This is a genomic window from Methylobacterium jeotgali (assembly GCF_022179345.1).
GTDB lineage: Bacteria > Pseudomonadota > Alphaproteobacteria > Rhizobiales > Beijerinckiaceae > Methylobacterium > Methylobacterium jeotgali.
Genome location: NZ_BPQR01000009.1, coordinates 1 through 42,976 on the forward strand (window position 1 = coordinate 1; position 42,976 = coordinate 42,976).

Annotated in this window: 38 protein-coding genes and 1 pseudogene; 23 read left to right on the forward strand and 16 right to left on the reverse strand. The window is 66.3% G+C overall.

Features of this window, described 5'->3' with window-relative positions:
• Positions 1-1,239: PQQ-dependent sugar dehydrogenase (locus MFF04_RS02570; RefSeq protein WP_238273931.1), on the forward strand; the 1,239-nt coding region annotated here is incomplete at its 5' end.
• Positions 1,240-1,305: 66 nt separating this feature from the next.
• Positions 1,306-1,914 carry a c-type cytochrome gene (locus MFF04_RS02575; protein ID WP_238247143.1) on the forward strand — a complete coding sequence of 203 codons (609 nt, stop codon included), beginning with the start codon at positions 1,306-1,308 and terminating at the stop codon, positions 1,912-1,914.
• Positions 1,915-2,498: 584 nt separating this feature from the next.
• Here MFF04_RS02575 and MFF04_RS02580 read toward each other — a convergent pair.
• From MFF04_RS02580 to MFF04_RS02590, 3 genes are all read right to left on the reverse strand, one after another.
• Complete coding sequence (locus MFF04_RS02580) at positions 2,499-4,352, reverse strand: potassium transporter Kup (RefSeq protein WP_053609008.1); 1,854 nt, start codon at positions 4,350-4,352, stop codon at positions 2,499-2,501.
• 473 nt (positions 4,353-4,825) lie between these two features.
• A complete protein-coding gene (locus MFF04_RS02585; protein WP_043388473.1) occupies positions 4,826-5,215 on the reverse strand; it encodes a PIN domain-containing protein in 390 nt (129 codons plus the stop codon).
• Positions 5,212-5,424 (reverse strand): AbrB/MazE/SpoVT family DNA-binding domain-containing protein, encoded by a 213-nt coding sequence (locus MFF04_RS02590; protein WP_238273932.1) that lies wholly within the window; start codon positions 5,422-5,424, stop codon positions 5,212-5,214. Before MFF04_RS02590 ends, MFF04_RS02585 begins: the two co-directional genes overlap by 4 nt.
• Positions 5,425-5,718: 294 nt before the next feature.
• Here MFF04_RS02590 and MFF04_RS02595 point away from each other — a divergent pair, with 294 nt between their 5' ends.
• From MFF04_RS02595 to MFF04_RS02610, 4 genes are all read left to right on the forward strand, one after another.
• The gene (locus MFF04_RS02595) at positions 5,719-6,315 is read left to right on the forward strand and encodes a recombinase family protein (protein ID WP_059409752.1); all 597 of its coding nucleotides are present in this window, start codon (positions 5,719-5,721) and stop codon (positions 6,313-6,315) included.
• 387 nt (positions 6,316-6,702) lie between these two features.
• Complete coding sequence (locus tag MFF04_RS02600; RefSeq protein ID WP_043388532.1) at positions 6,703-6,960, forward strand: hypothetical protein; 258 nt, start codon at positions 6,703-6,705, stop codon at positions 6,958-6,960.
• On the forward strand, positions 6,953-7,570 hold the full coding sequence (locus MFF04_RS02605; protein ID WP_133250946.1) for a hypothetical protein: 618 nt from the start codon (positions 6,953-6,955) through the stop codon (positions 7,568-7,570). Before MFF04_RS02600 ends, MFF04_RS02605 begins: the two co-directional genes overlap by 8 nt.
• Before the next feature lie 114 nt (positions 7,571-7,684).
• Complete coding sequence (locus MFF04_RS02610; RefSeq protein ID WP_059409751.1) at positions 7,685-9,367, forward strand: type IV secretory system conjugative DNA transfer family protein; 1,683 nt, start codon at positions 7,685-7,687, stop codon at positions 9,365-9,367.
• A gap of 164 nt (positions 9,368-9,531) precedes the next feature.
• On the opposite strand, the gene MFF04_RS02615 is transcribed toward MFF04_RS02610, so the two are convergent.
• Genes MFF04_RS02615 through MFF04_RS02625 form a run of 3 tightly spaced genes read right to left on the reverse strand, consistent with a single transcriptional unit; the run spans position 9,532 to position 11,438 of the window.
• Positions 9,532-10,131, reverse strand: a complete 600-nt coding sequence (locus MFF04_RS02615) for a hypothetical protein (RefSeq protein ID WP_043388345.1) — start codon at positions 10,129-10,131, stop codon at positions 9,532-9,534.
• The gene (locus MFF04_RS02620; protein ID WP_043388347.1) at positions 10,115-10,921 is read right to left on the reverse strand and encodes a P-loop NTPase family protein; all 807 of its coding nucleotides are present in this window, start codon (positions 10,919-10,921) and stop codon (positions 10,115-10,117) included. Before MFF04_RS02620 ends, MFF04_RS02615 begins: the two co-directional genes overlap by 17 nt.
• A 4-nt stretch (positions 10,922-10,925) precedes the next feature.
• Entirely contained in the window at positions 10,926-11,438 is a 513-nt protein-coding gene (locus MFF04_RS02625; protein ID WP_043388350.1) for a hypothetical protein, read from the reverse strand.
• 271 nt (positions 11,439-11,709) lie between these two features.
• Here MFF04_RS02625 and MFF04_RS02630 point away from each other — a divergent pair, with 271 nt between their 5' ends.
• Together MFF04_RS02630 and mobF are read left to right on the forward strand one after the other, a co-directional pair.
• On the forward strand, positions 11,710-12,003 hold the full coding sequence (locus MFF04_RS02630; RefSeq protein WP_043388352.1) for a hypothetical protein: 294 nt from the start codon (positions 11,710-11,712) through the stop codon (positions 12,001-12,003).
• Positions 12,003-14,948 (forward strand): MobF family relaxase, encoded by a 2,946-nt coding sequence (gene mobF, locus MFF04_RS02635; RefSeq protein WP_043388356.1) that lies wholly within the window; start codon positions 12,003-12,005, stop codon positions 14,946-14,948. The genes MFF04_RS02630 and mobF overlap by 1 nt, the downstream gene beginning before the upstream one ends.
• Positions 14,949-15,011: 63 nt before the next feature.
• Here the strand turns inward: mobF and MFF04_RS02640 are convergent, their stop codons facing one another.
• A complete protein-coding gene (locus MFF04_RS02640) occupies positions 15,012-15,440 on the reverse strand; it encodes a hypothetical protein (protein ID WP_053608552.1) in 429 nt (142 codons plus the stop codon).
• Positions 15,441-15,615: 175 nt separating this feature from the next.
• Entirely contained in the window at positions 15,616-16,434 is an 819-nt protein-coding gene (locus MFF04_RS02645) for a GntR family transcriptional regulator (protein ID WP_053622403.1), read from the reverse strand.
• Between the two features lie 851 nt (positions 16,435-17,285).
• On the opposite strand from MFF04_RS02645, the gene MFF04_RS02650 reads away from it, so the two are divergent.
• Together MFF04_RS02650 and MFF04_RS02655 are read left to right on the forward strand one after the other, a co-directional pair.
• Positions 17,286-17,975 carry an AAA family ATPase gene (locus MFF04_RS02650; protein ID WP_043388460.1) on the forward strand — a complete coding sequence of 230 codons (690 nt, stop codon included), beginning with the start codon at positions 17,286-17,288 and terminating at the stop codon, positions 17,973-17,975.
• Positions 17,975-18,343: a hypothetical protein gene (locus MFF04_RS02655; protein WP_051976340.1), complete on the forward strand. Its 369-nt coding sequence runs from the start codon at positions 17,975-17,977 to the stop codon at positions 18,341-18,343. Before MFF04_RS02650 ends, MFF04_RS02655 begins: the two co-directional genes overlap by 1 nt.
• Before the next feature lie 166 nt (positions 18,344-18,509).
• Here MFF04_RS02655 and MFF04_RS02660 read toward each other — a convergent pair whose 3' ends face one another.
• Both MFF04_RS02660 and MFF04_RS21980 read right to left on the reverse strand, forming a co-directional pair.
• Positions 18,510-18,920, reverse strand: a complete 411-nt coding sequence (locus tag MFF04_RS02660; protein ID WP_238247135.1) for a TetR family transcriptional regulator C-terminal domain-containing protein — start codon at positions 18,918-18,920, stop codon at positions 18,510-18,512.
• Entirely contained in the window at positions 18,921-19,139 is a 219-nt protein-coding gene (locus MFF04_RS21980; RefSeq protein WP_306423994.1) for a TetR/AcrR family transcriptional regulator, read from the reverse strand.
• A gap of 31 nt (positions 19,140-19,170) precedes the next feature.
• Here MFF04_RS21980 and MFF04_RS02670 point away from each other — a divergent pair.
• Positions 19,171-19,341 (forward strand): annotated as a pseudogene (locus MFF04_RS02670) (aldo/keto reductase); the annotation flags it as partial.
• A 411-nt stretch (positions 19,342-19,752) separates the two neighbouring features.
• On the opposite strand, the gene MFF04_RS02675 reads toward MFF04_RS02670, so the two are convergent.
• Positions 19,753-20,079, reverse strand: coding sequence for a metal/formaldehyde-sensitive transcriptional repressor (locus tag MFF04_RS02675; RefSeq protein WP_053622404.1), 327 nt, complete (start codon positions 20,077-20,079; stop codon positions 19,753-19,755).
• Between the two features lie 344 nt (positions 20,080-20,423).
• Here MFF04_RS02675 and MFF04_RS02680 point away from each other — a divergent pair, with 344 nt between their 5' ends.
• The 7 genes from MFF04_RS02680 (at position 20,424) to MFF04_RS02710 (ending at position 28,250) form a co-directional block, all read left to right on the forward strand.
• Positions 20,424-20,648 carry a hypothetical protein gene (locus MFF04_RS02680; protein WP_043388285.1) on the forward strand — a complete coding sequence of 75 codons (225 nt, stop codon included), beginning with the start codon at positions 20,424-20,426 and terminating at the stop codon, positions 20,646-20,648.
• A gap of 258 nt (positions 20,649-20,906) precedes the next feature.
• Positions 20,907-21,392: a phosphoribosyl-ATP diphosphatase gene (gene hisE, locus MFF04_RS02685; RefSeq protein ID WP_051976331.1), complete on the forward strand. Its 486-nt coding sequence runs from the start codon at positions 20,907-20,909 to the stop codon at positions 21,390-21,392.
• Positions 21,393-21,414: 22 nt separating this feature from the next.
• Positions 21,415-23,091, forward strand: coding sequence for an NRAMP family divalent metal transporter (locus tag MFF04_RS02690; RefSeq protein ID WP_043388287.1), 1,677 nt, complete (start codon positions 21,415-21,417; stop codon positions 23,089-23,091).
• A 258-nt stretch (positions 23,092-23,349) separates the two neighbouring features.
• Positions 23,350-25,122 carry a Na/Pi cotransporter family protein gene (locus MFF04_RS02695; protein WP_043388296.1) on the forward strand — a complete coding sequence of 591 codons (1,773 nt, stop codon included), beginning with the start codon at positions 23,350-23,352 and terminating at the stop codon, positions 25,120-25,122.
• Between the two features lie 13 nt (positions 25,123-25,135).
• Positions 25,136-25,585 carry an SLOG family protein gene (locus MFF04_RS02700; protein WP_081948878.1) on the forward strand — a complete coding sequence of 150 codons (450 nt, stop codon included), beginning with the start codon at positions 25,136-25,138 and terminating at the stop codon, positions 25,583-25,585.
• Between the two features lie 26 nt (positions 25,586-25,611).
• Positions 25,612-26,016: a hypothetical protein gene (locus MFF04_RS02705; RefSeq protein WP_091995204.1), complete on the forward strand. Its 405-nt coding sequence runs from the start codon at positions 25,612-25,614 to the stop codon at positions 26,014-26,016.
• 98 nt (positions 26,017-26,114) lie between these two features.
• A complete protein-coding gene (locus MFF04_RS02710) occupies positions 26,115-28,250 on the forward strand; it encodes a carbohydrate porin (RefSeq protein ID WP_051976342.1) in 2,136 nt (711 codons plus the stop codon).
• A 110-nt stretch (positions 28,251-28,360) separates the two neighbouring features.
• On the opposite strand, the gene MFF04_RS02715 is transcribed toward MFF04_RS02710, so the two are convergent.
• Both MFF04_RS02715 and MFF04_RS02720 read right to left on the reverse strand, forming a co-directional pair.
• Complete coding sequence (locus MFF04_RS02715; protein WP_053608462.1) at positions 28,361-28,945, reverse strand: response regulator transcription factor; 585 nt, start codon at positions 28,943-28,945, stop codon at positions 28,361-28,363.
• On the reverse strand, positions 28,942-30,141 hold the full coding sequence (locus MFF04_RS02720) for a sensor histidine kinase (protein ID WP_238273933.1): 1,200 nt from the start codon (positions 30,139-30,141) through the stop codon (positions 28,942-28,944). Before MFF04_RS02720 ends, MFF04_RS02715 begins: the two co-directional genes overlap by 4 nt.
• Before the next feature lie 435 nt (positions 30,142-30,576).
• Here MFF04_RS02720 and MFF04_RS02725 point away from each other — a divergent pair, with 435 nt between their 5' ends.
• From MFF04_RS02725 to MFF04_RS02740, 4 genes are all read left to right on the forward strand, one after another.
• On the forward strand, positions 30,577-31,917 hold the full coding sequence (locus MFF04_RS02725) for an efflux RND transporter periplasmic adaptor subunit (protein WP_053608461.1): 1,341 nt from the start codon (positions 30,577-30,579) through the stop codon (positions 31,915-31,917).
• Positions 31,918-31,969: 52 nt separating this feature from the next.
• Positions 31,970-35,143, forward strand: a complete 3,174-nt coding sequence (locus MFF04_RS02730) for an efflux RND transporter permease subunit (RefSeq protein ID WP_053608460.1) — start codon at positions 31,970-31,972, stop codon at positions 35,141-35,143.
• 174 nt (positions 35,144-35,317) lie between these two features.
• Positions 35,318-36,844 (forward strand): efflux transporter outer membrane subunit, encoded by a 1,527-nt coding sequence (locus tag MFF04_RS02735; RefSeq protein WP_053608464.1) that lies wholly within the window; start codon positions 35,318-35,320, stop codon positions 36,842-36,844.
• Complete coding sequence (locus MFF04_RS02740) at positions 36,841-37,833, forward strand: hypothetical protein (protein WP_210254069.1); 993 nt, start codon at positions 36,841-36,843, stop codon at positions 37,831-37,833. Before MFF04_RS02735 ends, MFF04_RS02740 begins: the two co-directional genes overlap by 4 nt.
• A 1,068-nt stretch (positions 37,834-38,901) precedes the next feature.
• Here the strand turns inward: MFF04_RS02740 and MFF04_RS02745 are convergent.
• Positions 38,902-39,570, reverse strand: coding sequence for a transglutaminase-like cysteine peptidase (locus MFF04_RS02745; protein ID WP_053608458.1), 669 nt, complete (start codon positions 39,568-39,570; stop codon positions 38,902-38,904).
• 594 nt (positions 39,571-40,164) lie between these two features.
• On the opposite strand from MFF04_RS02745, the gene MFF04_RS02750 reads away from it, so the two are divergent.
• Positions 40,165-41,006, forward strand: a protein-coding gene (locus MFF04_RS02750; RefSeq protein ID WP_283206341.1) for an IS5 family transposase whose coding sequence is annotated in 2 segments (ribosomal slippage) — positions 40,165-40,555 and positions 40,555-41,006 — 843 coding nt in all. Because the reading frame shifts where the segments join, the coding sequence is not laid out codon by codon here.
• A 451-nt stretch (positions 41,007-41,457) separates the two neighbouring features.
• On the opposite strand, the gene MFF04_RS21905 is transcribed toward MFF04_RS02750, so the two are convergent.
• Entirely contained in the window at positions 41,458-41,586 is a 129-nt protein-coding gene (locus MFF04_RS21905; protein WP_283206342.1) for a hypothetical protein, read from the reverse strand.
• Between the two features lie 172 nt (positions 41,587-41,758).
• The gene (locus MFF04_RS02755) at positions 41,759-42,241 is read right to left on the reverse strand and encodes a Ros/MucR family transcriptional regulator (protein WP_078947056.1); all 483 of its coding nucleotides are present in this window, start codon (positions 42,239-42,241) and stop codon (positions 41,759-41,761) included.
• Positions 42,242-42,976 lie beyond the last annotated feature (735 nt).

The window sequence follows — 42,976 nt, forward strand, 5'->3', positions numbered from 1 at the left end:
CCAGCTGCGATAGTAGCTGGGGCAATTTTGTGGGCTGGAACGGCGCTGGCGCAAACCACCCCACCGTCTCAGCCGTCGACTGTCACTCAGCGCGGCCAACAGCTGCCGCCGGGCGACCCTCTGATCGGGCAGCCGGATAATCCAGATGCGATGAAGCTGGCTCCGGTATCTGGCCCAGTTCTGCCCACCCGTGCCGACAAGCTGCCAACGGCGATGCTGCACGTACCCGAGGGATTCAAGGTCGAGGTGTTCGCCAGCGGGCTGCCGGACGCCCGATCCATGCGCCTGGGCGACAAGGGAACGCTGTTCGTCGGCTCGCGCGTGCGCGACAAGGTGTACGCCGTCGTGCCAGGCCCGAACGGCAACGTGGTCAAGGTGATCGCCAGCGGTCTGCATCGGCCGAACGGCCTCGCGTTCCACGACGGCGCGCTCTACGTCGCGGAGCTGTCCAAGATCTGGCGATATGACAACATCGAGGCGAACCTCGACAGCCCGCCCAAACCCGTGCTGGTCTACGAAGATCTGCCAACGGACGAGCCGCATGGCTGGAAGTTCATCGCCATCGGCCCCGACAACAAGCTCTACGTCCCGGTCGGCGCGCCCGGCAACATCGTCATGCCGTCATCGCGCCACGCGCAGATCCGGCGCATGGACCTGGACGGCAAGAACGTGGAACTGGTCGCGACCGGCGTGCGCAACTCAGTTGGATTTGATTGGAACCCTGTTACCAAAGACTTCTACTTCAGCAACAACGGCCGCGACTGGATGTCGGAGGATCTGCCGAACGACACGCTGCACGTGGTCAAGGCGGGAACGACGACGGCGCCCAACTTCGGCTATCCCTATTGCCATCAGGGCAACTTCACCGACCCTGAATTTGGATGGGGTCACTCGTGCGACGAGTTTGCCAAGCCAGCCGGCTTGATGGGCCCGCACGTGGCGACGCTGGGGATGCGGTTTTACACGGGCGATATGTTCCCGAGCAGCTACAAGAATGCGATCTTCCTGGCCCGTCATGGCTCGTGGGATCGTACGAAGAAGCTCGGCGGAGATGTCGTGGTCGTCAAGCTCAAGGACGACGGCACTATCGCATCGTACGAGCCGTTCCTGACAGGCTTTCTCCAGAACAATGCCTACGTGGGCCGGCCCGTCGATGTGCAGCCAATGCCGGACGGATCGCTACTGGTATCCGACGATTGGAACGGCGCTATCTGGCGCATCACCTACAAAGAGCCCTAAGTGACTTGGCCGAGGTGAGACCTCCTCGCCCCGGCTTAATCACCCTCGCCCGCCATCGGACCCGCCGTGCGCCTGCTTGTTGGTCTATCAGCCTTGATCTTGCTCGATAGCATCGGCGTGCCGGTGTGTGCGCAGCCGGCCACGGAGCAGTTGAGTATCTGCCTCAGCTGCCACGGCGAAAACGGCACGTCCCAAGCGGAGCACGTGCCGTCGCTCGGCGCCCAGAAGAGCGACTACGTAGTCGCGCAGCTGCTGATGTTCCGCGAGAAGCAGCGAATTGCTCCGCCGATGAACGATATGGCGGCAAACCTGTCGGATGATGATCTACAGTCGCTCGCCGAGGCAATCTCCAAATTGCCCGCGCCGGAAACTTCTGCTCCGATCGAAGCTAAAGCGGCCGAAGAGGCGCGCGCACTCATCGCGCGCTATCGCTGCGGCTCGTGCCACGGTGCCGACCTCGCGGGGCAGGGACAGATCCCAAGGGTCGCTGGGCAGCGCGAGGACTATCTGACGGCCGCGCTTGAGGGCTACAAGAGCAACGCACGCCCTGGCTACGAGCCGGCGATGAACGAGGTCTCACGAGACATCAAAGATGAGCACATTCCAGTGCTTGCACGCTACCTCGCCCAATACCGCTCGGAGCAGAGTACGGCGGGGCAGGTTCCAAAACCTTGAACGGGGTCGCGGGCGGTCAAGTTGAGCTCTGATAAGCCTCATGTCTAAGAGCATATCAACGAGTTAGAATGATAGGATTATCTATGGATTTATTTTGTCGATAAAACGATCAGTTTTGCGTTGCTACGGATCGTTTGCGTAGCTTGTGTGATCGCCTGATGTTCACAGTCTCGGGACCACGGCGTCGAAGTCGCAAAGATGGTCTTGCCCGCATCGCATGTCTTCAGGGTATACGCTTCAACGGCCCTCTCCTCATGAAGCCTGATCACCTCGAGGACGTCCGCGAATTCCTCGGCTGGCGCGGCCTCGTCGAGTAGTTCTGCAGCATCCCATCCTGAATAGAATCAAGCGGATACCTCCTCACTGACCTGCTCAGCGGCATCTTGCACAGCGCATGCCCAGTGCGGACAGGTGTGAGTCTTAAGATCAGCGCGGTGCCTGCGCTCCTGAACGTGCTGGCAGCGTCGCACGAACGCGTCTGTCCAGATTGCGGCCGCTGCAAGCCCACCGTCCGCCTGCGGCCCAACCTCGAAGTCCTTGAGCCCGCACACGGGGCATACGATCGATCCCATGAGAGCCTCCGTTCACACCTCCATCTCGGCGCCGACCTCCATCACCTGCTGGGCCGGCACGCACAGGTAGCTCGCCGTCTCCTCGGCGTTACGCTGCATCAGCGCGAAGATCTCCTCGCGCCAACCCGCCATGCCGGGACGTTTCTCCGAGGCCACCACCGTCTCGTGGCTGATGAAGTAGCTCAGGTGGTCGCAGTCGATGCCCTTGAGCCGGCCGTCCTCGACCGCCCGTCGCAGGGCGCGCGGGACATGAACCGTGTCCATGAAGCCGAACCGGAGCAGCACCCGTGTCACGTCCGGAGCGACCGGCACCACCTCGATCCGCTCGGCGTCTGCCGCGTGCGGCACGTCCAGGATCTGCAGCGTCACGAGGAGCACGCGCTCGTGCAGCACCTGCAGGTGGCGCACGAAGTTCATCAGCGGCAACGGCATGCCGTCCTCGGCCGAGGTCAGGAACGCGCCCGTGCCCGGGATGCGCGGCAGGTGCTTGGATTCGACGCGGGTCAGGAACTCCGCCTCGGGCATGCGGATATCGGCCCGGGCCGCCTCCAGGAGCTGTGTGCCGCGCCGCCAGGTCAGCATCAGGAAGGCGACGCCCGCCGCGAGCAGCAGCGGAAACCAGCCGCCCTCGAACAGCTTCAGCGTGTTGGCGCTGAAGAAGGTCAGATCGACGAGCAGGAACGCGCCGTTGACCGCGAGCACGAGGGCGAGGTTGAAGCCCCAGCGAAGCGCGATCAATGCCGCCAGCACGGTCGTGATCACCATCAGCAGTGACACCGCGATGCCGTAAGCGCCCGCCAGCGCGTCCGACGAGCCGAAGGCCAGCACCGCGCCGAGGGTGGCGAAGGCCAGGAGCCAGTTCACGATGGGCACGTAGATCTGCCCGGCCTCCTGCGAAGAGGTATGGACGATGCGCATGCGCGGGAAGAAGCCGAGCTTGATCGCCTGCTCGGTGAGCGAGAACGCACCGGAGATGATGGCCTGGGAGGCGATGACGGTGGCCAGCGTGGCGAACGCCACGAGCGGGTAGTGGATCCAGCTCGGCGCGAGCTGGAAGAACGGGTTGTCGACCGCGGCCGGGTTCGAGAGCAGCAGCGCGCCCTGGCCGAGGTAGTTCAGCACCAGGGCCGGGAGCACGATCGCGAACCACGCGAGCCGGATCGGTGCGCGCCCGAAATGGCCGAGGTCGGCGTACATCGCCTCGCCGCCGGTGACCGCCAGGAAGGCTGCGCCCAGCATGGCGAAGCTGACCGGCAGATGCGCGGTGAGAAGGTAATAGACGGCGCGGAACGGGTTCAGGGCCGCCAAGATCTCCGGCTTCTGCCGGATGCCGGCCGCGCCGACGGCCGCGATGGTGGCAAACCACAGCAGCATGACCGGTCCGAACAGGCGCCCGATGAAGCCGGTACCTTTGCGCTGGACCGAGAACAGACCGATCAGGATGACGACGGTAGCCGGCACCACAAAAGGCGTCACGCCGGGGGCATCGACCTTCAGGCCCTCGACAGCTGAGAGCACCGAGATGGCAGGGGTGATCGCGCCGTCGCCGTAGAGTAGCGCGGCTCCGATCAGCCCGACGACGAGCAGGATGGCGCGCCACGAGCGTGGCGGTGCATGCCGGGCCCCGAGCAGAGCAAGCATGGCCACGATGCCGCCCTCGCCGTGATTGTCCGCGCGCAGGATCAAGACGGCGTACTTGAGCGCGACGATGAGGAACAGCGACCAAAGGATGAGGGAGACGGATCCGACCACCGCGTCGTGCTGGAGGGTGCCACCTGCGGCTGCGACCTTGACGGTCTCCTTGAGCGCGTAGAGCGGACTGGTGCCGATATCGCCGTAGACGATGCCGAGCGCGCCGAGGGACAGGGCGACGGAGGCGGTTCGTGCCGGGAGCTGCGCTTCGCCTGCCTGGATCGCGACGGTCACCAGTTCATCTCCATCCACAGCCAGCCGAGCGCGACGGGCGCTATGCTCGGTAGCTCTCTTGGTCTCAGACGCTTGGCGAGCCGAAACAGATCCGCGTGATCGGTGGCAGATACGCCCCCGATGCCCCCGCAGCTCTCCGGCTGTCACAGAGGAAAGGAGAAGCGGTTTTAGAGGATCTTGGACCGATTATCTTAGAAAAGGACTTTGAGCCTATCGCCTAGTGTGTAGGCAAACCGACCGTTTCCCCGACGATCCGGCGGGGCGGATCGCTAGTCGCTCGAAACAACCCCGGTTGTGTCGGAAAAACGTGTCGGCTTTTCTATTGGCGGGCAAACGCCGGTTTGGCACGATCCCGACATGCGCGTCGGCTTCGCGCGCATCTCCGCCGTCGACCTGGTCCTTCCGCGCAGCCCTCAGCGGATCATCTCGACCACGACACCAGCTGCCTCGGCGATCGTCGACCAGCGCCGCTCCGCCGTAAGCGCTGGCCGACCTTCACGTTTGGCAAGGGCCAAGCAGTAGCGATCCCCGAGCGACAGACCACCCGCAACCGTGAGCGGACGCAGCATGCCGGCCTCGTACGACAGCGCGGCATCGACGGCGGCCCACCGGATCGGCAAGGGGCGCAACAGCGCTTCGATATCAGGGCGTGCAGCCCCGAGCTTGGCGTAGTGGCTGACTACTTCGGCCAGATTGACGATCGTCATGACAGACCCGTCGAGCCCGGCCTTCACCCGATCCGCTCCCGGCTCAGCCAGCAGCAGGGCAAGCAGCGCGGACGCGTCGAGGACGAAGCTCGTCATTCGGCCTCGGCCTCACGGGCCCGGTCGGCGAGGAAGTCCGCCACGGACGCGCCTGCCTTGTCGCCGATCAGCCTGCGGCTCAGAGCCTGTGCCCGGGCGACGACCTGATCGAGCGTCCGCAGCACGATGGCGTCGCCCAAATCCTCGACGATGACCTCGCCTCCGTGAATGAGGCCATGCCGCTTGCGGAGATCGGCCGGCAGGCTCACGCGCCCATCGGGCATCACCTTGGCTCTCATGGGACGCCTCTACTGTCTGCCATGCAAACCAATGTACGCCAAAAATACCAGTTCACGCCAGGGTAAGCGACTGACGTCATGGCGTCGCGATGCTGGATCACTCTGGACGTGTGGTGCCGCTTAGCTATGTCCGCAAGGGGATCGGTCAACGGACGCTCGGAAGATCCGCTCGCAAAGGATCAATCCGTCTGCGCGGACGCTGTCTCAATAGGTTGGTACGATAAAAATTGCGGTGAGGGGACCCTGTACGTTACAGTCCCGCTCATGACGCATGTGCTGATCGGCTATGCCCGCTGCTCGACCGACAAGCAGGACCTCGCTGCCCAGCGCCACGCGCTGTTCCAGCTCGGGGTGGCGACTGACCGCATCTACACTGACAAGGGCTTCACGGGGACGAACCGGGCACGCCCGGGCCTCGACCAAGCGCTGGCCGCGGTCCGGAGTGGCGATACCCTAGTAGTACCCAAGCTCGACCGGCTGGCCCGATCGGTGCCGGACGCGCGCGCGATTGGCGACGCGCTCGCGGAACGGGGTGTGAGGCTCCAGCTCGGCGCCAGCGTGCACGACCCGTCCGACCCGATGGGCAAGCTGTTCTTCAACATCCTGGCGACGTTTGCCGAGTTCGAGGCGGACCTGATCCGGCTGCGCACGCGCGAGGGCATGGCGATGGCACGCGCCAAGGGGAAGCTGCGGGGCAAGAAGCCTAAGCTCTCGGATCGCCAGCAGAAGGAGCTGCGCCGGATGTACGACACAGGCGACTACGCGATCAGCGACTTGGCCGAGCTGTTTTCAGTCTCACGGCCGACCGTCTACCGGACCCTGGAGCGCCAATCTACGATGCCTGCTGTCGTGGCGACCTAAGTGGACGCGGCACGGCGCCCGGCATTGGGTTCACACATCACCGGTTTCCCTCGATACAGAGCGACAGAGACGCCGAGGATCAATGCCAAATAACGATCAAGATAACACCAGAGGACCGCCCGAGGGCCTCCCACTACCTTGATGCGCTCTCAAATGCCGTCAACCTCGCAGGCGGCAGGTTTTCTACATCCTGAGCAATATGTGAGGCGATGGGCGACGCGCATCTGAAGAGGATACCTTGGTTAATACTTATATCTCTTCGAAGCTTATGTGAACTGAGCAAATCGTATCAATTTTACCGATTTACCAGCCGCTTCAGAAACACGATCCTTCTATTGCGACTGTCATCGTTCATATAGATCGGGTGCAAGGATCGTTATGTCTCCCATGGACAAGGACGCGCTGCTGAGAGCGCTTTTCAAGGACTTGCTTATCGTCAATACAGAGATTCACCCCGACGTGCGGCAGGCCGAGGCCCGCTGGGCGTCCGAGCTTGGTCTTGTGCGCCCGAACTATAACGTGGTGTCGGCACGTCCCGGCCAGGATCTGAGCGGCTTTGGGGCCATCTGGACAGAGGCCGACGAAATGCTCTTTCGGACGCGGGGCGTAGTCGTGCTCAAGCCGCAGGTGCAGGGTCATGCCTGAACAGACAATGCCGGCGAGGACCGGGCGCGACATCATCCTCATCGACGACGCACGCCATCCTCAGTGGGTCGCTGCGGCAAACGCTTTCGCCCGGCGGATGGGCTCGACGACCTACACCGTACTCCAGGTTCACCAGCCCGACACGCGCTGGTTCGAGAACAACCGGCTTGCGGTGCCGCAACCTGAGCAACTGGAGGCCTTTGCAAGAGACGGGATCGTGCTGCTGCCCACGTGGCATCAGGTTCAGATGTTGGCCTACAATCCGAATTCTTTCGCCAGCATCGCAGTCACGACATGTATCAACGAGGCGGTGTCACGCTACGCGGGTCGTCAGGTCCGCCTCGCGCAGTTGGGAGGATCCGAGACGGATCTCACCGAGCAGCGCAAGTTGGCCACACGTGTGCTCCACGCGTTCGACGCCCTCGATGCTGATGGTCTTGCCGCACTGTGCGAGGCGGCCTTTCTGAACGATCCGGAGGTCGCATCGATGCATCTAAGATTTGATGATCTCAGGACTCGTCATCGTCCCATGTGGCTAGAACAACTCAATGCTGCCTGGCTGAAAGAAAAAATAAGTCTCGAAAAATTAGCCTCTCTAGATTATAGATAATTTCTTCCAAGCTTTTTGGTCCGCGAGGACATGCCGTCGTCGAACTTCAAGTGAGACAGAGGGGCAAGCTGTGCTTGCAGCGATGCTGCCTACTTTCCTCGTGACTGATCCGCAATGCGCCTGATCTTCTCAGCCTTCCTCGCGACCGTGCTCCTGGCCTACCCAGTCGCCGGTTTGATCCAGAACGGGCTCGACCCAGCGTATTGGCCCGCAGAGGTGACGCGCCCCGGTGCCTGGTTCGGGGCCCTATTCTCCCCGCATGCCGGTGACGCGCTCGCGATGCCGTACCTCATGCTGATCGGTCGCGCGCCCGAATTCGCGAATGGCGGCTGGTCGCTAGCCCCACTCATCGCCTTCTCGCCCCTCCTGATCCTGTTTGGCGCCGCGCTACTACGGCGCGCCAAGCCCGAACAGAAGCGGGACACCTCCGACCTGTTCGGCTCGGCCCGCTTCGCCACCGCGACCGAGCGCGGCCGCCTGCGCGGCGGGCTCGAACTCGGCCGCGACCCGGAGACCGGCCGTGCCGTGCGCCTCGCCGTGCAAGGCACGCTCGTCACCATCGCGCCGCCGCGCAAGGGCAAGACGTCGGGCTTGCTCATCCCCAATCTCGCCTTTCCCGAACCTCAGGGCTGGGGCGGACCCGCGGTCGTGTTCGATCCCAAGGGGGAGGTCTACCGCTCCGTCGCCGCACGGCGCCGGGCGCTCGGGCGCCGCGTCATCTGCCTCGACCCCATGGGTCTGGCCGGCGGCACCGACCACTGGAACCCGCTCCAGGGCCGCGACCCGGACGACGTCCTCTACCTTCAGAGCACCGCCCTGGCCCTTCTGCCCGAGGCCACCGGTGACGGCGAGGCCTCCGCCTACTTCCGCAATCGGGCCGTCGACCTGATCACCGGCGCGCTGTTGGTCGCCCTGCGCCAGCCGGAGGCGTGCACGGTCGTGGAGGTCCAGGATCTGCTCACCGACGAGGCCCGCTTCCATGGCCTCCTGCAACAGTACGTCACCCACTGGCCCGAGCCCGCGGCCTACGCCGCCATGGAGATCCTGCAGGCCGATCCGAAGACCAAGGACCCGATCAAATCCACCGCCCTACAGGCGTTCCAGTGGCTGGCCGACCGGCGCCTGCGCGACCTCGTCGGCGACTCGACCTTCCAGCTATCGGAGCTGTCCACCGGCGCCGTCGACCTGTTCGTGGCGGTGCCGACCGAGTACAAGGCGGTGCTAGCCCCGTTCCTGCGCTGGCTGCTGTCCGACCTTTTCGCTTCGGTGCGTCGCCACCGCCCGGCCGAGCGGTTGATGATCTTCGTCGACGAGGCCGCGGTGCTCGGCCGGTTCGACGCGCTGCTGACCGCGGCGGGCGAGTTGCCGGGCTACGGCGCCAGCCTGTGGACGATGTGGCAGGATCGCGCCCAGCTCGTCGGGCTCTACGGCGAGGCCGGGGCTGACGTGCTGCTCAACACCGCCGAGGTCGTCACCGTCTTCGACGTCCCGGCCGTCGATCCGGACGAGACCGAGCGCTGGTCGCGGGCGATCGGCGACTACACCGCCTTCGTCGAGACCCGGACGGCCCCGACCGGCGACGCCAAGGGCAGCCCGTCCACGACCCGGGCCTCGCAGGGCGCGCGCTTGATGACCAAGGAGGCGCTGATCGCGATGCCGGGCGACGAGCTCCTGGTGTTTCCCAACAGCGGCGGCCAGACCCGCCATCCGCTGCGCCTGAAGAAGACGGTCGCGCACACCGACCCGCGCTTTCGCAAGCTGATCACCGCCGTGCCGCCGGTCGGCCGGGCGCGCTGAGCCGGGGACGCCGCCACGCAGGCGCGAGCGCCAGCCGGACGCGCCTCGGTCGAGGGTGGAAAACGCGGCCGCCGCGGTTGGCAGGGCGGATCCACCCAGCGGCGCCGGACCGCCGGAACGCCACATGCCCGAGGTGAGCCGCAACCGATCGAGGGATACGGACCTCAGCGTGAGGCCGGTCCGGAGCGGGTCCGCAGCCAATCAGATGGCACACGCGTCGCGGCATAGCCCTCACCAGGGCGCCAGTCGCGCAGCTCGGCCATGCCGTCGGCGTCCCGCATCAGCGCGTAGGCGCGGCCCGCCACGAGGCGATCCCCGGCGGGTCGCCCGTCCGGCATGACCCAGGCGATGGCCACATCCCGGTCGCTCCGAACCTCGACCCAGGAGATCGGCGTGCGGCGATAGGCTAGGAGCAGCGCGAGCAGGAGACAGAGCGCGAGCAGGGCGTCACGGGTGAGCCGGCGTACGCGGAACGGCAGGCGCCCGCGCCAGACCGCGATGCGGCTGGCGTGGCCAGGAGCGGGCCGGGCGCCCGGCCCCACAGCGTCGGACCGGTCACGGATGGAGAGCAGGAGCTCGCGCCGATGTTCGGGCAGGAGCTGTACTGCGCCCTCTTCCAACGCCGCAAACCGCTCGTGGATCGGGCGCGTCTTCAGCCGGGTGAGCGCGGCGCGGCTGTCCCGCTCGAACCCGGCCGCAGCCTCGCGCGCGGCGCGATCAGCCCGCGTGAGGCGGGCGTGCACGTCCTCAGGCGTTGCGGGCACGCTTGCTCCCCCCTGCCGGCGTACCGGCCCGAGCCGGAACCGGCGCTTCTTCGACCAGCCAGAGGGCTGCCGGCTTGACCGCCTCCATCACGGCGAGGCGGAACGCGGTCAGATCGCGCAGCATCCGTCCGGCCTGCGCCTGCGAGGTCTGCTTGACCAAGCCCGCCCGGTCGAGCCGACTGACGCCGCGCAGCTGACCTGCCGCCAGCACCTCGCGCGTCCTGTCCTCCAGCTCGAATTGGCGCAGGTGCGTGACCACCGCGTCGCCGGCTACCCGCTTGAGCAGGGCCGGATCGACGGCGCCCCGCACCGCGTTGGCCACGACGAAGCGGGCGCCCGCCCAGTCCTTGGCCGCGTGCAGCAGCGCGCCGCCGTCGGCGAGCGCGCCGGCCTCGGCGGCGACCACCACCACGAGCCCGAGCTCGATCCCGGCCTCGCGCAGCGCCGGTGCCTCGTGCGTCAGGACCCCCAGCAGAGACGCCGAGGTGTTGGCGCCGATGTCCACCAGCGTGGGGGTCGCGACCTCGAAGAGCGCGTTGATCACGTCGTCGAACTCGGCACGCGCCGCCTTGCCGCCGCTGGCGTCGATCGCCTCGCGCGAGGCGCGCATGAGGAAGTGCTGCACGCTGCCCGGCTCATTCGCGGCCGTCGCGGCCTTGAACTCGGTCAGACGGTGCACCGACTCGATCTCCAGGATCGGGGCATCCGGCACCGCCTCGGCGAGGCCGCGGGTCACAGTTGACTTGCCGACGCCGCCGGTTTCCTGGGCGACGAGGAGGACGCGGGGCATGAGGTCAGTCCTTCTTGAACAGGTGGGCGTGCCGCTCGGCCTGCATCTGGCGGATCTCCGCCTCGGTGAGCGGTGCGTCTGTAGGCGCGGGGTCCGGTGTATCGCTGCCCGAGCGCAGCTCCGGGGCGAGCCGTGTCGGCCGTGACCTGGAACCGGTCGAGGCCGCGGGCGACGGTGCGGGATCCGCGCGGTCGGGGCGAGCCGCCCGCGCCGCCGTCCTGGAGGCGCGGGCGGCGGCCTGCCGGCGCACGCTGGAGATGACGCCGGTGAGGTTGCGCCCGGTGATCGGCTCGCCGGCGGCGGTGGTGAAGCCCTGCGCCGTGAGCCCGGCCGCGACCGCGTCCCAGGTCAAGCCGCCGGCCTGGAGGGCGACCAGAGCGTCGAGGTGGTCGCGCACGATGTCCATCAAGCCCGTGGCGGGCCGACCACCCGGCGCACCGGCCTTGCGGCGGCTGTCGGGGGTGGCGGCGGCGTCGCGGGCGAGGCGGCGTAGGTCGAGGCGGGGGCGCTGGGCCATGGCGACGCCCTAGCAAGGCGGGGCTTGCCAGGGCGTGCAGCCGATCGCGCGAATGCCGGGGGCGACGGCAAGCCGACGTTAAGGTCCGGCAGCGGACGGCAGGCTACGGCTGAGGACGGCAGCGATACGGTAGCGTGTACGGCAAGGGGAGGGGTATCACACCACACGCACTGAAGTGGTGAAGCGTTAACCGCGCGGCCATGCGAGCCTCGCCAGGCCGTCGCGACCGTGCCAGGGCTGCCGTCCGGATCCGCACGCAGCAGGTACGCCGATGGCCGATCAGGTCAAGCTCACGATCACGCTGGAGGCATCCCTCGCCGCCCGGTTGAGCGCCGCCGCGGCCGAGCGCGGCTGGGCCTCCGAGAGCCTGGCGGCCGACTGCGTCGCTCAAGCCCTGGAGGTGGCGATCCGCCACCGTGTCCTGATCGAGCGCATGGAACAGGTCGACGCCGCGATCCTCGACATGGCACAGGCCGTCGGTGAGCTCGGGGCCCCGTCGACCGGCATCGACCTGTCCCAGATCTGCCGCTATCGCAAGGGCACTGGCGGCCCGGATCTGGCCTGATGACCGCCTCGCTGCACCGCCTCGGCGCCGGGGCCGAGGCCGGGCTATACTACACCAATGACAGCGAGCGCGAAGCCAGGCCGGACCGGCGCGACGAGTACTACCTCGCGGACGGCGGCGGGGTGTGGTGGAGCAGCGGTGAGAGCGTCGTGCGCCACGGCGCGGCGATCGACGCGAGCTCGTTCCGCGACCTGTGCGCGGGGTTCCATCCCGGAACCGGCAAGCCGCTGGTCCGCGGCGCCGGTCCAGGCCACTGGGCCGGACAGGATTGCACCCTGACCCCCGGGAAATCCGTCTCCGTCCTCTGGATGGCCGGCACGCCCGAGCAGCGCGCCGCGATCGAGGCCGCCCACCGCGCCGCCGTCGAGCGGGCGCTCGCCTTCGTGGCGGCGGAGGGACTGGTCACCGTCCGAACCGGTGCGGGCGGCGTCGAACGGCACCGGCCGAGTGACATCATCGTCGGCCGCTTCGATCATTACACGACCCGAGAAGGCGATCCAAATATCCATACGCACTGTGTCTTCATCAACGCTGCCGGTGCGCCGCCTAAATCTGGATCCGGACGTTACAAATCACAGACACATCTGACCATCGAGGTCGAACAACTCTACGCTTACCAGATTTGCGTGGGTGCCGCGTATCGCGCTGCCTTGGCCGAGGACCTGCATCGCCGTTTCGGCCTGCGCTACCGCGAGGCCGGGCGCGGGCAGTGGGAGATCGCCGGCCCGCCCGAGGCGGTGCTGGCGGCCTTCTCCAAACGCTCGGAGCAGATCCTCAACTACGCCGGGGCCGGCGCCACCAGCGCCCAGCGCGAGATCGCCGCGCTCGCCACGCGCCGCGGCAAGCACGAGCTGCCGACCGGCGCCGAGCTGGAGGCGCGCTGGCGCGAGGAGCTCGCCGTCTGCGCGCTCGATCCGTGGGATGCCGCGCGCCATCCCGAGCGCGACCCCGCCATCGCGATGGCCGCCGCGCGTGAGACGGAACGCGACCCCCCGTTCGATCAGCCCGAGATCCCCGGCGACAGCCCGGTCACGCGCGCCGCCTCGGCGTTGTTTCGGCACGAGAGTGTGGTGACGCGCAAGGACCTGCTCCAGCGCGCTCTGGAGCTCGCTGGCGTGCAGGGACTCGGGGTCGATGCCGTGGAGGCGGAGCTCGCCCGCCTGGAGCGGGACGGCACGCTGCTGCCACTGAGCGCCGCCGAGAGGGTGCCGGGCGCCCACGCGTGCTGGACCAGCCCGGGCATCGCCGCCTGCGAGGCCGCGATGCTGCGCGCCGCCGACCGCCCGCTGGAGCGGATCTGGATCACCCCCGAGGCGGTCGAAGCGGCCCTTGCGCGGGCGGGCCATCTCAGCCCCGAACAGGGCGAGGCCGTGCGCCATGCTGCCGGTCCGGATGGGGTGTCTCTGCTCCAGGCCGGCGCGGGCACAGGTAAGACGACCACGGCCGCAGCCCTGGTGGCCGCGGCCCACGACTCTGGATTGCGCGTCGTCGGCTTGGCACCATCCTGGGTCGCCGCCGACGAGCTCGCGCGCTCCACCGGGATCCTGGCGCAGGCGATCGCGCGCTGGCGCCACGATCGGACTCGGGCGACGGATCCGGACCCCGCGCCTCACCCCGATCCCTCGCCGGCATTCGGCGCCGACACCCTGGTGCTGGTCGACGAGGCCGGGATGGTATCAACCCGTGACCTGGAAGCCGTGCTGAGCGCGGCGCAGGCGGCCGGGGCCAAAGTGGTGCTGATCGGCGACCGGCGTCAGCTCGCCTCGGTCGGGGGCGCCAGCGCGCTGCGGGCGGTCGCCGAGGTGGTCGGACGCTCGGCCGTGCTCGAACACGTCCGCCGGCAGACGGTGGATTGGCAGCGTGCCGCCTCGGTGGTGATGGCGCGCGGCGATGCCGAGGCGGGTCTGCGCGCCTACGCCGCCAACGACCGGGTCGAGCTGATCTCCGGAGCCGAGGCGGCTCACGCCCGGGTGATCGCGCTCTGGTCCGAGCAGCGCGTGGTCCATAAAGGCGACGCGCTGATTGTGACCCGGCGCAATGCCGATGCGGCGGCGCTGAACGCGCGGGCGCGGGCCGTGCTGCGGGCGGAAGGACAGCTCGGACCCGACGTAGTCGCGCTGCCGTCGCGCAACCGCGCCGATGAGGTCGTACCGCTGGCGCTCGCGATCGGCGACGTCCTGCGGTTCGGCGAGAGCCTGCCGCACTTGGGCCTGCGCAACGGCAACCGCGCCCGGGTTGAGGCGATCACCACCGATCCGGACGCGGGACCGCGCCTACGGCTGCGGCTGGAGGACGGGCGCGCGCTCGACACGGCCTGGGAGCAGCTGACGCGGGAGCCACGCTTCGGCCGCCGATCATCACAACCCAAGATCGTACACGCCTACGCAGGTACAACTTACGCGGCGCAGGGCCGAACCTGTTGCGCGGCGGTGGTGTACCTCGGGGCCAGCACGGACGCGCGCGAGGTGTATGTCGGGCTGACCCGCCACCGGCACGATGCGCGGGTGGTGGTCGAGCGCGACCGGCTCGACGCCCTGTGTCGGCAGCGGCAGGCGGATGCGCGCGTGCCGGCGACCGACACGCTGGTGCTGGAACGGCTGTTCCGGGAGGCACGGACCTACCGCGAGAAGGCCAACGTGGTCGACTACACCGCTGACCGGGTGGCGTTCGTGCGCGACGGGCTGCTCGGACTGACAGAGCGGGTCAGCCCGGGCGTCGACGTGCGCCGAGCGATCCGCGCGGCCCGGGCTCTGCGCGAGGCCGTGGCGTGGCTCGGGGTGGATTGCCTGATTGTGCCCGCTTGGCGCTTGGTCGACGCCTGCGGGCGCCGCCTGAGCCGCGCGTCGGCGCCGGTGACGCGCGCCCTGGTCATGCGGTTCGCCCGCCACCTCGGCCGCCCCAGCTCGGTGCCGCCGCGCGATCGCGACGTCGGTATCGAGCGATGAGCTCCATTCCTGTGGTCCGCGACCGATCCGGATCCGTGCCGCACTGATCCAGGCCGCCTGCGCTCAGGCGTAGGGTCCGCGGAACAGGTCGCCGAGCGCCTTGCGGCGAAACAGGGTCGTCCAGCGGCGTCGGCGGTGTTCGGGCCGATCGTGGATGATATGGCAGCGCTGGCAGAAGGCGGCGAGATTGGCATCGGCGTTGTTGGCGGTGTCGTGGTCGCGATGGGCCGCGGCCAGAACCACCCGGGTCCGGCGCACGGTCCTGAGGACGTCCACAGCACCGGGCTGGACGCGCACCCGCCGCCCGCGCCTGTCGCGCCAGGAGGCCGCGTCCGCATCCCACCATCGCCCGTCGCCGAGGTGGACTACCGTCCGCCCGTGCGGTCGCCCGCAGCCCTCGCAGCGTCCCTGAGCGCGCCCGAACCGGATTACGGCCGAGAGCTGGGGCCAGTCGATCGGGTAGAAGAAGCGGTGCTCGGGCCGGATCGGCATGGGGATCGGGATACGGGATCGAAGCGTGACCGTAGAGCGAGACGGGTCGTCCGCACAGGGGTCTGGGCGGGGATGGCATTCGGTCGGTGGGGGCCTGATGGGCTTGAGGCCGAAGAAGCCCTGCCCGTCTCCCGAGGAGAGGGCGGCGTTCGTTAGACCGCACGAGCTCAGACCCTCAGCGCATGGCTCGGCCCGTGCCACGACCCGCGCGGATTCGCGTGTGCCCGCTCCGGTCGAGGTCGACCGCTGCCCCCCGACAGCCCTTCGACGGTTCCGTTTTCCCCGATTCTGACAGGATGAGAACTCCAGTACTCGTGCGCTTCGCGGATTTGCACCCTCCCCCATCGCTCAGCGTGGCCCGGTGATCCTCAGCACCCGAGAGTTCTCTGCCCGGCTTGCGCGCCAGCCGCATCCACGCCTGCCACTCGGGCGAGACGATGCGCACGACGTTGGTGTCGTTCCTGAAGCCCGTCACCCGCCGCTCCTCGACGGTGACGAGCCCGAGTCTCTTGGCCTCGCGCAGGGCGTTGCGGACGGTAGTCTCGGCCACGCCCGCGATCGCCGCGAGCTGCCCCACGGCCAGTCGGCAATCGCCTCGTTTTGAGGTTTCCGTGGCCACCAGGGCCAGCACCGCCTGCTCGGCCAGGGTGAACTGGGCCGCTAACCCCGGCGGCAGCCTTCCCGAAGCCGCCCAGCGGCGGCGGCGCTCCAGCGAGGCCTCCGTGCGCGGGCGTGAGCCGACGGCCCTCCTGGGTGCTCCTGCGCCGTCCTGGAACGTGGGCGCGATTGCAGCCTCAGGGCTGGGTCGTAGACCCGCCGGTAGCCGACGAGCCGCGGGCGCGTCCGTGCGCGCCTCGATCAGCCCGGACAGGGTCTCGGCCTCGGTCTCCGTGACGTGCCCTTCGCCGTAAGCGCGCCAGAGCAGCGCCGTCACGGACGGAAGGGTGATTCGGTCAGCCGCCTCGATCGCGCAGCGGATTTTTTCGGCAAACACGTGTCTTGGCCCTTTTCCATAGGGCCACAGGGGGACGTTTGGCGGCGCAAGCTGTGCGCTCCGTTCAAGACAAGCCGATATCGTTGCCGGAACCGGGGTTCCGACTTGACGCCTGAGGGCGCTTTATGGCTTGTGAGGGATGCTGTTGTGCCTCACAGGCCATCTCGATTTCGAAGGCCTCACCCTTGCCGGGGTGGGGCCTTTGGCTTTTCAGGGTCCTACTGCGGCGATTGCTCTCCTGAATGGCTGGCTCACGACTCGCTTGGGCGAGCACGGCCATGACAGCCCATGTCGACCGGGCGGCACGGCTAAGTCAACGTTGCGGGTGGCTGATGACCTTTTTCCTGCCGTCCTGAACCACCCCATATTCCGGTAGGCACTTCTCCTTATTCGATGAACGTAGCGCGCGTGCCCCTCCGGCGAGGCGAGAGCACGCGGCCAGGCGGTGACCGCCGCGACGGTTTTGGCGGTGGCGCGCACCATCTCGGCCGAAAATTCGGCCCGGTTGAGCCGGGGAATAAGACTCGCTCGCTTTGTAGGACAAAACGGCCAAGGTTTAGTATTTAGTGGAAACCAATCAGCTGTCTGACAGCTGTCTGATACCCTCATACGAATACCGGGGAGGGCGCCTAGCGCCGTTCAGTCAGACATACGCCAGGATCCAGACAGCTTTCCGAAAGAGAATGGCTATCTGACAGCTTTCTGGTTATAAACAGGGTGTCGCCGGGTTAAGGTGGCTTTTACCGCAGAGCTGGAAGCTTCCCGGAACCGGATGGCTTTCCGACAGCTTCCCGGCACCTAACGGCTGCCCGGCAGCTTCCCGGTGCCTGACAGCTTCTAACGAGGTGTCTATGCCTGTCATCACGTTCTCATCGCCTAAGGGCGGTGCCGGCAAAACCACGGCTGCCTGCATCCTCGCCAGCATGCTGGCGGAGCAGGGAGCGACCGTAACCATCATCGACGCCGACCCCAATCAGTTCGTCCAAGAATGGGCGCAGCTGCCGGGCCTGCCCGCCACCCTTCAGGTCGTAGGCGGCGCGACGGAAGAGACGATCATGGACAAGATCGAGGAGGCGGCCAGCATGACCGCCTTCGTGATCGTGGATCTGGAGGGCTTGGCGAGCCTCATGGTCAGCCACGCAATCTCGATGTCCGACCTAGTTGTGATCCCCGTCCAAGGCTCGCAGTTCGACGCCTCGCAGGCTGCCCGTCAGATCGGGCTCATCAAGCGGACGGAGAAGCGCGGGGGGAGGGCCATTCCCTACACGGTGCTGATCACGCGCACGAATCCCGCGATCATGCCCCACACCCTCAAGCACATCTTGCAGAGCTTCGACGAGCGCGCGATCCCGGTCCTGAAAACCCGCTTGTGCGACCGTGAGGCCTACCGTGCCATGTTCTCCTATGGTGGCACGCTGCAGGGCCTAGCAGGGAAGGGGGTCGCCAACACGACCGTGGCGATCAACAACGCGGCCGAGTACGCCGCGGAGATTGTGCAGCGCCTGCGCGACAAGCGCGAGCAGGCCAAGGAGGTTGCGTGATGCCCGGCCAGCCCAAGCCTGAACGCACCGATCCGCTCGGCAAGCTCGACCTCGGTGGACTGGACGACTTCAAGCCCACGCCACGCGCTGCCCAGCAGCCGAAGCCGCCGGTCGAGGCAATTCGTGCCGTCTCCGAAGCGGAAGGTTTCCCCAGCCGCGAGTCCGCCCCACGCGAGAAGGCGAAGCCGGCATTGGCCAAGGTCGAACAGCGCCGCTACCGCACCGGCCGCAACAAACAGCTCAGCCTCAAGGTGACGGAAGAGACCGCCCAGCGCTTCACCCGCCTAGCCGACGAACACCGCTTGGTGCTTGGCGAGCTGCTGGAAAGAGCGCTTGAAGCCTACGAGGCCGCCCACAAAAGGAAATGACCTTCTCAAAAGCCTATCGGGCACCGAATAGGAAGCCAAAAGAAACCAGACAGCTGCCAGGAAGACCCACGGCGCCTCCCACACAGGGCACAATCAAGGTCTGGAAGGCCAAGCCAAGCTGGTTCGTCGTCATGCGCATAAGGGCAGCTTACGGAGCGTTGAGCTCTCAAGCGTGAGATCGTGGTGATGGCCAAACGAGCATGGCCAATTTCGCCACCTGCTGGAGCTTCGCGCGGCTCCCGCCGTCGCGCGCCAGGGTGGACAGTCCCTGGATCGCCGTTATGACGAAAGCTGCCAGCGCCGTCGGATCCGCCGTGCCCGGGACGTCTCCCGCGTCGATGCCGGCGGCGATCTTGTCGCGCAACGCGGCTTCGATCTCCCGACGGATCGCGGCCAATTCCTCTTTGACATCCTCAGCCTCGGCCGAGACCGCGATCGCCGAGCTGGCCAGCAGGCACCCCGCCGGCGTGTCCGTGCGGGTGAACGCCATCGCTGCGCCGTTAATCAGCGTGCGCGCGGCTGCCTCGGCGGTGGGTGCCTCCGCGATCACGTCAATGGGCGACTGCGGCTGCGCCAATTAGCGCCGGACCGCAGATCGGAACAGCCCCTTCTTGTCGCCGTAGGCGACGTAGATGCTCGGCGGTGTAACCCCCATCGCCCGCGTAAGCTCGGCAAGGGAGGTGGCCTCATAGCCGTAGCGCCAGAACAGCAGCATGGCCGGGAGCAGGGCAGCATCTGGGTCGAATGAAAGCGGGCGGCCGGTCTTGCGCCTGGATGTTGGGTCGATTGGTTTCATATCAACCAATACGAAAATTTAAGCAATGTAGCTGACCGACAACCGCACCTTGGGCCGCTCTGACCTCGCCGTGAGCCCCCTCGCGCTGAGCACGATGACCTTCGGCACTGCGCCTTGGGGCTCGAACGAGGCAGACAGCCGGGCGGTGTTCGACGCCTACGTGGACGCGGGTGGCAACTTCGTCGACACTGCCGATGTCTATGTGTGAAAGAGCCTCAAAGGCTGACCGCTCTCTCAGGTCACTTTAAGTCATTGCTCTTAAATTAAAATTTGTACCGAAGGTGGGGCACGATCGTGCCCCACCTTCGGTACAAATTTCTTAGCTTCCATAATGGATTACATCTGCTTTGCGCGGCTTCATCCTTCGACGCCTATCTACACCACAGTCAACTTCAGTTAGATGTCGACTTCCAAAACTCTTGGCGGGGAGCATCTGAACAGTGACGCCAACCTCGTAAGGAAGACCCCGGAGGAGCGCAACCGCGTCCTGACAACTCTCTTAATACATCTCGCTGAGGCAATGATACATGAAATTATTTAATTGATATTGAGTGTTTTTTGAACAACGATGCCTCTTGGAGTTATTATTCAAATTACAAAATACTTACGTCATTTAAGTCAAGTACGAATGAATGATCTCGATCAATTCCTCGCCGGCGTCCTCGCGCGTCTCCTCGGGCAAGTTGGCCTGCGGGATCAGATACTCACGGACATGTTCCTCCAGAACCTCGGCCATCAGACCATTGATCGCACCCCGTGCGGCGGTGATGCGCTGCAGAAGATCGGAGCAGCTCGACTCGCCCTGCAAGGCGCGCTCGATGGCGTCGACCTGACCGCGCAGGCGCCGCACCCGGTTCACCAACCCGCGCTTGTCCCGCAGTACGTGCGTGTCACTCCGAGCCTGTGATCCCGCGTCGACACTGTCATCCCGTCTCGCCATCGAATTCGTCCGACCTGCCAGTTTTAGAACTTTTCCAAAGAACCCGGCTTGACAGCCGTCAGCCTCGTCACCATACCCGGTCAGGTATCCGGCCGTGCGCCGGGTCCGATGTCAACGCCTCGGGACCGATGAACCCTCGATCTAGACCCTCATCCTCCATCGGTGAAGGCCGCGCACCGTCCGGTGCGGGCTCGCGCCGGCGGGGGATGGTCGACCCGCGCGGAGCGGAGCGCCATCATCTGACGGTCTGAGCCGGCAAGACCTCGTCTCGCCAGCTTCGTCAGCTGGCGCTCAAACCTCCTCTCGGGTCGCATCCGCAACCACCCGACGAACAGGAGGTGACCATGGCTTTCGTCCACGCCCTCGCGCCCGCGCTGCCCTACGCGCTGCGGTCCGGGCTCTTCCCTCAGCGGCGCAGCGGCGCCAGCCCGGCCGCTCCCACATCGACGCGTCCCGTCACCGGTGACACGTTGGCACCGGCCAAGTGGGCGGGCGATCACGTCGTCGCCGTCTGGCGACGCGACGAAGCGGATCGTCTCGTCTGCGCCTGGCAACTCGCACCCCGCTGATCCGACAAGCCGCCGATACCCGCTGAGGTATCGGCGGCTCCGCGCTGTGAAAGCACCATGACAGGCCGATCTTCATCCACTGTGGAGCCTCCCAGTCGCGCGCGCGACCGACGGATCTCCCACACCCGCCCCGGCTCGGATCGCGAGCACGGCGTCATCTGGCGCGACAACCTCTCCTCGCGAGCGGCCTGAACCGCACCGGAATGCCTTGCCCGAGCCCAGCCGGTCGCACGCGACCCAAGCTCGGAGTCATCATGCATGGTTTCTCTCGTCCGCGATCCCCTGCCGCCGCGTCGCGGCGTGCCGTCCTTTGCGGCGGCGGATGACGATGCCGACCCGGGAGGCCGGCTTGCTCCGTCCTGTCCCGGCGCGCCCGAGGGTGTCCGCGCGACAGGGCCCGATGAGATCGCCAGGCTCTACGCCGCGCTCGATCTGGTCTCCCCGCAGACCAATCCGCGCACGGCGCGACTGCTCGCGGCCGGCGCCAAGCGCATGGCGCAGAAGCTGATCGAGGAGGCGGGCGAGGTCGCACTCGAGGCGTCGCGCCAGCACGCTCGCGCCACCGTGCGCGAGAGCGCCGATCTGCTCTACCACCTCGTCGTGCTCTGGCGCGAGTGCGGCATCGCCCCGGACGAGATCTGGGCCGAGATGTACCGGCGTGCCGAGCGCTTCGGCATCGCCGAGAAGCTGCCCAAGGGCAGCTCTGAAGCGGGCGGCGTTCGCGCCGCCGACGATTTCACCTGATCCTCGGCGTCGGACGACACCTATGACCGCTCACACCTCGGCGCTCGACGCGTCCAGCCTTCCCGCCACGGCCGTCTTGGACGAGGCCCATCGCGGCGACATTCGCGGCGCGCTCGGCACCATCGCCGAGGGCGATCACGCACCCCGGATCGGCTGGGGGGCGCGCCTCAAGACGCTCCTGGCGATCCTCGGTCCCGGGCTCATCGTCATGGTCGGCGACAACGATGCCGGCGCCTTCGGCACCTACACCCAGGCCGGCCAGAACTACGGCACGGCGCTGCTGTGGACGCTGGCGCTGCTGATCCCGGTCCTGTTCGTAAACCAGGAGATGGTGCTGCGCCTCGGCGCGGTCACGGGCGTCGGGCACGCCCGCCTCATCCTAGAGCGGTTCGGCGGGTTCTGGGGCGCGTTCAGCGTCATCGACCTGTTCCTCCTCAACGCCCTGACGCTCGTCACCGAGTTCATCGGCATCAGCCTCGGCCTCGATTATCTCGGTGTGCCAAAGCTCTGGGGCGTGCTCGCAGCTGCAATCCTCGTGATCGCGGCCGCGAGCACCGGCGACTTCCGCCGCTTCGAACGCTTCGCGCTGGCGCTCGTCGCCGGCAGCCTCCTGCTCGTGCCCGTGGTGCTGATCGTGCACCCGCCGGTAGGCCAGATCGCCCGGGACTTCCTCGTGCCGCGGCTCCCCGCGGGCGCCAAGCTCTCGGAGGTGATGCTGCTGATCATCGCCATCGTCGGCACCACGGTGGCGCCCTGGCAGCTGTTCTTCCAGCAGAGCTACGTCATCGACAAGCGGATCACGCCGCGCTTCATGCGCTACGAGAAGGTCGATCTCTGCCTCGGCATCGTGCTCGTCATCGTCGGCGCGGTAGCGATGATGGCCTTCTGCGCCGCGACCTTCGCCGGAAGGCCCGAGTTCGGCAATTTCGGTGACGCGGGCGGGGTCGCAGCCGGGCTGGAGCGGTATGTCGGCCCGGTGCCGGCGGTGCTGTTCGCGCTCGCGCTCATCGACGCCAGCATCATCGGTGCGGCCGCCGTGTCGCTGGCTACCGCCTACGCCATCGGCGACGTCCTCGCCCTGCGGCACTCGCTGCATCGCAAACCCGGCGAGGCCAAGGGCTTCTTCCTGGTCTACTCCGGACTGATTGCACTGGCCGCAGGGTTGGTGCTGACGCCCGGCACGCCGCTCGGCCTGCTCACCAACGCCGTGCAGACGCTGGCCGGCGTGCTCCTGCCCAGCGCCAGCGTGTTCCTGCTCCTGCTGTGCAACGACAGGGCCGTGCTCGGGCCGTGGGTGAACGGGCGCGCGATGAACCTGTTCACCGGCGCGGTGATCTCCGTGCTTGTGATGCTCTCGCTGATCCTGACCGCGTCCGTCCTGTTCCCGGACGCCACGAACGAGACCGTCATCGTCGGCGTGCTCGTCGGCGGCAGCCTCGTCGCGCTGGTCACCGCGGGCGCGCTCGCGCTCCTGCGTCGGCGCACGTGCGCCGACGGGTTGGCCGTCGATCCCGCGGCCGGCGACCGGGCAACCTTGCCGCGCGAGCGCTGGCGGATGCCGCCGCTGGATCAGCTCCCGCTCGCCAAGCTGTCGCTGCCGGCGCGCGTGTGGATGGTGGTGCTGCGCGCCTACCTCGTCGTCGCTGGCGGCCTCGTCCTGATGCGCATCGTCGGCCTCGCCCTCGGCGGCGAGGGCTAGACCGGTGCGGCGGCGCTTCATCCCGGCCGCCGTCCGAGCCGGCCTGCTCCGGTGGCTCAGGTCGGACCTGGCCGCGCTCCACCTCGGCCTGCACGACCCGGCTGTGTGGCGGCGCGCGGCGATCCTCGCGTGCCTGCGCGATCGCCGGCCGGATCTGCTGACGGCCGACTCGCAGGGTTCGGCTGCCCTCGCGGACCGGATCCTGAGTGACGCCCTGGGCGACTTCACTGCGGCCTCGAGCCGATGCGGACGGGCGCCATGACCGGCACGCTCACCCTCTTGCACATTGCGGGCGCCGTCGCGCTGCTCCTGTGGGGCACGCACATGGTCACGACCGGCCTCGCCCGCGGCTTCGGGCCGGAGCTGCGCGACCTGATCGGGCGCGGGCTCAAGGGCCGAGCACGCGCCTGTTTCGCGGGTCTGCTCGTCACGGCGGTGCTCCAGAGCAGCACCGCCACCGCGCTCATGGCGACCGCCTTCGCCGCGAGCGGCACCCTCGACCTCTCGGCCGGCCTCGCCCTCATGCTCGGCGCCAACGTCGGTACGGCGTTGATCGTGCAGGTGCTGTCCTTCGACGTGGCCGCGGCCGCCCCCATCCTGATCCTGTTCGGGTTCCTGTTGTTCCGCGCGCGCGCGGATCGGTCCAAACCGCGCAATCTCGGCCGGGCACTGATCGGCCTCGGCTTGATGCTGACGGCGCTCGCGTTGCTCGGACAGTGCCTCACCGCCGTCGAGGCCACGCCGATCCTACGCAGCCTCGTGGGGGCGCTTGCGGCCGAGCCGGTCCTGGCCGTCCTGGCGGCGGCGATGCTCGCCTGGGCGGCTCATTCCAGCGTGGCGGCGATCCTGTTCATCGTCTCGCTCGGGGGTGCAGGCGTGATCACCCTTGAGGGTGCCCTCGCCCTCGTGCTCGGCGCCAACCTCGGCGCGGCACTGCCGCCCTATCTTGAAGCAGCCGGTGCGCCGGCAGCGCGCCGGCTTCCCCTGGGCAACCTGCTCGTGCGAGCGGCCGGCTGCGCCGCCGCGCTGCCGCTCCTCGACCCGATCACCGCAGGTCTCGCCGAGTTCGGCGTCGCTGACCCCGCGCGCGGAGCCATGGCGTTCCACCTCGCGCTCAACCTCGCGCTCGCCATCCTCGTCCTACCCTGGACGGCCGCGCTTGGCCGCCTCACCACGCGTCTCTTGCCCGCGCCGATCATGCCTGAGAGCGCACGGCAAGACGCGCCGATCGCGGAACTCCCGCACCACCTCGACCTCACCGCCCTGGCGACCCCGAGCCTGGCCCTCGCCAACGCCGCCCTTGAAGCCCTGCACATGGCGGATCTGGCCGGCGCAGCCCTGCGCGATGCCCTTCAGGCGTTCCGCACCGGAGATCGGACCTTGGCCGGTGCAGCCGGGCGGCGGGACGCGGCCATCGACCGGATCGGGCTCGCGATCCGGCGTTACCTGGCCGACCTCGGCGGCGAGGAGGTCGGCACCGTCTCGGCGGATGCGCAGGCGCGAGCCCAGGAGATCCTGACCTTCGTGCTCAACCTCGAGCACGTCGGTGACATCATAGCCCATAACCTGGTCGCGTTCGCCAGCCGGCGGCTGAAACGGACCGGCGAGCCGTTCTCCGTCGAGGAACTCGCCGACATCGAACGGCTCCACGCCGAGGCGCTCACCAGCCTGCAGCTCGCGCTCGCTGCGTTCCTACGCGACGACCTCGACGCCGCGCGGTCGGTGGCCCGGCGCAAGGGTCTCCTGCGCGCGCTGGAGCGCGCGGCCATCGACCGGCACGTCGCGCGCCTGCGCGATGCGCCGCACGACGCCGATCCGGCCGCGATGGCGGAGGCGAATGCGCTGTTCCTGCGGACGCTGCGCGATCTGCGCCGGGTGCACTCGCACGTCGCCGCGCTGTGCGCGCCCCTGCTCGAACGGCGGCACGAGGCGGTGCTCGGCGGCGAGGACGAGACCATCTCGGCCGGCGGTCCGGGCGGCGACGGCGAGGATCCGGTTCAGGAGGCGTCGAGCCTCCGGCCGGCAGCTTGAGCGGGAGACGACCATGCGGCTTGTCATTGGGGGCAGCGGTCATCTGGAATACCGGGATCTCGTGAGCTTCGAGTTGGCGAAGCTGCACCGCCGCTGCCGAGTCATGGTCCTGATCCACGGCGGTCTGGGCGGCGTCTGCGCGGCGGCCGAGGACTGGGCGCGGCGGGCCGGTGTGCACGTGGTGCGCTACCCGCCGAACTGGGTTCGCTACGGTAAGACGGCGGAGGCGGTGCGCAACCGATTCATGCTGAAGGACGCCCGACCCGATCTAGTGGCGGCCTTCCCCGGCGGCCCGCACACGCTGGATCTCGTGCGATGCGCCCTTCGGGCACGGCTCGCCGTCTACGAGGTGCCCGAGCGCGACGTGCCGGCCCAGACGATCCTCGACCGTGCGGACGGGCCGCCGGGTCGAGATCGCTCGAACGGGCTTCGAAGCCAGCGCGCTATCGTGCTGCACATCTGAACATCGACCGACACAGGGAGATCATCGTGGTTCGGCATCCCAACCTCGCGAGGCTGCTCTCAGGCCTCGGTCGATCGGCGTTCGGGCTGACGATGCGGGCCTACCGCGCCGGCCTGATCGGGCGGCGCGGCGCCCTGATCGGGACGCAGGTCGCGCATCAGCTGAGCCGAATGGGCTTGCAGGTCGCGCTCGACCACCGGCCGCTCGCGCGGCCACCCCGCGCAGGGCCGGGGACGGAGCGAGGCTCGACCGCGGGGCCAGCCGAGCTTCCGGTGCTGGTGCATATCCTCGAACACGCACTGCACGTCCTCTCGATCCTGCCGCGGATCATGCGCTCACGCCGTTTCGGGACGGCTCTGCTGATCCGCCTCGCCGTTGCCGGTCTGGGCGACGTGGGTTTTGCCATGCTCCGTCATGAACATATCGCGTGATCCAAGCTCCCGAATGGATCCGAGATCTCATCAAACATTCGTTTTATCGTAGATGCACAAAAAGATGAAATTCATACAGTAAAAATTGAGGCTATGCCATGAGATATCTGCAAATTCAGATCTTATCGCCGATCGAGAAGCTTTTATCGCTTCTGGGTGGCGCCGTCGCGATCCTATGCTTGGACCAAGCGCGGGCCGCCGAATGGAGAGGTTCATCGTCGGATCGCCCGACCGTCGCAGACTGGTCCGGCGGGTATCTGGGCGTCGAGGGCAGCGCCGGAGACGCCTACGGCAGCTTCAACTTCGACGCGGGCTCGGTCGAGCGTCGCTCCGTGCCGGCGTTTCGAAGCGGGGATAGCACTGGCCGCAGCGATCAGGGACGCAATGCCACGACGGTGCTGGGCGGTGTCGTCAGCGGCTACAACTGGCAGACCGGTCCGTACGTCTACGGCCTGGAGGCGGACCTCTACGGCGCAAACCTGAAGCGGCCCGTGTCGTCGACCGTGCCGGGGTTCGGCTTCGAGAACGGCGACGCCTCCTTCAGTCTCATCCGCGCTCAGGCAGATCTGTTCGGCGCTGCCCGCGCCCGTATCGGCTACGCGTTCGAACGCAACCTCGTCTACGCCACCTTCGGCCTCGCGGGCGCCGAGACACGCTTCCGCTCCACGTTTCCCGACCTGGATACCGGCTTCGCCGGGATCGCAAGGCGTGACCACTCCTATCTCGGCTTCACACTCGGGGCCGGCGTGCAGTTCGCAATCGCTGAGAACCTCGCCCTGGGCATCGACTATCGCTATGCCGATTACGGCAGGAGCGCTCGCTTCGGTCTCGGCAGCGTTGCGGGTCCGGACGGCGGGGCGTTCTCGACCCAGGCCTCGTTCACCTCAAACCAAGTGATGGCGCGGCTCCTCTGGGTTCCCGGAGGACTGCGCCTGCCCCCCGAACCCGACGAGCTCGCCCCCCACGATCCGGACAACGGCGACACCGGCCGCTTCTCGCTGCACGGCCAGACGACGTTCATCGACCAGGGGGTGACGGGCTTCCATTCGCCTTACCGCGGCGACAACAGCCTCGTGCCGCATCAGGCGCGCGGCACGCTCACCGCCACCGCCTTCCTCGGGTTCAAGCTGACCGACAACACCGAGCTGTATTACAATCCTGAGTTCGACCAAGGCTTCGGTCTGAGCCGCACGCTCGGCGTGGCCGGCTTTCCCAACGGCGAGGCGCAGAAGGCCGGCTCGTCCTCTCCGAAGCTGCGCTCGCAGCGCTACTTCGTGCGTCAGACCTTCGGGCTCGGCGGCGAGACCGAGACCGTGCCGGACGGGCCGAACCAAGTCGCGATCACACGGGATATCGAGCGGATCACCGTCGCGGCGGGCAAATTCGCGCTGGGCGACTTCTTCGACGGCAACATTTATGCCCACGATCCGCGCGTCGACTTCATGAACTGGTCGCTCTGGGAGTCGGCGGCCTACGATTTCCCGGCCAACCTGCCCGGCTACACCCAGGGCATCGTGGTCGAGTACAACCGTCGCGAGTTCGCGCTGCGCGCAGCCTATACCCAGGTCCCCAAGCTCCCGAGTACGGATCCGCTCGATCCGCGCTTCCCGCGCCGGGGCGGGGCCGTGGTCGAGTTCGAGGAACGCCACGTGCTCCCGATCCTCGACCAGCCGGGAAGGCTGAGGATCGGCGCGTTCTCGCACGAGGGACGTACCGCCAACTACCGGCAGGTGGTCGCGCTCGCGGACTCGATCGACATCCCCGACGTCAACACGGCCGTGAACCTCAGCCGGAGAACCCGCAACAAACGGGGCGCCTACATCAATCTCGAACAGGCGCTCACGCCGGAGATCGGCCTGTTCGCCCGGGTCAGCGCCGCCGATGGCCGCAATGAGAACCTCTCCTTCACCGATGTCGATCGGAGCGCCTCCGGTGGGTTCTCGTTCAAGGGCTCCCTGTGGGAGCGACCGAGCGACACGATTGGCATCGGCGCGATGATCAACGGCCTGTCGCGCGCGCATCGGGACTACTTTGCCGCAGGCGGCCTCGGCCTCGTGATCGGTGACGGGCAGTTGCGTTACGGGCCAGAGCGCGGCATCGAGACCTACTATGCGCTGGGTTTGACAAACACGGTGACAGTGTCGTTCGACTATCAGTTCATCGACAATCCTGGTTACAATAAGGATCGCGGCCCAGCCAATTTTTTCAGTAGTCGTCTACACATCGATTTTTAGTTTCTATTTTTGAAATTCACAACCAGTCCAGATGTATATGCCTCACATACTCTGAATCATTATTTCTATCATGTATATCTCGATCTAACCGATCCGTGGGATCCGCGCGTTCAGGCAGACATCAGCCCGAGGCGTACGCAAGTAATCGCGGCCTGCGTGCGCGTCGTCACGTTCAGCTTGCGCATCACGCGGTCTACGTGGAAGTTCACCGTCCGCTCGCTGATACCGAGGAGGGCGGCGATGGCGACAGAGGATTTGCCTTCCACCACCCGGGCGAGGACCTCCCGTTCGCGTTCGGTCAGCGTCGGGCGCTCGGTGTCCCCCACGGCCGGCGCTGTCCGCTGCAGGACGTTGTGCAGGACGGCCAGCAGCAGCTCGAAGTCGATGGGCTTGGCGACGAAGTCGTCGCAGCCCAGCTGGCGCGCCTCGATCTGGTTCTCCCGGCCGGCGAAAGCCGTCAGCAGCACGAACGGGGTCCGCGAGCCGGTCTTGCGCAATGCGCGCAGCAGTTCGAGCCCGCTCAGGCCCGGAAGGTCGATGTCGCAGAGGATCGCGTCGTGCGCCTCGCCCAACCGCGCCAAACCTTGCATGCCGGTGATCGCAAGATCGACACGGAAGCCCGCCTCTGCGAGCACCTCGTTGGTGAGTTCGGCGATGTCGGGATCGTCCTCGATGCACAGGATGCGCCGCGTCACGGCTTCGCTCCGGGCAGATGCAGGTGTACCGTCGTGCCCCGGTCGACCTGGCTCTCGATGCGAACCTGGCCGCCATGCGCCTCGACGAAATGGCGCACGAGATGCAGGCCGATGCCGAGGCCAGGAACACCGCCGCTGTTGGCGGCGCGATAGTAAGGCTCGAAGACCCGATCGAGTTCCTCCAGGGCGATCCCGACGCCGTGGTCGGCCACCGTGATCTCGCTTCCGTCGAGTAGGGCCGAGCGGCCGGCGTGGATGCTGATCGCGCAAGGCTGCGGCGAGTACTTGATCGCGTTCGAAACGAGGTTCGACACCGCCTGATGGATCAGGACGCGGTCGCCGTGCAGGGTTGGCTCGGCCACGCACACGGCGATGTGAACATGCGCGGCCTCATATTCGGCCACGAGCGCCTCGAGGAAAGGGACTGCCTCGATCGCCTCGCGGTTCAGCAAGATCTCTCCACGGCCGACTTCGGCAGCGAGGCGGACGCGCTCGACCAGACCCTTGAGGCGCGTCGCGGCGTGTCGGATCTTCTCGCTGCGAGCGATGATGTCCATCGGCTCGATCGTCTGCGCCAGCTTGCCGAGGCGATAGCCTTGACCGTCGATCGCAGTCAGCGCCGTCGCGATCTCGTGAGTCAGGATCTGCACGAACCGCCGTCCGGTCTCGGCCACCAGCCGTTCTTCGGTCAGACGTGCGTCGACCAGGGCGTGGTTGCGCCGTCGTTGCTCGACCAGGAAGGCGACGAGCCACTGCGCGGCGACCGCGATCACGCGGTTGACGACGAAGCTGAGGACGATCCCGCCCTCCGGCGGTCGAATGAACGAGCCGACCAACGAGGCGGCGGTGGCGAGGGCGGCGAGACGGAACGTGCTGCCGGGACCCATGTAGACGCCGAGGAGGATCGGCAGCGTGTAGGCGAAGCAGATCGAGACGTTGTCGGCGGGCTCGAAGAGATCAGCCGTGAACACGCCGACCACGAGGAGGAGCGCGAGGGCGAGCCTCGGCTTGAGACTAAGCATCGGCAACGTGGTAATTTGGAAGAGCGCTCGTCGCGCCGCGCGACTCGGCTCGATGAGCAGAGGGCGCGCGCGCATGAGACCGACAGGGCTAGCGGCGCGCTTGGGTAACGCTCGGGTTCCCGTATGGTGCGCGCTCGCCAACGCTTTACCCTCCTTACCGACGTAACCCAACACCGATTGAAAGCTCGGGACGGATCGCCGCTACCAATCTTTCACAGAACCTGAGCTGCGACATTCTCGCCGGAACTTAGGGTAGTAGAGCGAGGATCGCGCCGACCTGCAACCTGTCAAACCTGACAGTTAGACGACCCGCGCACGCCGCCCACCGCTTGTAAAAATCATCATACACTTGCCACGGTCCGATATAAAAACCCTAACACTAGGTTGCTAAGCTCAACTTCCGAGGGTGTGCGCCTGTCAGAACTGACAGTTGCCGAAGGAGGAGCAACGCTCTACCGCGAAGCTGCGCCTGTGTGAGCCGGCCGCTCGGGCGTCGGTGCCCGCGACAAGCCAGCGCGATACACGCTGATGCTTCCTGTTCGCAATGTTTAGTTCTGTATGCATCGAGCTGCAAAAGTATGCGCGGCAGTCGTTTAGAAAGGTCGCGGCATGGATGTGCGTAATCAGCTCCGGCCTGATCTTCTCGATGCTGAAGCCGGGACACCGCTGAGGCCATTCGGCTCGCCGACGCTGAAGATCGCCGCCGCGTCTATGCTTCTGATCGGCACCGTCGCGGCGGTTGCCATCTGGCCCGACGCCGCACGCGACGTCGCTGGCAGGACGGCAGCACTCGTCACCGGCCTGTCCGGCCGCCGCGCGGACAGAGCCGATGCTTCCGAACCGGCGACGACAATCGCGGTCGAGCGCAGCTTTCGGCCGACGCCGATGCAGCTCGCGTCGTTCGGGATCACGAGCGTTCAGGCGACCGAGTTCCGACCGCAAGGACTGGCCGAAGGGCGCATCGCGCTCAACGATGACGACAACGTGCCGGTCTACTCTCCCTATGCTGGGCGTGTCACCAAGATCACCGCCAAGGCAGGTGACGACGTGAGGGCGGGCCAGCCCCTGTTCACCGTCGAGGTGACCGACATGGTCCAGGCGCAGAACGATTTCCAGAGCGCGATCAACGCCCTCAACAAAGCCCAGGAGCAGCTCAAGCTCAACCAGATCATCGCCGCGCGCCAGCAGGTGCTATTCCAGGCCAAAGCCGCCGCGCTCAAGGATTATCAGAGCGCCGAGAACGACGTCATCTCGGCCCAGAGCGACAAACAGACCGCGGAGGCGGCCCTGGAGGCGGTCAAGAACCGCCTGCGGATCCTGGGCAAGACCGACGCGGAGATCGCCGCGTTCCAGAAGAACAGCAGCATGAGTCCGGAGACGGTGATCCGAGCGCCGATCGCCGGGACAGTCGTGCAGCGCAAGGTCGGCCTCGGCCAGTACCTCGGCACCGGCAGCGATCCGGTCTTCACCATCGGCGATCTCGCGACCGTGTGGCTGATCGCCAACGTGCGCGAGAGCGACATCCCCCGCATCCGGCTCGGTCAGCCGGCCGTGGCGACCGTCAACGGCTTCGGCGACCGCACCTTCCGCGCGCGTGTCACCTACATGGCCGCGAGCCTCGATCCGGCGACGCGCCGGCTCGCGGTCCGGTGCGAGGTCGAGAACCCCGATCAAGAACTCAAGCCTGAGATGTTCGCGCGGTTCGCGATCATCACCGGCGACGCCGTGAGCGGCCCGGCGGTCCCAGAGAGCGCGGTCGTTCAGGAGGGGGACCGCGCGCATGTCTGGGTGCTGCGCCCGGACGGCGCGGTCGAGGCCCGCGAGATCAAGCTCGGGCTGCGTGACGGTGATCTTCTGCAGGTCACCGAGGGCTTGCAGACCGGCGAACGGATCGTCTCGCGCGGCGCCCTCTTCATCGATCGGGCCGCGAGCGGAGAGAAGGCTTCATGATCACCGATCGACGAGCTTCGGCTTGCACCGCAACCGACCGCGGGAAGTTGTCATGACCGGCGTCATCACCTTCGTCCTGCGCCAGCGCGTCCTCGTCCTCCTGCTGTTTCTCGCGACGCTGGTAGTCGGCGCGGCCAGCTATGCCCAACTGAACATCGAGGCTTATCCCGACCCCGTGCCGCCGCTCGTGGACGTGATTACCCAGAACCCCGGCCAATCGGCCGAGGAGATCGAGCGCTACATCACCATCCCGCTGGAGGTGCAGCTCGCCGGCATCCCGAATGCCACCGTCGTGCGGACGATCTCGCTGTTTGGCCTCTCCGACGTGAAGGTCCAGTTCAACTACAATTTCACCTATGAGGAGGCCGAGCAGCGGGTCCTCAACCGCTTGTCGCAGCTCAGCCCCCTGCCGAACGGCGCCCAGCCCTCAATCTCGCCGGTGAGCCCGATCGGCGAGATCATGCGCTATCAGCTGGTCGGACCGAAGGGGTTCTCGCCCACCGACCTCAAGACGCTCCAGGACTGGATCCTGCAGCGGCGGTTCAAGGCGATCCCCGGGGTCATCGACGTCACCGGCTTCGGCGGCAAGACCAAGGAATATGAGATCGCCGTCGACCTCGCCCGGCTTCAAGGGCAGGGCCTGACCTTGGTGCAACTCGTCACGTCCCTGAACAACTCCAGCATCAACGTCGGCGGTCAGACGCTGAACATCGGCGAGCAAGCGGCCGTGGTGCGCGGCATCGGTTTGATCCGCGATCCGGACGACATCCGCAACACCATGCTCACGCAGGTGAACGGAACGCCCGTGCTCGTGCGCGACGTCGCCGAGGTGCGGGTCTCGAACGCACCCCGGCTCGGCATCGTCGGCCACGACGATCAGGACGACATCGTGCTCGGCATCGTGCTGCTGCGCCGCGGCAGCCCGAGCCTGCCGACGATCCAGCGCGTGGAAGCCGAGATCGAGAAGATCAACGCGAGCGGCATTCTCCCGCCCGACGTGCGCATCGTGCCGCTCTACGACCGGTCGGGGCTGATCGGCAAAACCACGCACACGGTGATGCACAACCTCGTCTTCGGCGTGGCGCTCGTGTTCGTGGTTCAGTGGCTGTTCCTGGGCTCGCTGCGAAGCGCCATCATCGTGGCGGCGACGATCCCGTTCGCCCTCGCCTTCGCGGTGGCGATCTTGGTGATCCGCGGCGAGTCGGCCAACCTGCTGTCGCTCGGTGCCATCGACTTCGGCCTGATCGTCGATGCGACCGTGATCATGGTCGAGAACGTCTTCCGACACTTGTCGGAGCATCCCGGCGGTCCGATCACGCACGCCGATGACGCTGGCGATGAGGGGTCGGCCCTGACGGGCAAGCTCGGCACCATCAGTTTCGCCGCGTCCGAGGTGAACCGGGCGATTTTCTTCTCGGCGACGATCATCATCGTCGGCTTCCTGCCACTGTTCACGCTGAGCGGCGTTGAAGGGCACATCTTCGGGCCGATGGCCAAGACCTACGCGTACGCGCTGATCGGCGGCCTGCTCGCGACCTTCACGGTCTCGCCGGCCCTGTCGGCCCTGATCCTGCCGAACGAGATGGAGGAGCGCGACACGCTCATCGTGCGCCTCCTGCACTTCGGGCACACGCGCTTCCTGCGCTTCGCCTTGGGCAACAAGATCCTGACGCTCGGCGCCATGCTCGTCGTCCTGCTCGTCGCCGGCACGATGGTCCGCTCGCTCGGCCTGGAGTTCCTGCCCAAGCTCGAGGAGGGCAATCTCTGGATCCGCGGGACGATGCCACCCTCGATCTCGCTCGAGGCCGCGAACACCTACGTCAACCGGATACGCGCCGTGCTCAAGGCGTATCCGGAGGTGGAGACCACGATCACGCAGCATGGCCGGCCCGACGACGGCACGGACGCGACCGGCTTCTTCAACGTCGAGATCTTCGCACCGCTGACCGACGAGGAGACTTGGCCATCGGGGCTGACCAAGGAGCGGCTCGTCGAGGATATGTCAAAGACGCTGGAGGAGCACTTCCCCGGCGTCGAGTTCAACTTCTCCCAGTACATCCAGGACAATGTCGAGGAAGCGGCTTCCGGCGTGAAGGGCGAGAACTCCGTCAAGGTGTACGGCAACGATCTCAGCGCGATCTCGCAGGCGGCCGAGCAGATCAAGGCGGCCCTGGCCGAGGTGAAGGGCATCACCGACTTGGCGATCTTCACCTCACTGGGTCAGCCGACGGTCCGCATCACCGTCGATCGCGAGAAGGCGGCCCGGTACGGGCTGGCGCCCGGGGATGTGAACACCACGGTTCAGGCCGCGATCGGCGGTCAGACCGCGGGTGACGTGTACGAGTATGGCTCGGATCGGCACTTCGCGATGCGCGTGCGCCTGGCCTCGGCGTACCGCCGCGACCTCGCCACGATCCGCAACATCACGGTGGGCGCCCAGAATCCGAGCGGCGGCGTGATTCCCGTGCCGCTTTCTGAGATCGCCACGGTCGAGCTCGTCTCGGGCGCCTCGTTCATCTATCGCGAGGGTCAGCAGCGCTACATCCCGGTCAAGTTCTCGGTGCGGGGACGCGACCTCGGCGGCGCCGTGATCGAGGCGCAGAACCGGGTCGCCCAGCAGGTCCAGTTGCCGCCGGGCTCTCACCTCGAATGGGTCGGCGAGTTCGGGAACCTGCAGGACGCGATCGCCCGACTGAAGGTCGTCGTCCCGATCACGCTCGCGCTGATCGCCCTGCTCCTTTACATCAACTTCTCATCGGCCACCGACATGCTGCTGACGCTGTCGGTGATCCCGATGGCGATGATCGGCGGCATCTTCGCCCTCGTGCTGACGGGGACGCCGTTCTCGGTCTCGGCGGCGATCGGCTTCATCGCGCTGTTCGGCATCTCGACCATGGAGGGCGTGATCCTGCTCGCCTACTACAACCAGCTCGTCGAAGACGGCTGGCAGCGCCGCAACGCGGTGTTCCAGGCCGCGACGGTGCGGATGCGCCCGGTGATGATGACCTGCGTCGCGGCCTGCGTCGGCCTGCTGCCGGCCGCCTTGTCGACCGGCATCGGCTCGCAGGTCCAGAAGCCGCTGGCGCTGGTTGTGGTTGGCGGCATCCTCCTGGCGCCGGCCCTGATCCTGGTCGTTATGCCGATCCTGATCTCGCTGTTCTCGCGGCGGCGACCGGCCAGGAGCACGCAGGTTCGACCCAAAGTACAGGCCGTGTCCGCCCCTTAAACGTCCCGCAATCGCCATAGAGAACGGTCAAGCTCAGATGCTTGCCGTCGCTCGACGGACCACGCCTGCAGAAGTGCCTCGATGCGTCCCGATCTCGATCATCATGCCGCGCGATATCCGGTGCGGGACGGGATGTTCGTCCGCGTGTCGGAAGGATGGGTAATCCCGCTGACGATGGCCCTCGGTCGTCTCTCTCGGTATGGCGGCGTCATACTGCTGGCTTGGAGCGTCGCCGCCTGCGCGGTGGGGCCGAACTTCATGCCGCCGGAGGATCCGCCGGTCAGCCGCTACACCAGGGAGCCGCTGAAGAACCCGTCGGCCGCCGACAAGATTCGCACCCGGCAAGGCGGCTCGGCCGACCAGAGCTTCGCCTCGGGCGCCGACATCCCCGGCCAGTGGTGGACGCTGTTCCATTCCAAGGCACTCAACCGCCTCGTCGAGCAGGCGCTGGCCAACAACCCGACGCTGGAGGCCGCGCAGGCCTCCCTGCGGGTAGCGCAGCAGAACGCGCTCGCCCAGAAGGGCACGCTCTATCCGAGCCTGACCGCGACGCCTCAGGCCGAAGGCATCCAGGCCCCGGGCCTCGACCTGCAATCGCCGCTGCAGAACCAGACCCAGTACCTCTACAGCCTGTTTACCCCGCAGGCGGTGGTCTCGTACAATCCAGACGTGTTCGGCGGGAACCGGCGGCAGATCGAGTCGCTGGAGGCCGCCACCGAGAACCAGCGCTTTCAGCTGGAGGCGGCCTATCTAAGTCTGACCGCCAACGTCGTCGCCGCCGCCATCCAGGAGGCATCCCTGCGCGCGCAGATCGATGCGACGCAGAAAGTGATCCAGGCGCAGATCGAGGTGCTGCAGCTGTACAACAAGCAGCTGTCGCTCGGGCAGATCGCCGGGGCCGACGTGGTGCAGCAGCAGGCGGCGCTCGCCCTGTCGCAGCAGCTGCTGCCACCGCTGGAGAAGGCGCTCGCGCAGCAGCGCAACCTGCTCACCGCACTCGCCGGGCGTCTGCCCTCCGACGAGGTCCCGGAGACCTTCCGTCTCTCGGCATTGAGGCTGCCGACCCGGCTTCCGGTGAGCCTGCCCTCGCGGCTCGTGCAGCAGCGCCCCGACGTCAAGGCGGCGGAAGCCATGGTGCAGCAGGCGAGCGCCAGCGTCGGCGTCGCGGTCGCCAACCGCCTGCCCCAGTTCACGCTGACGGCCACGGGCGGATCGAGCGCGACGCAAATAACCCAGATTACCAACCCGGCCGCCTCGTTCTTCACGATCGTCGGCCAGGCGACGGCACCGATCTTCGATGCCGGCACCCTGTTCCGACGCCAGCGGGCCGCCGAGGAAGGCTTGACCCAGGCGCAGGCGCAGTACCGCGCCACGGTGATCACCGCCTTCCAGAACGTCGCCGACGCGCTGCGAGCGCTGCAGGCCGACGCCAGGGCGGTGGCCGCCGCCGACGCAGCGGTCAATGCGACGAACCAGAGCCTGGAGCTGGTCCGCAAGCAGTTCACGGCCGGCTCGGTGACCTCGACGCAAGTGCTGATCGCCCAGCAGGGTTACCTGTCGGCGCTGGTCACCGCGGCGGGTGCTCGCGCGACCCAGTACGCCGACACCGCGGCGCTGTTCGTGGCGCTGGGCGGCGGCTGGTGGAACCGCGCCGACGTGGCGCCGCCGCCCCCGGAGAAGGATCCGCTGAAGTTCCTGTGATCCAGCATCTCTCCGTAACCCGAGGCGATGGCAGTGTTGGTTCGTCGAACCCGTCCGCTGTTCTCGGAACGACCCGATCCAGTGAATACAAGGGCACAGAGCACATGCGGCATCGACGACCTCGCATCGATCGGATCGGTCCCTCCCATGATGGCGAGGGACTACTGTACGACCAGTCCGGCAGGCTCTCTGAAGCGCTGGATCAGGTCGGTCTCGCCTGCCGGGACTTTACGCCCACCTCCGCCGACGATCATCGGCGAGCCGCGAGGGTTGCGAGAATGGTCTGCGCGACGGCACTCGGCCTTCTCGTTGGAATGGCCGGCCTCAAGACCGCGTCGGCCGCCGACCTGATCGTCTCAGAGCCCGTCGGTCGGTTCCTGGCGACCTGCGAGACTCTCGCGCGGTCCTGCTACGCCGACGCCTGCGGTCGAGATCAGATCGATGCGGCTTCGGGCTGCCGAGGCCAGTGCCCAAGCTCGGTCGTGATCAGCGTCGTGCCCGCTGCCTGTCCGCTAACCGATCCGCGCGCGAGCATCGACGCCGCCGCGCGATCATCGTTCGTCCACGATGAACCTCGCCTATCCTCCGCGCGAGGTGCGGTCGAACTGGTGCTGAGCCGGCGCACGGAAGCGCTGACGACGGTGGCTCAGACCCTGCGCTACGCCGAGCGCGCGAGCAACGGAGCCTTCGCGGTCGAGCGGGTGCACGCCGAGCACCGGCTCGGTGAGCCGTATACCCGGGTTCACATCTGCTACCGCCTCGGCGACCGATCGACGGCGCCGATCTGCAACATCGATTATCTCGTGACTCGCGATCCGCCGCACGTCGAGCCGGCCGACCGGTTCGACGGCATCGGTCGCGACCTCGAGCAGGGTCCCCAGGCCTTCCTACGGGCCCTCGCCCGCGAAGCGGAGCACCAACAGCAGCCGGCCCCGCTGCAGGCGTTGCGTCGGGTCCTCGAGCCGCTCAATCCCTACGACTGGCGCTGACGGCAAACCCATCGCGCTCGCCGCCTCCGGTCCGGTGTGGGGTTCGAACGGCTTCGGACGTCGCGCGACGCCGGCGCTTTACCGACCTGTACCAGATGTCGAACCGGTACCGGGCGTGACCGACTTGCCCCCCTGCGAGATGTTGGAGTTGCCGGTGCTGCCCGCAGGCAGCCCAGAACTCGTGCTTGAGGTACCCGGTGATGTCGCCCCGTTGACGGCGCCCGTGCCACTGACGCCGCTGGAGCCCGTACCACCGGTTCCAGAAGCAGAGCCGCCGGCACTGCCGCCCGCCCCAGCTCCGCCCGCGCCACCGCCGGCTCCGCCACCCGCGGCGGCTACACCGGCTACCATGCCGATGACCATCAAGGCCGCGATCAGCGGCGTGCGGATATCGACTCTCATTTTGCCTCCGGTCATGGCGTGGACGGCGCGTTCGAGACGCGCTGCAATCGAGCCAACCGGACCGGGGATGGCGCTGTTCCGAGATCGGGGATTCTCACGATGTCGGTAGCCGCATCCCATATCTCATCGAAGCCTTTGTCAGCGCCGTGACGGCCACCGCCAGCATGCCGATGCCGAAAGCGAGGCGTGCGACGACACGATGGGGCGCACGATCGCGGCAAACGCTGCGCACGGTGCAGGATCGTACGATCAGAAGCCGGGCCACGCACCGGGGATCGTCTCGCCATAACCCCAACCTGTGAACGGCGGAGCGGATACCCGCTGCTTGGTCACAGGCGGGAGGTAGCTGGACAGCGGCCTGTGCACCTCCCAGTCCATCCAACCTCGCGCACGATCGGCGGCGGCCCTGCGTCTGAGCGTGAGGTCCATGTCACTTGCGCGTGAAGCCCTGTGATCATGGTGAGCCTTGACGCCGCGCACACGTGCCTCGGCAGACACGTCTGTCAGAAACATGACGAGCGGGAGGACCATCACCGAAATTAGCCGCATCGGAGTTCCCTGCGCATGATATGAGGGGTAATCATCGCAGCACGGGCACGAACGGCATCGAGCCGACGGTCGCCTCATCCTCGCCGAGGCTGTGCCCGGTCGAGCGACTATCCCCTCTCAACGGTTCGCCGTGGTGACGGGCGAGGTGACCCCGCCCAGCGACACCCAGGCGATGGCGTCCTGGCTCTCGCGCTTGACGAAGACATAGCCGGTCCGGTGCCAGGGTAAGATGTCGTTGGTCTTGTTGTCCAGGACGAGGTCGCCGCGATCGGTCAGCAGGGTGAGTACGGCGTGACCCTCGCCGTTGGCGTCCACGACCACGGTCATCCGCATCGCCCGGCGCGGCAGACCCGCCTCGGCGAGCAGATGGCGCTTCAGGAGCTGATAGTCCTCGCAGTCGCCGAAGCCGTCCTCGGCCAGGTTCCATTGATCGGCTACGTGCCAGTGGTCCATGTCGGTCATCGGCTGCACCGCCTTATTCACCCGGCGGTTGATCGAAACGATGGTCGACCAGGTCGCGGGCGTGAGGGTGATGCGGGCAGGCTCCGTGCGGTCGAGTACGCATTCGGCCGGATAGTTCTCGCAGAACGTCACCCATGCCGCGATCGGTCGGGCCGTTCCCAGAGGCTGCGCCACGCTCGGGGCGCTCGGCAGCGACGCGAGGGTTTGAGCCTGCACGGCGCCGATCCCGAGGCCGATGGAGAAGGCTGCCGCGAGGGCAGGCCTGAGGCGACGCGCGGCGTGGACCGAGACCGCATTCCGCCTCGTGAAAGCCGCAAACCGCATCGCCGAGACCCAACCGTTAAGCTTTCGTTAACGGAAGTTCTCACGCCGACGCGCCGGCGGCAATCCAGCGCTCAACGAAAAATTAACCCTGTGCGTAGCGCGGATAATATCGGTCGGCGCTAATCGTCCTGTCAGATCTGACAGTATGCATAGCCTTTCCCGGGGACTATGAGAAACAGCTTGGATTTTATTGCAGGGATAAGGTAGAGCTTGAGTCCGGGCGTGTCGAAAGTCTGACATCCCAAACGCTTGCGCATTCCCAGCTCGTTTCGAGGATCTACGGTGCGTCCGACACGATGGAAGCGCCGTGTGAGGCGAGGCCCGATCGGCGAACGCCCAGGCTCGGCAGCCCAAGCCGACGTGAGTGCAAGAGGATGAAGACGAAATGCGTCGCGCTTCAACGTGTCGATAAGGTCGAGGTCAGAGTGTGACGTTCGTCCAGCTCCGACTGGTCGCATTCGGCCAGGCAGCTTTCATGGTCGGCTGCGCACGAACGCTGACGGAGCTGGGCATCGATCACTCAGTGTCTGTCCGGCGACATATTGAGTGATGTAAGGGGTTTGTGATTCAAGGCGGCCTGTGTGGAGGCTGCTGATGTGGACGACCGAGAACCGGGCCCGCTACGATCGAAGCGAGCTTCGGTATCCGAGCGATCTGACGGATGACGAGTGGGCGCTGATTGAGCCCCTGATCCCTCCAGCCAAGCGTGGCGGCGGCAAGCGCAGTGTCGACATGCGGGCGGTGGTGAACGGCCTGATGTACGTGCTGAGCACCGGCTGCCAATGGCGGGCGATCCCAAAGGATCTGGCGGCGCGCTCGACGGTTCACGATTACTTTGACCTCTGGGACTATGACGGCACGCTGGAGCGGATCCATCACACGCTCTACGTCGCCTGCCGGGAACGGATGGATCGGGAGGCCAGCCCGACGGTGGCCATCATCGACAGCCAGAGCGTGAAGGGCGCGGAAAAGGGGGGCGCTCGATCGACCCGCCCGGCTACGATGCGGGCAAGAAGATCAGGGGCAAGAAGCGCCACATCCTGGTCGACACGCAGGGCCTGCTGATGCACGCGCTCGTCCATCCCGCCGACATTCAGGATCGGGATGGCGGCGTGCTGGTGATGGCCACGCTGTTTGGCCTCTACCCGTTCCTGCTCAAGCTCTTCGCCGACGGCGGCTACCAGGGACCGGCCTTCCAAGATGGCCTTCGCAAGGTCTGCCGCACCCTCACGGTCGAGATCGTCAGGCGCTCCGATCAGGCCAAAGGCTTCGCTGTGCTGCCCAAGCGTTGGATCGTCGAGCGAACGATCGGCTGGCTCAACCGCTGCCGCCGTCTCGCAAAGGATTGGGAATGCAAAAGCCGGAAAGGACGAGCGTTCGTCCTCTTGGCCTCCATCCGCCTCATGACCCGAAAGCTCTGTCAGAAAACATCATGATGCCGGACAGACTCTCAGAGGTCAAAGTCGTCATCGCCGCCGGTATCGCGAGCGTTACAGCATCGATGAACGCGTTCCTGACGAAGCGATGAGTGCGCGTAGAGTGTCTGAATTCGAGCCGAGTTCGCATTCGAGCTCAGGCTCAGAGGCGGACACAGGTTGGCAGCCTGCGTTCAGTCTCGTTGATGCATAAGGGCGGTTCACGCCGTCAGCTACAGGCCTTACATATTTTTGCATGAAATATTATTTACTCGATTCTGATGAGGACAATGAATAAATCGTGCTGAAAAATCATGCGCGGTATCGGATCCATGTATTATCGAGGGCTAACTCTGTTATTTTTGATATCAGGGATTGCTTTTCACACTGAGTCATGCGCTGCGCAGTACAACTCGGGGCAGCTGCGGAAATCGATCGAACCGGTCTATATCAGGCCCACCTACGGTACCTATCACCAGTGCGGCGGCGCATGCCTGAAGAGCGGGTTGCTGACGTGGTTCTGCGAGGAGAACACCGGCTGCGCCCTGAACTGCGCGATCGGTCCGCCGGTGAGGCGGTGTGTTACGTCAGGTAGCGTCATCGAGGATTTTCGCATTCTAAATTAGTTTTCGCAAAGTGTAGCTGAACTCGGCACGATTCAGTTCAGCGATGGATCGACGGTCCTGCGCGGATGCACAGGGCCGTCCGAGTTTTGTATCTAGTATGGCCTTAACCCGTTACAGCGGTTGCCGGCGGAGCCACGGCAGACGGCTTCAAGTGGTCTTCCGGCCGCGCTTCTTAGGAGCTTCAGCGCCGACCGTAATTGTTGCCTTAGCCGTGGTCTCTCGGCGCTGACTGCCGAGACCGAAACTCTTGGCGAGAGTCGAGCGTTGCTGAGAATAGCTAATTGCTACTGTGGGATAGTCGCGGGGCAGACCGTAGCGCTCGCGGTATTGCGCGACGGTCATACCATTGCCGGTGAGATGCCGCTTCAGTGTCTTGTACGGCTTGCCGTCGATGAAGGAGATTAGCGCGTCGTGCGTAATCGATTTGTGGATCTGAGCTGGGGTTGGTTTCTCGACCATCGGAGCTTCTGATGCGCCACCCTGGCGGAGGCCGGACAGAGCGGAGTAGATCCCGAAGATCAAGCTTGGCAGCTCAGCCGCCGGCAGGCTGTTGTTCGAGATGTATGCTGCAACGACCTTGACTGTCTGCCGAATATGATCATTCCGCAGTGTGACCGCTTTCTCGTTCATGAAGTAATCCTTTTTGGAGATCAAGTGCACAAATGACGCAATCTTCCTCCGAATTCAAGTAGAAATCTCATAATACAGATTTGAAACTTACCTCCGACCATCTGCATAATCAAATTAGATATTTGCCGCAACATCTCGCTCACAATCATCTATCTCACCGGACTCTGTTAAATTCATGAAGGTGAGCCATATCAACGATAAACATTAGGCTGGGCAATAATTTCATCGTATTCAGTTTTCCGCTAGACACTGCGCTTCGAACGCCCGAGGTCTGCTCAGTCAGATCAAGCGCAATCGTAGATAAACTATCAAACCGGCTTCGGGACACAGCCCGTCACCGTCTGGTCACTGCCGCGGCCTGAGGCATCGTTGCAGCTAGACATCAGTCTCGTTCAGCACATGTTAGTGGGCGCGATGAGTGTCAGGGAGGATGACATGCTAGGCGAAAGACGCCGACTGCCAGCTACTATCGCAGCTGGGGCAATTTTGTGGGCTGGAACGGCGCTGGCGCAAACCACCCCACCGTCTCAGCCGTCGACTGTCACTCAGCGCGGCCAACAGCTGCCGCCGGGCGACCCTCTGATCGGGCAGCCGGATAATCCAGATGCGATGAAGCTGGCTCCGGTATCTGGCCCAGTTCTGCCCACCCGTGCCGACAAGCTGCCAACGGCGATGCTGCACGTACCCGAGGGATTCAAGGTCGAGGTGTTCGCCAGCGGGCTGCCGGACGCCCGA

Excerpts from the sequence above, each read along its gene's own strand:
- MFF04_RS02585 (WP_043388473.1), bottom strand. The coding sequence starts at position 5,215 with ATGACGAGCTTCGTCCTCGACGCGTCCGCGCTGCTTGCCCTGCTGCTG.
- MFF04_RS02595 (WP_059409752.1), top strand. The coding sequence starts at position 5,719 with ATGACGCATGTGCTGATCGGCTATGCCCGCTGCTCGACCGACAAGCAG.
- MFF04_RS02600 (WP_043388532.1), top strand. The coding sequence starts at position 6,703 with ATGGACAAGGACGCGCTGCTGAGAGCGCTTTTCAAGGACTTGCTTATC.
- MFF04_RS02605 (WP_133250946.1), top strand. The coding sequence starts at position 6,953 with ATGCCTGAACAGACAATGCCGGCGAGGACCGGGCGCGACATCATCCTC.
- MFF04_RS02610 (WP_059409751.1), top strand. The coding sequence starts at position 7,685 with ATGCGCCTGATCTTCTCAGCCTTCCTCGCGACCGTGCTCCTGGCCTAC.
- MFF04_RS02620 (WP_043388347.1), bottom strand. The coding sequence starts at position 10,921 with ATGCCCCGCGTCCTCCTCGTCGCCCAGGAAACCGGCGGCGTCGGCAAG.
- MFF04_RS02625 (WP_043388350.1), bottom strand. The coding sequence starts at position 11,438 with ATGGCCCAGCGCCCCCGCCTCGACCTACGCCGCCTCGCCCGCGACGCC.
- MFF04_RS02630 (WP_043388352.1), top strand. The coding sequence starts at position 11,710 with ATGGCCGATCAGGTCAAGCTCACGATCACGCTGGAGGCATCCCTCGCC.
- mobF (WP_043388356.1), top strand. The coding sequence starts at position 12,003 with ATGACCGCCTCGCTGCACCGCCTCGGCGCCGGGGCCGAGGCCGGGCTA.
- MFF04_RS02640 (WP_053608552.1), bottom strand. The coding sequence starts at position 15,440 with ATGCCGATCCGGCCCGAGCACCGCTTCTTCTACCCGATCGACTGGCCC.
- MFF04_RS02650 (WP_043388460.1), top strand. The coding sequence starts at position 17,286 with ATGCCTGTCATCACGTTCTCATCGCCTAAGGGCGGTGCCGGCAAAACC.
- MFF04_RS02655 (WP_051976340.1), top strand. The coding sequence starts at position 17,975 with ATGCCCGGCCAGCCCAAGCCTGAACGCACCGATCCGCTCGGCAAGCTC.
- MFF04_RS21980 (WP_306423994.1), bottom strand. The coding sequence starts at position 19,139 with ATGAAACCAATCGACCCAACATCCAGGCGCAAGACCGGCCGCCCGCTT.
- MFF04_RS02675 (WP_053622404.1), bottom strand. The coding sequence starts at position 20,079 with ATGGCGAGACGGGATGACAGTGTCGACGCGGGATCACAGGCTCGGAGT.
- MFF04_RS02680 (WP_043388285.1), top strand. The coding sequence starts at position 20,424 with ATGGCTTTCGTCCACGCCCTCGCGCCCGCGCTGCCCTACGCGCTGCGG.
- hisE (WP_051976331.1), top strand. The coding sequence starts at position 20,907 with ATGGTTTCTCTCGTCCGCGATCCCCTGCCGCCGCGTCGCGGCGTGCCG.
- MFF04_RS02690 (WP_043388287.1), top strand. The coding sequence starts at position 21,415 with ATGACCGCTCACACCTCGGCGCTCGACGCGTCCAGCCTTCCCGCCACG.
- MFF04_RS02695 (WP_043388296.1), top strand. The coding sequence starts at position 23,350 with ATGACCGGCACGCTCACCCTCTTGCACATTGCGGGCGCCGTCGCGCTG.
- MFF04_RS02700 (WP_081948878.1), top strand. The coding sequence starts at position 25,136 with ATGCGGCTTGTCATTGGGGGCAGCGGTCATCTGGAATACCGGGATCTC.
- MFF04_RS02710 (WP_051976342.1), top strand. The coding sequence starts at position 26,115 with ATGAGATATCTGCAAATTCAGATCTTATCGCCGATCGAGAAGCTTTTA.
- MFF04_RS02725 (WP_053608461.1), top strand. The coding sequence starts at position 30,577 with ATGGATGTGCGTAATCAGCTCCGGCCTGATCTTCTCGATGCTGAAGCC.
- MFF04_RS02730 (WP_053608460.1), top strand. The coding sequence starts at position 31,970 with ATGACCGGCGTCATCACCTTCGTCCTGCGCCAGCGCGTCCTCGTCCTC.
- MFF04_RS02735 (WP_053608464.1), top strand. The coding sequence starts at position 35,318 with ATGGCCCTCGGTCGTCTCTCTCGGTATGGCGGCGTCATACTGCTGGCT.
- MFF04_RS02745 (WP_053608458.1), bottom strand. The coding sequence starts at position 39,570 with ATGCGGTTTGCGGCTTTCACGAGGCGGAATGCGGTCTCGGTCCACGCC.
- MFF04_RS21905 (WP_283206342.1), bottom strand. The coding sequence starts at position 41,586 with ATGACGCTACCTGACGTAACACACCGCCTCACCGGCGGACCGATCGCG.
- MFF04_RS02755 (WP_078947056.1), bottom strand. The coding sequence starts at position 42,241 with ATGAACGAGAAAGCGGTCACACTGCGGAATGATCATATTCGGCAGACA.